We start from the raw sequence: 57,671 nt of genomic DNA, 5'->3' as shown, positions 1-57,671 counted from the left end.
GCTTTATCACCTCAATACCAGTGAAGTGGATGTTTTGGAGCGCATTGGCTTACAGAAAAGCTTCTGTGGTGGTTTAGTTCTTAAGGAAGAGATATTTACCAGTAAATTCAAAGCGCGCCTCAACGGCATTCGTGACTTTGCTTATCAGCGTATCCACCAATGGCGGGAGCGATTAAACAAACGTGGCTTGATTGCCTGGCCACTGAGACCTTCAGCAAAAATCAGTACTGATGATCGCCAGATGTTGTTCCTGGCATGGAAGCTATTGGCCATCGAACAGCCTTCTCTCGGTGGTTTGCATGGTTTGACGCCTGATCATGGTTTAGATGCAGAGCAAGTTAGCAGCTTGTTTGGTCGACTAACCGTGAGTAGCAAGGTAACAGCGCAAGGCTATGGTCATAATGAGCACGCAGGCTTATTCCGCGATTTAGACCAACCAGCGGACGCGCAAGCCACAATACCACCTTTCCTGGCTGCAATCGCAGACCCTAAGAAAGGGCAGCAGTGGACTCTTGAGAAGGCCAAGCAGCATTGGTATTGGGGCTATCAATGGTCAGCTAATGGAGTGGGTGAAAAAACCGTCTTTGATGACTGGATGTGGTGGTGCTCTCAGTTGAACTTGCTGAAAATTGAAGATGCCACAGTGAAGAAACCCCGTTTCATACCTGTGCCACGCTCTGAACTAGAAAGTGCAATTACTGAAGCCAATAACTGGTTGACCGGCGATGGCGTGGATGAATACCCGGCCATTGTTGAACAGTTGGCACTGGTCTATGGACAAGGTCGTATTTCCGAACTGTTCTCGCCCAAGGGCAAATCACCACAGGGTACCGAGACTACCGAAGCACTTGATGCGTTAAAACGCACTTCCAATACTTTTAATGATCTTAAGCTTCAGGAAGAAACGCTCAATGGTGTATTGGAAGAGACCGTTATTGCGTTACCTGAAATACTGAAGCGACGCTCTCTGATATTGAGAGAGTTAGGCAAAGTCTATCCGCACCCCTTACCTAAGGTGACGCTAGAGAATACCCGTAACATTTCCTTAGAAGATCAGCATACGTCACTCTACAGCCGCATTGAGCAGGCACGCTTGTTCGCCGAAAAGGTTCAAAGCTGGGCTGACGCCATACGCCAGCGCGTAGATTTTCTTCTTGGGGAAATTGAGGCGGACCCGAACTCAGAAGCGCCATTCCCGCGCCGGATTTTTACACTGTCTTTGCGAACCATCGCCAACATACTCGATGGGGCATTAGAGGGCGGTAGTGCTACACAGACACAGAAAAAAGAATCTTCGGGTAGCTCTGATACCTTATTGCATTACCTGCGCAAGTTGAAATTAGACAAAGCTTCAGAGCGGATGGAACAACTCGCCCAAGAAGTGGGTTACGACTTGCAGAGCGGCGCAGTGAAAGCGCCTGAAGAGATCAACGGCTACATATTTCAGACCTATCGCCAGTTTCTACAGCAGTACCAAACGACTGTGGGAACTGTTAGTGACATAGACGCACGTATTCGACGGGCTCTGGATAAGCTTGGTGATGAACTGCCAGCAGATTACCCTGAGCCAGAACACCCAAGTGATCTTCTCAAGTTACAAACCCAGCTTGTCCTTATTAAGGATAGCTTCGATGGTATGGATGAACAGGTAGACTCACTTCGTAGTCGTTATGTTGATCAATCACATCGTGGCCAATTTGCTGCCATTAAAGATGTACCGGACCAGCTACTAAAAGCTATCCAGCAACAGCTTACGGCATTGGGCGGTAAACTGCGACGTGACTTTGAAAACACGATTGATCGTTACCGCAACGAGCAGCTTGATAAAATCAATACCGAATTACGGCCGCTTATCAATCCCTTATTACATGCAATGGCTGAGGAGAAGATTGAACCGCTGACGGAACACGACATTCAGGGCTATGCCTTGCATGACCTTAACGTCGAGCTTGATCTACGCAATCAACTTTGGCAAAACCGTGCTAAAACTCTGTTACAGGGAACCGACATCAATTTTTCACGCTGGTGTGAAGTTGCCCAGGCTCTCACTCAGAACCAGCAACCATCATTGACCGCGAAAGAGCAGCAGGCCTTAGTTGACAAAGGCATCCTTCGAGTTCAGATAGCATTCGGGGGAGAAGGATGAATCTTTATCTAGAGTCCAATCTCGCTAATCATCGTCATGGGCGCTTTTTCATCTCCCAGTTGAATGCGCAACCTGCCGATGAACTGCCAGCCAATGGGCTTCTGTTGATGCATGGGCAACAGTTCCAGGAGCGATCCAATACAGAACAAGCCACATGGTGGCAATGGGCATGCCAACCGGGATGCGCACTGCTGTTGATTCCCCCCTTTAAGTCGGGTGAGGTGTTTGAGCGATTGGATTGGCAGATAGCCAATCGTGAAGATATGGCCAGCTCAAATGATGGCGTTATTCCAACGACCACCAGCTCAGAAGTGACTTTAAGCATCGCTGGAAAAGATGGAGACTTCGACCTCAGTTTTGGTCATCAATGGACCGATTACTCGGTAAACACGCGCTTTATTAAGCAGCACAATGGGACCGGTGTATTTGCGATAACCACTCTTCCGCTTTGGTCTATCTCATTACTTGACCACGCTGATGACACGATAGCTTGGTTAGAAGGTCTACTCGAATTAGCTGGTAGCGCTTCTGAGGATGGTTTAAAAGCGTCAACATCGACAGACGTTACTTTGGAGCCAACCGACTACACCCTGCTGCTCTGTATGCAAGCATGGGGAATAAATACTGCTTATCAGCTATCTACAGACCTGGCTCAAGGCTCGCTATCACTTTTCTCAATCCCTGAGAGCAACATCATTGAAGGGATAGCACGCCTGAAAGTGTTGGGGTTAATCGATGATGCAGGTTTGACCGACACAGGAGTCATTGTCTTGAAAGAATCGCCCTATGAAGCATACCTGGAGCGCCTAAAAGAGGAGGCCCCTTTATGAGAGATAGTAGCCTTGCTCAGTCGCTCGCTGTCGAAAGCCAAATTCGATTACCTGGTAGCGCAGGACGCCTACTTAAGCAGATCCGCGATATTGAGTCTGTAGCACCAATATTCAGGGATGCTGGCCTGGTAAAAGCAGTCGACCGCCCCGCCACCATTGATCTGACAGTCTCTGGTGTAGCAACCAACTCTTGTATCAAGAAGGCGCTTGGTGGGTTCATTTATTCCTCGGCGGCCGTGCGCACCGATATGCTGATCGATGCGAATCGCGTTAGCACACGTGGTAGTGATTCTATCGCAGAGCTGGACGATATCGACTTTGAAGCACAGCGAAAACGGCTTGATTTGGTTGAGATGCGCCAGGCCTATGCCTTAGTTGAAAGGCAGTTGAAGAATGGCCAAACCTCACAGCTTATTTTATTAGATACGCCACTGTTTATTACGCGAGAGATGATCCCACTGAAGCGGAATGTGAAGCACTGGCAGGAATACGAAATAACGCGGACAGCCATCGCTACATTTTGGGAAAACTATCGGAACCAGCTATTCCCTTGGGATCCTCAAGGGCCGGTGTTAGTCAGTATTCTAGCGCAACGCTTTAGCGCCATTGTCAGCATTGCACGGCAGGACTTAAAAACCGAGGAAGGCCGCAAGCACCTCCTGCTGACCGATGGTTTCAATCAAACTCAAGCGAACCAACTTACAGACCTGGAAGAGCGTTTGAGTGGTGTGGGGGATTTTCGTTTTATCAAAGGGATACTTGGCTCGTTTACTCGGACCATGGCATTTCGAATGACAGAGAACCGAGCGCGTATGGAGCCTTCCGAGTCTGTTGAGCACGGTGTGGTTGGCTTTCATTTCCGTGGAGGAAGAAGCAGTGAAATTCAAATGGCTCAACTGGCAGGTGAAGAGTCTGATTGGAGCGCCGAGACTCTTGATGCGGTAGCATGGAAACTGATGGTTCTGGATATGCAGGGCCAGAGAAAAAGCACGCCGTTACCGCAATTACTGGGGCAACAGCAGCTCAAGATGCTCGAGCAATTTACCCAATACTATCGCCAGGGTTTGAGTCAGGCGATGAAAGAAAATGAAGTTGAAGAAACCTGGTTGTCCGGACTATTTGAGGAAGAATAACAATGAAACACAAAATATTAGGAAAGCTGGTCGGCAACACAGGAGATTCGGCCCATTTAACCATGGTGGTGGAGGATTCTTTCTCTGTTCGCCGTGGTGAGTTTGTGCGCATCATGCACCGTGAAAGACAAGATGAGCCAGCTGTAGCTGTATTGGGGCGAGTGATGAAAATCCATCGCTCCAATATGCTGTTCAATTCAGGATTTGGAGATAGTGTAACGGAGCTTGAGCTATTGCCGGGTGCTAATGTAACTGGTGAGAATCTGTTCGCCAATTTAGAGCTCGTTGGTTACCGGGACCCGATATCTCGTCAGATAAAAATTCCTCGTCGGCCGTTAGACCCTGGAGCCCGTGTAGAGACGGTAGACTTCCAGTTCTTAGCTGACTTTTACGAATTTAACGAACACACCAGCCTACATTTAGGGAACTTGATTGGCTACGAGCGTGGTGAAAACACGGTACCCGTGTTCCTTGATGTAAACAAACTGGTTACTGAGCATATGGCGATTCTGGCGATGACCGGTTCTGGTAAGTCTTATACCGTTGGCCGGATCATCGAACGTTTGGTAGCCATCAATAACGGAACCGTCGTGGTGTTTGACCCACACGGGGAGTATGGCCGAGCCCTGGCTAAAGGAAAGCTTCACTTTAGCTCTGACCTTCAAGACGTCGAAGATGTGCGTGACCAAAAGGTGTTGCCACAGATTAAAACTATGATTGAGCGGCTTCAAGAAGCTGACGCAGGGATTCAGATCTACTCTCCTCAACACGAAGCATTTAAGCATAAATATGCAGGTAAAAATAAGCAGCTTGCCCTGCAGTTCGATAGGTTCGAGATGGATGACATCTCTGAAATTCTACCCGGATTAACCGAGCCTCAGCAGCGCGTGCTAGATGTGGCAATTCGCTACTGGCGACAAAACGATCGCTCCGAACCTCGAGATATTAATCGCCTGCGCTACTTTCTTGGCGATGGCATTGAAGAGATCCGAGAGTGGGATGACTTGTCTGAAGCAGAGGCCAAGGCTTTGAATGGTCGCAGCGCTGCTGTTGCATCAATGAAACTAAGCCGTATCTTGAATGAAGCTCAGAGTTTCTACTCAGCAACCATGAAAGAACCCACCGATATTTACCAAATGATCGGCCGCCCGAATAATCGAAAAGGCCGCTTGGTTGTTGTCGACCTGCAAGGCTTAAGCGATACCGCTAAGCAGGTTGTTTGTGGCTTGCTAAGTAGTGAGATCCTTCGTGCAGCATCCAGCAAGACCGACCCGTTACGTCCTAGTTTCTTAATCTACGAAGAGGGTCATAATTTTGCTCCGGCTGGTGGTAAAGCTGTGAGCCACCGAATCATCAAGAAAATTGCTGGTGAGGGCCGTAAATTCGGTGTTGGCTTTGGCATCGTGAGCCAACGTCCTTCCAAACTTGATGCTGACGTTACCTCTCAGTGCAATACATTAATTACCATGCGGCTGAAAAACCCTGATGACCAACGATTTATCTCCAAGGCGTCCGATATGGTGAGTAAAGCGGATTTGGATGAGTTGCCGAGCTTATCTACGGGTGAAGCTTTAGTGTGTGGTCGTTCCATACCCGCGCCACTACTTGTAAAGGTAGGCTCAAAGGCTCTGATCCATGGAGGTGAATCTCCAGAAGTGTTGAAGGTTTGGGACAGTTTCCGTGACTAAGCTTCAATACCAAATCCAAGACAAGCTGGAAGGCGACTTTATTGAATCCGCCTTTCCGATCCTTGTGCAACATGGCCTCAAGGATTCCGATGTGTTTATGCATAGTTTGGGCTGCAGTGTTTGGAACACCTTGGGACATGAACTGGACTATATGGCTGTAGCTGAGAGTCCAGCCCCGGCCGCTAGTGGAGATAACATCCGCTCTGACTCGGTGTGGTTCGAAAAGGAGACAGCCACACCCAAAGTGTTAATCGAGTTTGAACGATACGATGGCAGTGAAAATGGCAAGACTAAACTAGTGGAGAAGCTTACCAACTTGATGGAAGCTTCGCAGCGCTGGGAGCACCAACCAGACCTGTTGATACTGTCAGCCTGGAGCTCTGGATTGGTATCTGCACCAGATTTTTCAGCACTAGAGCACTTATATCACCAAGGCGTTACTAACCGTAAAGGTTCGCGAATTCCTACGCCTCCTTCGAGATCTCTGCTCCTCCACAGGATGGTTCTAACTCCCGGGCTTGATGATCTCTTACGTCTAAAACATATGAACTTTAGGTGGTCATGATGAATGTTCCTAGCGCTCACTTTCTACCGGGAACCGGCAAGCAACTTGGCAATAAGTATGTGTTAATTGATTGCTTAGGTGATGGCACTCATGGCTGGGTTTGGCGAGCTCAGCGTCTCTCTGATGATGAGGTGGTTGCTGTCAAAATTCCTAAAAACATCTCTTCTCCAGATCGCTCTTTGGCAGAAGGAAAAGAACTTATAGGCCTCGAACCGCACCCGAATGTCATTCAGATTTACGATATGGGACGCGTGCCACCAGAGAAAGAGTGGTACGCAATTGAGATGGAGTACTTCCCTAGTGAAAGCCTGGCGCAAAAGTTGGAGCGTCGGACACATCACTTTGGAAACACCTATGACCGACTGTTTAACATCTACTCCCAAGTGCTTGAAGCAGTGGGCTATCTGGCCAGCTTGGAGAGCCCAATATCACATGGTGATATAAAGCCACACAACATCCTTATTGGACAGGGTGATCATGTAAAACTGACAGATTTCGGAAGCTCTGCATTGCCAGAGGAAATCTACGTGAGAACGAGGGAGAACGGAGGAACGGTGTTGTACTCGGCACCCGAGTGCTGTGACTGCGTATCTCGCATAGGAAACTTTGAGCAGCTTTTGGCCGGCGATATTTATAGTCTTGGAGTCTTGCTATACCAACTGACAACAGGAAAATTACCTCACGATACTCAAGCACAGGTGTTACGCCATGACACCTTTGCTAAACCGCGTGAAATTAACTCTACAATCTGCCCTGCTCTGGAAAGTGTGATACTGCAGTGTTTGCAGCGAGAGCCAGCGGATAGGTTTCTGTCTATCAATGAGCTGAAAGAAGCCTTTAAGCGAGCTTCAATCCAGCAAAATAAACAAACTCACGTGTTCCACCAAGCCACTATCGCTCAGCCTGCACGTGATTGGTCATCCGACGTTGTCGAAGCATTAGAGAAAACGGAATATCAAAAAGCCGCAGCGCTTGCCAACACGGAGTTTCGCCGCTCGAAAGATCCCAGCGCCCTGCTTCAAGAGCTTAATGCACTCTATCGTGGAGAACGCTGGTTCGATTTTGAAAAGTCAGTACTGGGACTTGATGAAAGGTTTTTGAATATTGAAGGCTCCGTCGGCGCACATATACGCGAACTTGCTGTAAAAGTGTTTATGAAGCTGAGAAAGCTTGAGCAAGCGCAGAAGCTCTTAGCAACGGCGAAGCAGTTAGGAGACATCTCTTTCGAGCTAAGCATGTGTGAAGCCTCAATTGAAGCAATGCAAACGCGCTATCCAGAAGCCAGAAGCCAGTTAGAAGCGCTAAACCGCGCCTACCCAATGAATTCTATGGTGTTGAGACGACTGGTGCTCGTTTGTGAGCAAGAGAGAAATTACGACGCCGCGGCAGGCTACCTTCGCGCGGCACTCAGAGTATGCCGAGACGATGAAAAACTCCAGCAAAAGCGACGGCAGTATGAAATATTGGGAAAATGGTAATATAGCAGACGGATTTGATTAAACTAAGTTACAGATGACAGGTAGGCTGTAATTTAAACAGTATTCTTGAGGTTTTCAGCAGCTTTGGCTGCTTGTTTTGCAAACTATTTTTTCTAGGTAGTAATCATGGATGACACATTAATACCCTCAACAAGCGAGCAATGGTTCGAAATTTTGACCGCTGAGGAGGAGAAAACTAAGAACTCCTACTTTGCAAAACCATCAAATCTCATTCGTGATTACAGAAGTGAAATCGCAACAAGTAATGACTACGAAGGACGAGAAATCCTCGAGTTATTACAAAATGCGGCTGACCAAGCAAGAGAAGCAGGCATTGAAGGTAAAGTCGTCATAGAGCTTCTACCGGAAGGAATTCTAATTGCTAATAACGGCATCGCTTTTTCAGTTGGAGGGGTTAAATCTCTTCAAAATGCTCACCTAAGCCCCAAGAGACTAAGAGAAGGACAGCTCATTGGCTGTAAAGGGCTTGGCTTCCGTTCTATTTTAAATTGGACAAATAACCCAATTATTTTAAGTGGTGCTTTAGCTCTCGCTTATACTGATAAAAATAGTCAACAGAAGTTAGAAGAGTTGAAAGCACACTCTTCCGAACTAGCGGAGCTTGTGAAAAGAGAACAGGCTGTCACCTCATCAACAATCTTACCCACTTTACCTTTTCCCGCTTATTCGGAATCAAATGATTTGGAACAGTTTTTTTACTCTCAAACTTTTCCGATTAAAGAAAGATGTAGTTATTGGCGCGAGGTTGGATACGAGACAGTAATAGGTCTTCCTTTTGAAGATAATGAATCGTTTAGTGTAGCGTTGCAGCAGTTGAAATCACTCCGACCGGAGATGCTTCTGTTTGTTGATCATCTAGATGAAATTAAGTTTCTTTTACCGGGGGAAGAGGAACGCATTTGGTCAAAGTGTGGCGATGACTTAGCAGCTATGGTTTTAGCCAATGACGATCCTATCGGGATATGGAGGCTATTTCGAACGGGCGGTTTGGTTGATTCTGAGCAGCTTGATAAGAATTCTAGTGGTGAGTACAAATACGAATTGGTTGCGGCAGTTCCCCAAGTCCTAGATAGCTCAGAGCTCAAATCTTCACCACTGTTTAGTTACTTTCCAACCGAAATAATTTTACCTCTTCCGATTGTTTGCCATGCAACCTTAGAGTTAGATCAAAGCCGTAACCATCTGATTAATTGTAATAGCAATCAGTTTGTCTTTACAAAACTAGCAGCTTTCTTAGCTGAGGTTGCCGAGGAGTGTGCCACAGACAACCCTATAGGTTGTAACGCAGGTTTTCGGGTTGTTATGCCTTTAGAATACTATTCAGAGGCGCTAAATAAGTTTGATTTAGAAGCAATGATACTAGAGTCTTGTCAATCTAAATCTATAGTCCCAACTCTTTGTGGTAGTACAGTAAAACCGAACGGAGCCTTTACTATTGAAGGGGCGGCTAGCGAGTGGTTACCAGTTGATAGCTTTAACGATATAGTACCGGTAGGTGAAGTAGAGCTCAAGTGGCTTAGATCACTTGGAGTTGTTGAACTACCTGGTGGTGTTGTTAGAGAGCGAATCTGTGCACTAAAAGGGTTAAGCAAGAACGAAAGGGTAGCGTTAATCGTAGGTTTAAAATCTAATAATGTAAGTCATAGCGCTTATACACCTTCTCTATTTCTAGATGCTCTTGGCGAAAGTGTCCCAGATACGGAAGCGGTCTATATCTCTCCAACTGGAGGAGCACCGACAGGGTTACCTGATTGGGTGAAACTGTGGTTTTTAGACTCTGGAATGCAGGATAGTTTAAGCGAAAAACTAGATGCTTCAGATGTGCGTATTTTACAAAACAAGTTGAAGGATTTTGGGCTTAAAGAGTACTCCTTTGCACGACTTATACAGGACTTAAGGGCACAAGCGAATAAACACAAAAAAGTGCACCCTGAGCAAGCTGAGAATATCGAAAGTGAGTTATTGAGAGTTGTTTACGACTTTTATCATTCTGAAGGGCTGACAAAGCAAAGGCCTACTTTCCCCGACAAGACCAGTATTGAGCTACCGAATCAAGCAGGTTCACTAGTTAAATCTGAATACCTCTACATGGGCGATGGATATGGTTTAAACGGAAAAATAACTCAACAGCTATACTCCACCAGCTCTGATAAGCTAGTTGTACCACCAAGTCAGCTTTCTATAGAGCTAAGGGGCGATCATGATTGGGTCGATTTTTTAGAATGGATTGGTGTTGCTAAGTGGCCTCGTGAAATAAAATCTACGGATTGTAATGAACATTACCTAGATATGGTAATCACGCAGCTTCGATTCCCAGTGAGATTCGGTCATGATTACTTTTTTTACTCTTCTGAAGAGCTAATGTCGGCTAATCTTTCTCTTGTTAGCTATGTAACATTGGATGGAATTGACGACATATTGGTGCCCCAAAAATATACCGCGATTCTCGCTTGGCTAAATCAGGATGAACGAGTTGTGCACTGGCTCAAGAGAGATAAGCGTTATGGTACTATAGAAGCCAAAAAAGAGTGGGATCGAAATTATCGTCCATATGGGGGTGATGTACGCAGCTATATTCAATGGAAACTTGAAAATACTAGATGGATCCGAGGTTCTAATAACACGGACTTGAGACCAAAAGACTGTGTTATCACTGACATCTCAAGTCAAGCCATCTTCCCACAGCCTGCAAGAATGAGTGACTTAGAGGCTAAAGAGTATGGTATGGATTTGAGAGACGTAGTGGAATCTTGGCGCAAGTCGGGTGTCGCAACAAATGTTGCCGAGCTTTCATTGGATGATATTTATAGCAAACTGCTCGCGCTACCAGAATTTCAACCAGCTCCTACCGCAGCTAAAACCTTACATCGCTGGATGTTGAACGCTATTGACTCATCCAGTAGCCAAGAGGTAGGAATGAAAAACAGATTCATTCAATCAGGTCAAATGTGGGGAAAAAAAGCGGACAGTTTCAAGTACTTCTCCATTGATGAGCTTTATCATACTGATTCGGATGGGTTACCACCCGAGTTGTTAGATCGCCTAGCTATAGTTGAACTACCAAATCGAGTAGGTGCGGATAAAGTTAAGAGTGCTTTTGGTATTCGGACGATAGATCGCAGTGCTATCAAACAGACAGTTGATCACTTTGCAGCTGCGCCGACAAATTCTGATCTGAACATATATTTCCAGCAAGTTAAGCCGTTTTTCGTGTTTATGCGTAAGTCTCAGTCAGGGCAAGCCCAGTATATAGGGCAATTAAATAAACTGAAGTTAAAGGTCTGTTCTAGCTTACATGTCCAAATGCAATTTCAAGATGTTGATTGTTCTCATAAGCTTCCTGAGTGGGGCTGGTTGATTGATGGTGAAACTTTGTATGTTAGAGGTTCAGACGCCGTAGTTAAGCATGATTCGGATATGCTAGCAGACGTTATAGGTGAGGCATTAGCTTCGTTATTTCGTATTGCCAATGGTAGTGATTTCGCAAGATTATTTAGGTGTCATAAAGATGAGCGCCATGCTCTTTTGAGTCGAATTTTAGGAGAGGAAGTAACCGATGTTGAGCTAACGAGCCTATACGCTAGCTCAGACAATTGGGATATTAGTAGTGATGCTGTCTTGCCAGATATTCCAGTGCTGGAAGAACCGAAACATACCAACGTTACGGAAGGTAAAGGTATGGAGTTAAAGGTACCAGACGAGCATATAGATGTGCCGACTACCATGGATAAAGTAGGTAACGTTGGTAACGATAGCTGTCCAATACAGATAACATCAGTTGACGCTGAAGCTGAGTCGTCACCGGTTAGGCAAAAACTACGAGTCAAAAAAACTAGAAGCTCAACTGTAGGGAAAAGTTCAACGTCGTATACCCCCGTGAATGGAGATATAGCGGAACAAAAAATCATGCAGATAGAAGAGAGTTTCGAACCGCCACGTTATCCACTGTTAGTTGGGCAGTATATGGGATATGAAGGGCTCGGTTGTGATGTTATAAGCTTTAGCTCTGAGAAAGACCGTGACCGTTTCAAGAACAATGATTGTCGTGACTTATGTTTAGTTGATCGATTTATTGAGGTAAAGGGCAGACGAAATCGAGGTGCATCCATCGAACTTAGAGGAAATGAAAAGGATGCTGCTAGTAAGTATGCGAATAAGTATTATTTGTATCGGCTCTATGAGACATCATCTGGTGAATATAGCTTGAGTATTTTGCAGAACCCTTTGAATGATGTAGATGCTATTGAACACTCTCTCTATGTTCACATGGATAGATCTAAGAATAGAGAAGAGTTTGAGGTGAGCACAAATGCTACGTATGGTGACGATGCTAGCAAAGTGGTGGTGAACTAACCCTTGGCATGATGCGATGTATCTAGTAATACTTAGAGTAATACTTATTGATATGTATTTTAATTATATTTATTTGAACCAATAATTTAAGTGATTAAGTGTGCTGTCTCACTCCCGCCACATTCTCGATTAAAGACGTCCTTGGGCGTCTTTTTTTATGTCTGTAAAACGCTCATTTTCATTTCTTAAAGCGCTAGATTGCTAGCTCTGTCACTTTGGCAACAATCTTTTTCCGGTGTTAATAGCATAACGTTGCTTTATGGCAAGGATAAATCCCCTTGGGGTTATATAAGATCCTAAGACGATTGATAGTTGTGAAAGCATTTCGTTTTCCATCCTGCTGTTGTCAATGTGGACAGAGGTTAACCAGTGATAAGGGATTAAAGATGTTCTATTTATTATTAGTTGCATTAGCGATGACGGGTGAACTTATGCCAGAGGAGCATAATCGATTCTACGTCTTGGCCAATGGAGCAAAGCCGTTGTTGCTGATTAGAGCAGAGGAAGACATTTGGCATGCAAAACAAATCGATCGCGAGAATTTGACATATATTCCCCAAGGGCAATTTCATTTAAATGGCTTGGCGATAGGGCAGAAAACGGAGCAAGGATTTGACTATTACGATATGTCAGAAATGCTGTCGATAGAATCAGTGAATGATCTTGCTCGACGTGAGTTTTTTGAAGTGTCCGATGGGCATATTTATGCCGATCGGCACTACCATCTAAAAGAAAAGTATCAAGGGCTTAAACTGAGGTATTCATCGGCTGATATCAGCGATCCCGGTTTTTCAATTACGGTTTTATGGGAAAAAAAACCAAATCTTGAAATGCTACTTGCAATGAGCGGGAGCAGAAAGTTAAAGCATGCTGATATAGATAAGCTGTCAATTGAGCAACTTAACTTGGCGCGCAATGAAATCTTTGCGCGTCATGGTTATATATTCAAGTCGAAACCGCTGTCTTTCTACTTTAATTCAACCAGTTGGTATCGGCCAACAACAAAAGAAGTGGTGTTATCTGATATTGAAAAATACAATGTTGAGCTATTGCAACACTATGAAGTTGCAAGAACCAACAAGGCTAACATCACACAGCGAGCTCAGCAAAGTATTCAATTTAGAGGTGATTATTTAATTCCCGATTCTGACATTCGATTGTTAGAGCAAGCTGAGTTAATGAAGTATTCTCAACAAGAATTACGCTTGATACGAAACGAGATATTTGCCCGTCATGGATTTGTGTTTCAATCGGCTGAACTCAACGAATATTTCCTCAAAAAGCCTTGGTATCACCCCTTGGCCGACGACGCGGAATTAACGGATGTGGAAGCGGAAAATGTTCGCTTGATCAAATTGATAGAAAAGAGCAAGCTCGGTCAATAATCTAAGCTCGATAGCGCAGCGCTTGCTGCGCAACCGAATAGCGATGACTCAATCACAAGTCTGCTCTGACCGTTTTAATGTCTTGGTCGGCCGCCCAGGCTAATACGTCTTCACGTTTTAGGGCGGTGGCCATGAGATCAGGGAATTGATCAGGCGTGCAAGCAAATACAGGACTACCTATGGCAGCAAATTCAGCGGCCATGTTGCTGTCGTATGAGGGCTTACCGTCATCACTTAATGCTAACAAGGTAATCACGTTGACGTCTTGTTTGGTCAAATTAGCCACGCGGGCTTTTAATTCGCTGGCATTACCACCTTCATACAAGTCGGTGATCAACACTAAGTGGGTTTTACTTGGCCGCTCTATTTTACTTTCGCAATAGGCAACGGCTTGGTTGATGTCCGTGCCTCCGCCCAGTTGCACACCAAACAACACGCTAACGGGATCGGAGAGTTCTTCCGTCATATCAAAAATGGTGGTGTCAAAACAGACTAGCTGAGTTTTCACCGCCGGAATAGAAGCCATTACCGCGGCGAAAATTGAACTATAGACCACAGATGTGGCCATGGAGCCTGATTGGTCAACGCACAAGATCACCTCATCAAGGTCAGTGATACGGCGTTGCTGGCGCATAAAACCAATTAACTTTTCTGGGACTATGGTTTTAAAGTCGTGTTGGTAGTGACGCAAATTGGCGTGTATGGTGCGGTGCCAGTCGATGTCGTTAAATCGGGGGCGAAAGGTCTTTTTCGACTTATTCATTGCCCCTCGAATGGATTCGGTGGTTTTTTGCTCCAAGCGCTTCATTAACTCATCAACCACTTTTTGAATCACTTGCCTAGCCGTATCTAAGGTTTGCTCGGGCATGATAGAGCGTAGGCTAACGAGATCGGCAACCAGATGAACATCGGCTTCAATGGCGGCCAAAAACTCAGGCTCCATCAGCATTTGTTTTAGCCCTAAACGATCAAAAGCATCTTTTTGCACAACTTGGATGACGCTGGCTGGGAAAAACTCACGAATATCACCTAGCCATTCAGCGACGCTTGGCGCAGAGCGAGATAAGCTCCCCCGACCTTTTTGTGAATCTTCGCCGCCATAAACAGCGGTTAATGCACTGGATAAACGCCGATCAGACTCGGATAAACTTGCCCCATTGTCGGTCTCTGCGCCCAGCACTAAACGCCAACGTCGGTCTTTTTCAAGTGCATCGACTTGGTTTGCGTCGTCACTGTAATTATCTATTGTTGCCAATGTTTATCCCTTTTCAGTAAGGCTGAGATCCTATCAAGCTGCTGAGGCCAGCTTGCGATTGCTGCTGGGTTGACTTGCCATTGTGATGGCCCTTGCGCTCGACCTTGTAACACGCGATCTATGAGTCGTTTGCGCTCCATTGAATCAAGATCGGCAAAGATACGGCGAAACAAAGGTAAAAACTCAATAAACGATGGCTCTTCCAATGAGATAAGCCAATGTTCAATGGCAGAAAGCAAAAGGTCGTCATACAGCAGGCGATCAACGGCATTGGTAAAAAAGCCATCAAAGTAGCGCGCGGCGTCGGCCGGTGCGATGGCTGGCGAAAGCATCTTGCCAAGTAGCAAATCTAATTCTTCGTTACTTAGCTTATCGGCTTGATAAAGTAGGCGCGAGCTTAATCCTGCAATTTGTCGATTACTTAAATTGCTCTCTACGATGAATTTTAAACTTTGCCACCATTGCTGCTCAACCTCACAGGTCCAGTCTGTTAACAGCAGTGCCTGATGGGCGTCGCCAATGGCCTGGCGATAATGCCAAGACTCGTCGTCGTCAAGATTTCGACAGGCGTAGGGCATCGCTATCGCTGCTTGCAAGGTTAAACGCTCAATTAACGCATCAATATGCTCAAACGACATCGCGCGGGCCGTGCCATAGCGGCTGATATCGATTAAGGGTGCAATACTTTCTAATAAATCGATGCAATCACTGGTATGGGCCGCGCGTTGTGCCAGTAAATCGATTCCTTGGCTGGCGGCCTGATCAAGCTGTGCTTCTAAACACAGATTAACCTGGCTAGCCAGTTTACTGAGGCTTTTTTCTTGCTGCATCTGCTCTAGCAGCTTATTGGCTGCGGCCTGCTCTATGGTGCTGCCATAAACCAAATTTTCAACGAGTTTAACGGAAAACTCAGGTTGCCACGCCAGCGTCCAGTTTTCTCTAAAGGTGCCGCGGCTTTTGCCGCTATTACCTAGAGTGCCCCAGTCAATGGAAAGAATGGTTAAGCGATGCAATAAAATCGACTTACCTAGGCCCGCATCACTGCGCAAATCCAACGATAACTCCCTTGGCAAGGCCTCGGCTTTGAGTTTGTGCTTTTTTTGCTGCCCTTGTAAATCTTCAATTAACGGGATCAAAGGCGTATCGGCTGGAATATGGCCAACTTGGTTACCCAGTAATAACTGAGATTCAATTTGCTGCCAAATGCTGGCTTCACCAAAACACAAGCAAGCAATGACCGCTTCACGAACTTCTTCAAAGCCCACACTGGGGCGATTACGCACCGCGGCTAATGTTTGGCAAAGCCGGGTGGCTTCAATCACGGAGGCGGTGGAAACGACTTGTCCGGCTTGGCGCAGTTCATTAGCCACTAAGGTAAGCCAATGCGCTATGCGTTGCGGGTGAGCTTGCTGGTGCCATAAGTGATGATACCACATGGGCGCATCAACACCGGCGCCGTAGCCCGAACTGCTTGCTAAACGCGCCGAAGTCCATGGAACCCAAGTAGCTTTGACGTTTTTTTTGGTCAATTTAGCCGGTAAGGTTTTAATCAGCTCACGGTCGCTTTTGGCTGTGTGCTTCGCTTTCAGCGCTGGAACATGCCAAGCACCGCAGACTACGGCGATGGGACCATCAGCGGTTTTTTTGGCTTTGGCAATTTCAAGGCGCATATAGGCTTCGCGTACTAAATCGCGCGCTAAACCGGGATGCGCTGGCGAAATGGTGTCACGAAGCGCCTGCATTGCCGACTCAACAACCGTGAAAATCTCACTATTGCTATCGCCATTTTGCTCAATTAAGTCATTCCACCAAGCTTCCCCATCTTCATAGCCTGCAAGGTGTGCAAGCTCGCCAATGGGGTCAAGTAGCAGCGCATGATCTGATACGCGCTCTGAAATATTAGTGGGCGCTTGGTCTAGTTCACTGTCATCGGGTGAATCACCGTTTTGCTCGCTTTCTTGTTGCTCTTTTTGCTTGTCTTGTAAGTATTTGGCAAGTTGAATATTAACTGGCACATCAATAAACGCCAGCTGGGTTTGATTATGAATCGCGTATAAGGTCGCTTGGTATTCAGGCGAATACTCAACAAAGGGGTAAAACACACTACAACTGGCATCTTCGGCGGCATAAGCCAGCAGTGCAACGGGTGGATGCATATCCTTGGCCGCTAAAAGTGGCAGCAATTCACTGCAATCCGTTGGCCCTTCAATGAGTACACAGGCAGGCTGAAGCGCTTGTAATGCCGCCAGTAAACGTTGACTCGAGCCAGGACCGTGATGGCGAATACCAAAATAATGGATGTCCGACATAGGGCTGCCTTAGAGTACTTCGTTGATTGTCTTGTAGTAATCCGCGTAGCCAGTGCGTTTTTTCAATACCGTTTCTAGGTATTCTTCAAGCACGGCTTTATCTTGTACCGGATCTTTGACGATGGCGCCAACGAGGTTGCTGCTGAGGTTTTCGGCATCTAAGCTGCCATTACCAAACCAGTTTGCCTGACTTAATCCGCCCACCATCACGGCGATGGCTTCGGCGGTGGATAAGTTTCCGGTCGGGGTTTTTAGGGTTACTTTACCGTCTAAGGTTTCACCGCTACGTAGTTCGCGGAAAATGGTGACCACTTTTACGATTTCTTGCTGGGCATCCTTTGGCATAGGCAAGTCTAGGCCGACACTCATTTCAGCCACGCGTTTTGAAATAATGGCGACTTCTTCGTCCATATCGTCTGGTAAAGGCAATACAACCACGTTAAAACGGCGTTTAAGGGCGGCTGATAACTCGTTAACGCCTTTATCACGGTTATTTGCTGTGGCGATAATGTTAAAACCTTTTTGCGCATACACGGCTTGGTTGAGTTCAGGGATGGGCAGCATTTTTTCAGACAGTACAGTAATGAGCGTATCTTGCACATCCGAGCCCATGCGCGTGAGCTCTTCTAAGCGGCATAGGGTGCCCGATTCCATCGCGCGATAAAGCGGAGTGGGCACGAGCGCTTCCTTACTTGGGCCATTCGCTAATAACTGAGCGTAGTTCCAGCCATAGCGGATCTGGTTTTCATCGGTGCCGGCGGTACATTGGATCACTTGGGTACTGTTGTTGCAAATCGCCGCTGCAAGGTGCTCAGATACCCAAGATTTCGCCGTGCCAGGCACGCCCAGTAATAATAACGCGCGGTCGGTGGCTAAGGTGGCCACCGCTGTTTCTATCAAGCGTCGATTGCCAAAATATTTTTGGCTGATTTCAATCCCGTCTTTGGTTTTACCGCCCAATAAATAGGTGACAACGGCTTGAGGTGATAATGCCCAGTTTGCCGGTTTTTTTGCTATGTCTTCGGCCTTAAGTGCTTCTAGCTCGGCTTGATAGGTGACTTCTGCAGGTTGGCGTAAAATACCGCTCATATATGTTTCCTTGTGACTTAAACCTGTTGGCAGGTCGAATCGAATAATTGAATATTAAGTTTCAGCAGATCGAGTATGGGATCGACATTTAATAGGCCTAACTCGTTAAACTGTTTAATAAGCTCTTGGGCGCAGCTTGCGGGTACTAGTAGACCTAGGGCGATAATTTCTCGATGGGTGTAATAGTTATCGATATAGCTAACGTCTTTGAGCTGCTCACGTAGATCTTGACTCAATCTCTGCCAAGCTTGGCTTTGTTTTAATCGCTGCCAATTTAACGCTTCTACCGGATGATCGAGATATTCCAGACAATGATAAAAATTGAAATGGCAGTTTTTATGCTGCAGTAATTGCAGCATCAAATCAGCGCGACGAGGTGTGTCTAATCGCGGCAACAGCTGGTGGATCAGGGTCAGATTGGACTCATGGTCGGTTAAGCCGTTTAGCAGCGCATCAAGTAACCTAGCGATTAAGTCATCGGGCAAGGTTTGCACTGCATTATGAACAAATTGCTCATTGTCGTGAGGACGATTATCACTGAACTGCCATCCAGAAATAAGCTGAGTTAAATCAAGCTTTAGGGCCTTAGCAAAACAGCTAAGGTCGACTTGCTCTAGCCATTGTGACCGCAGCGCTTGCTGTTTTTGGCTTTTCAGCGGCTTGGGTAGGAGCAAGGTTTTCTTTTTAAGTAGGCCTTTGGTTTTGATCTCAAACCATTGGGCAAGTTCGGTTGCCAACGCAGCTTGTTGCTCGCCATCTTGCTCAGCCGTGATGCCTAAGCGCATTAATAGCTGCTGCGACAGCTGGACTATTTTCTTAGAGCGGTCTTCGCCTAGACTTTGTAAATAGCCGACATCGTCATGACTAAGGCCAATGGCTAGGGTTTCTACGATTTTATATCGCTTATCAGCGACTTCTTTGGCCGCGCAGTTGGTAATGAGCTCGCGGGCGTTGGCTGCATCGGTTTGGCGCATGGCCCGTAATAATTCAAGACGCTGTGCCGGATAAAAATGATCCCAAGTTTCACATGTTAGTATTTGATGATCTGCGCTTGGTGTGTTGGCGTGATCCGCAACCCACTGGCACCAAGGCCAATAGATGGCAGGGACATCATCGCTGGCTTTAGGGAGCCAGTCGGCCGGATGCGCCGTATAACCACGAGCAAGTAGCAGATTTAACAAATGCCCTTGATGACTCATTTGCTGCTTTTCAATTAATTCAAGGCAGCGACGAAACAAGCCTCGCTGGGCTGGCAAAATCGCTGGTAATTCAAGCTCTGGCAGCGTTGCCTTCACCTTGAGTGACTCGGGTGCCGACTTAGTTAACAACCAAGCTTGTTGTTGGGTGGCAAAAATCAGCGCTTGGCGTCGCTGTTGAGCTTGTGTCATGTCAGAGTCAAACTCGGGCCAACTCTTAGGCACACATAGGCTGGTGAGCTGCGTGCTGTTTCCGCCCACTAACCAACGGTTAAATAGAGCATCAATTTTATCTAGATCACTATTAAGATCGTTATCGTGATCATTATCAAGACGATTAATTAGTTCGGTATTTAACTCGTCCATTAACATGCAATGGTTCCCCAACGTTTGGTTTTAGCACTCATCAGCTCGGCCTTGATTCCATCTGAGACAAAAAAGGCATGCTCTAAATCACTGCCAAGTAATACGGGATTAATGTGTTCGTTGCTAAGGGCTAGGGTGGTATTACCATCTTCTGCTTGCCACCAGTAGCTTGTTTGCGGGTCTTTTACAATCCGCCCGCGACCCAGTAGCACAGGGAAACGTTCAAACCAAGGGTAACAAGTCTGATAAAGCGTTAAGGTTTTGGTGTAGTCGCTGTCAACCTGATCCATGGTTGGCTCAAGTTGTTCGACAAGTTGATAATTGCCCAGTAAAGCCCGGGTAGGCAAACGAGCAGGGTAAAAGACAAGCTCTGCCTCCATTAGGCTGCCTATGCTGCTAACCATGCCTTTGCGGCCATTGGACGCAGGATAAAAATCGAGTAATAAGGCGCTTTGGTGGCCTTTGTTTAGATTAACAAACCATTTTGAATGGGCTATCAAACCATCTTTGCGGGTTTCGACGCGCTCGCCGACGGTTTGCCATAAGCCTTTGACTCGTAATGCTTCTGGATTGTTGAGCACTTGCTCTCGGTTTTCAGCAGTGGCAATGGCCCTACGTACATCCACATCATCGCAATCGGTAAACCAAGCTTCGCTGAGGATGGCAAGCTTGCCAAGCTCTTGATAGGTTACATAGGGTTGCTCGCTCGATGCCAATGGTTTTATTTTGGCAGGTAACTCATCGACACGAGCGGCAAAGCCACTGGCTTTAGCATCAACCAAGCGAGATGCGATGCGCCGGCAACGTTCATTAATTTCTTTAATAAAGGTACTGATGCCATTAACTAGCTGGTCATCCAACCATTGCTGAAACTCCACTAAGCCATCGCTGATACTGGCGTCGGTTTTTGCCTTGGTTTGTGCCGCTTTCTTGGCGTTAACAGCGGCTTTTTTTGCCATTTCTTCAGCGCTAACCGCAGGTGTTGGCTCTTCTTGCGTTGCACCGATGTCTTTGGCCACGACAGGCTTATCTTGAGCTGGCGTTGAGCTCGGGGCGCGTCGTGTCCGACCTAACCATTCGGCCACCCATTGGGGCGGCTCGGCAGAGGCAAAGTTCGCATCGGCATCAGAAAACTGCCACATCAACGCGAGCACATGCTTGCAAGGAAATTTGCGCGAAGGGCAAGTGCATTTATAGGTGTGATCGCTTATGTCGGCCACTGTGTAATAAGGCTTAGATCCTGAGCCCTGACATTCACCCCATATGGTATTGATATCTGAGGCTTGGCCGAGCACTGGCCACTTTGCGGGTTTGAGTAATTTTTTGGCCGCATTGAGCGATGCTTGATCAGGGGCAAGCTGCTGCACGGTCTCAAGTGAAATCTCCACGTTCTTTAACTCTTAATAAAGCGAGGTAGATCAAGATTATACGCACACTATTTAGGTAAATCCTAGTCGTCATGATCTGGCTATCAATGCTAAGTGAAAAAAATGTGAACCAAGCTGATCTTTCTACAGAATTTTTAAGTGTGGGGCCCGAGCTCGCTCAGGAAAAGCAGCTTAAGGATAGTCGCAATTCACCGAGCAAGCTCGCCTCTCACTAATGAAGATACCTAATACTTAGGCTAATGCCTTTAGAGTGCAAGGGTTTTGCGCATGGAGCAAATCCCGATAGTGGCCGTTTTGCTGGCTTAGTTGATCATGTGTGCCTTGCTGTTCTATTTCGCCTTGTTCCAACACCAAGATATTGTCGGCTTGGGTGATGGTGCTGAGCTTATGGGCGATGACGATAAGGCTGACCTTAGCGCGAAGTTGGTCTAGCACTCGGGCGATGGCGCGTTCGCTGTCGGGATCCAGACTGGCACTGGCTTCATCTAAGATGATCACTTGGCTTTGGCATAGCATGGCTCTGGCAAAACACAGCAGCTGTTTTTGACCTAGGGTGAGAGCATCGCTTGCGTTATCAAGTTGGGTGTCTAAGCCCTGTTCGAGCTGCTTAAACCAAGTGCCTAACCCCACTTGCTCTAATACCTGAATTAACGCCTCGTCCTTGTGGCTTTGCGTAAGCCATAAGTTTTGACGCAATGTAGCGCTAAGGATAAAGGGTTTTTGCTCTACCAAGCTGATGCCTTGGCGCAGTGAGGCAAGTTGATAATCATCAATGTTAATGCCATCTAGGCAGATATTGCCTTGTTTCGTTTGGTAATAGCCTTTAAGTAATTGGGCGATAGTACTTTTACCACTACCACTGGCGCCCACCAGAGCGAGCATGTCACCTTGCTGTAAGCGAAAAGAAATGTCGTTGAGGGCCTGCTTGTGGGGCTCATAGCCAAAGCTCACCTGATTAAATTCGATAACGGGGCAGTTTGTTAACTTATGCTTGCCAGTGGCGGTTTCACTTGGCTCATCTAATAAACTAAATACGCGCTCGGCAGCGGCAATGGCTTGGACTAGCTCGCCTTGGCTTTGCATCAAGCTAATCAAGGGTTCAAAAAAACGTGAAAGGTAAGCAAAAAAGGCAAACAGCATGCCTAAGGCTAAGGCATCATTTGCCCCTTCGCGTGGGAGTAGGCCGAGACTGATGATCAGCGCCGCCATCATTAATATGCTAAGTAGCTCGAGCATGGGACGCAGCAGTAAGGCTTCAAGGCGAATATTGCGCTGATTTAACGCAATGTTTTGTTTGGCTTTAGCGTTTAATCGCTCGCTAAAGCGTGATTGGGCGTTAAATACCTGCAGTAATAACACTTGTTGCAAGCTTTCGTTTAAAAAACCGTTGATGCTGGCGGCTTGCTGCTTTAACCGCCTGTCCAGGGGCAATGAATAACGGCGATAGGCCAAGAACACGATAGCAAACACGGGGATAAAAGCGATACAAACTAAGGCAAGGTGCACATTGAGCATTAACATGGCGATGATCACCGCAGATACGGTAACCAGATCCCGTATGGTACGGCCAATGATATGAGTAAACAAATGGCGCACGGCTTCTATGTCTTGGCTTAGGGTATGAATGATTTCCCCTTGGCTGCGGCGCTGAAAATACGCCATGGGCAAACTCAGGCAGTGATTAAAGCTTTGCTCGCGTAGCTGATAAATCACCTTGGCCGAGAGTTTAAAATAGCTGACGGATTGGCAATAGGATATTAGGTTGGCCGAGATGATCACTCCAAGATACATCAGTGCGATTTGCACCAGTTGCGCCAGCGGGAAGTGGCCTTGGCTGACAAACTCGTCTATGTAGATCATGGTGAGCCAAGGGGCGAGCATATCCAGCCCAGTGGCAAGCAATAACAAGGCACAGGCCAAGGCAAGGTTTTTTTTGAAATGAAGGCTGTAGCGCAGCAGGCGCACTAAGGTTGATGGCATCTTATTGCTCCTTAGTTGACTGTATTAGTTGGCGCGTTTGGCTTGGTTGACATTGCTGCTGATACCAAGGACTTTGCGCCATCAATGCTTGATGGGTGAGATAAAGCGGGCCTTGCTGCGGACGTAGCAGTAACACCTTGTCGGTATGGGGCAGTAATTCAAAGCGGCTAGTCGCTAAGATCACGGTTTTAGTTTCGCCCATCCAACATTTAAGGTTAAACAATAGCTGGCTACAGGTGGCGGCGTCTAACGCGGACAAGCTGTCATCGAGTAATAACACATCAGCATCGGTGAGTAGGGCGCGGGCAATGGCAAGACGCTGACGCTGACCGCCAGAAAGTTGATTGCCTTGCTCGCCGATTTGTGTGTCTAACCCGTTTGCCATGACGGCAAGTTCTTGGCTTAAGCAAGCAAGCTCTGCCGCATGCTCAATTTGCGCTGTGCTGGCATGGGGGGCGCCAAGGGCAATATTGTCGCGTACCGTGCCACTAAACAAGCCGCAGTCTTGGGGCACATAAGCAATACTGGCGTTGGGATGCAGCAAACGGCTAACGCTATGTAGTACTTCAGAGCCGAGTAACAAACGTAATAGGCTAGATTTACCGCTGGCCACGGGGCCAACGATGGCCTGCAATTGCCCCTGTTTGGCTTGGAAATGAATATCTTGCAGCAGGCTGCTATTTGAATCGAAACGGGATTCATTGGCGACTTGTTCGTTATGATGGGCAAAGTAATCCAAATCGAGTTTAATCAAGGTGGTGAGTTGGCTGGGCTCGGTCGGGGCCTTATCGGCTAAACCTACTTGTTGATCGTTGAGCACTTGGTTAATGCGTTGCATCGAAACCGATGCGCTATTAATGGTGGTGTAAAGCAAGCCAAAGGCATTGAGGGGCCAGATCAAATAACCCAGGTAAAGATTAAACGCCAATAATTGGCCTAGAGTGAGTTGCTGCTGGGCAATCAGTACGCTACCCACGCCTAAGGTAAGTAAGAAGGTGGTAGAGGCGATCAGTGCTGTAGTGGGCTCATATTTGGCTTCTACTTCGGCTTGGGCTATGTTGGCTTGGGTCAGCGCGCTTAACTGCTGCTGATATTGCGCCGTGGCTAGGCTTTCACAAGCGTGACCTTTTAGCACACTGATGCCATTAATGGTTTGCTGGACTTGTTGATAAAACAAACCCAACTGCTGCTGAGATTGCATCACCCGGCTTTGCATTTGTTGGCCGTAGCTTTTGATAAGCCAAGCCAGAATAGGCAAGGGCAACAGCACCACTAAGGTGAGCAGCCAGCTGATTTGGCTTGCCAGCATCACCAGGACTAAACTCGACATGACAAAGGCATCAACAAAAAAGATCACGCCATTGCCCACGCCTTGACTGACGGCATTAACATCGGAATTAAGGTGATTGAGTAACTTGGCGCTGGAATGGCGCTGAAAAAACGGCCTAGGCATGCTGCAGCAATGGCGATAGAGCTGGATCATCAAGCGTCGCTCTAGCTCTAAGGCGCTGCCAAATAAGAAGTAACGCCAGAAAAAACGCAGCATATAGGTGCCAAAGGCTAACCCCACTAATAGTAAAGCCGTTGGCCAAATTTCAGCTAGCCTGAACTGCTCGCTGACGGCCAGCTGATCGACAAGTTCGGCAATTAACAGGGGGGGTAGCAAGCTAATGATGGAAGCGACAACGATCGCCAAAATGATCGCGCCATAGCGCCACTTATGCTGCTTTATAAACCAACTGATTTGATGATAAAACCCTATCATGATGCCGCCTTAACCATTTCAGCAGACAGGTGCTTGACCACTTTCGCAGGATTGCCAAGGGCGATGGCATTGGCGGGCACACTTTCATAGACCACACTACCTGCGCCTATGATAGCGTTATCACCAATTTCCACGCCTTTTAAGATCATGGCATTGGCGCCGACCCAAACATTATCACCAATGTGCACTGGCTTAGGCTTAAGCGCAGCGATTTCACCCGCTTCACCACGGCCGGTTAAGGTATGACCGCTGCAATCCATGATGGTCACCATGGGGCCAAATACCACCTTATTGCCTATGCTGACCAGCTCATAGGCGACAATGGCGGTGCCTTGTAGTTGTACATTATTACCTATGCTAATACTGCCCGGTTTGCCTTGGTTGCATTTCACCACCGTGAGCTTAACGCTCTGATTGTGAAACGCAGGCGCGCAGGTTGACTCTAAATAGCAATGATCGCCAATGCTGATGCAGTGCTCAAAATCCTTGAGTTGCAGCGGCGCTGGGGTAAATTGCTGATCCGTAACCTGAGTAAAGGCGATGCGCGGAATGCCTGAGATATAGCCCAACTTGCCCAGTTTTATCTTAGCTTGCTTAAGTTGCCATAACAGATGGTCGATATCCTCGTCCATCTGATCGTGGCGACTAACATAGTGATGCTGGTAATGTGCCATTAGCCGACGAGCTCCATGGTTGAGCGGCCACCAAAGCGGGTGATCACCTCGTTAAGGGACATATTGGGCTCACCGTATAGGTCGCCATAGAAGCTGGTTTCCCATAGTTGGTACTTTTTGTGCAAATCTTGGGCTATGTTGACGCCTTGATTGTTTTTGTCATCTTCGCCTTCTTCCGGGTGTGGCCAGTGAAACGAGCAAATATCGCGATCAAGATGAAAGGTGCTGCCGGCTTGGAACAAACGGATGCCAAGATCCACGTCCTCACCGCCCCAAGAGGTAAAGCTCTCATCAAAGCCGCCAACGCGAATAAACAGCTGGCGCTCAACGGAAACATGACAAGTCCAAAAGATGTCAAACGGTGCGGGCCATTGGCTTAAGTCTGCGCCCATCAACTGATACTGAGGCTCACGCTGATCCAGCGCTTGAACGTCTTTTAAATAAGCCAAACTGGCATCGGCATTATGACTGCTCATCATAGGAATAGCGCGCTCAATCTCTTTACCGCGTAAACCAAAGGCATAGACATAACCAATGATGCTGAGCGGCTTGGTCGAGCTTTGATGTTTGGCTAAATGCAGCGCTAAAGTGTGAGGTGCAAGCACCACACTGGTGTCAATAAACACCAGATAGTCACCTTCGGCGATGGCAGCGCCTATGTTGCGCGCTTTACCGGCGCGAAAGCCTTTATCTTGCTGGTGGAAGTATTTGATATCTAATACATCAGTAAATGATTCACACACGGCTTGGCTGTGATCAACCGAGCCATCGTCAACCACGATGACTTCAAATTCACTGCGCGGCAAGGTTTGCTGCTGCAATGACGTTAAGGTGTGGCGTAGTAGTTCGGCGCGGTTGTACGTGGGGATCACGACGCTGATTAGTTTACTTGGTTCAAGTTGTTGAGCTGACATTGTTTAACCTTAGTCGTCCACTCATCCTTGCTGGTGATAACTTTTAAATCCGTTAAAAGTTAAATTGAAACGTTTTGATAACAAACGCTAAGCATGATATTTGCTTGACAGAAAAAGTCTGTAATGGAAAAGTAATCATTTTCTGATACTTAATAAAAAACAATAAATACAATAGGATAAGCAAAAACGATTAGAATAAACTTAGATCTTCATTAGCTCATAACTCAGTATTTTTTATGAGTTTTGGAGATGACTTTAGTGAAATTGACTCAACCATTAAGCAAAGAGGATGTAAACAACAGGTTGAGCATGATGATTTAGCACATAACCCTTTTCACTGTCAGCGCTAAGCAATGTGTGATCGGGCAAAAAGGCCTCATTTCATACAAGGATATTTATGCAGTACAAGGTAGGCGACTGGTTGGTTGTCGCTAACGAGAACAAATTAACCAATAGAGATGGCACAAAATCCGTTGAGCCTAAGGTGATGACACTTCTTATGTATTTGTGTCAGCACCCAGAAGAAGTGAAAAGTGTTGAACAATTACTGGCTGATGTTTGGCCTGACAGGGTGGTGACCGAAGCCTCGATTTATCAAACTATTGCCCAATTACGTAAAGCGTTAGGTGATAAGGCAAGTCAGCCTCACTATATCGTGACGGTGCCTAAAAAAGGCTACAAATTAATTGCGCCAGTGGATCTGGTTGAGCCAAAAGAGGGGGCGACCCCCACCAAGGAGAGCCGTGCAATCACGCAGTCTATTGCCAACCCTTTAATGTCTGTCGAAGCCAATATCCCACTGGCAGAGCAGCAGGCTAAGGTGCAGACCGACAAACCATCACGCCAAAACTTCTGGCCATGGCAGGCAAAATTATTTCGCCGTGCGAGGTGGCTAGGGGCATTAGTGTTGGTCATCGTCGCTGTTATACTGAATTGGCATTTTCCCACTGCTATCACGCAACCAAGCCAAGTAGCGACCATTGCCATTTTGCCTTTTCAGCATCTGGGGTTAAGGCATGATCCGCAACAAATGGCTCAGGTATCTGCCAGAGGGCTGAGCTACCTGTTCAATCGGGTGACTAACTTAGACACAGTATCGTTCACGTCCAGTGAGGCCGCCGCGCGCAGTGGCGGATCGGCCGTTGACATAGCCGATACACTCGACGCAGATTATTTAGTTGAGGGGCAGGTTGAGGTGCTGGCCTCGGGCACCTTTCACCTTGAAGTTTCATTGATCAGAGGCGAAGATGGCATTCAGATCTGGTCAGGTGGGCGTGATGTTAACCCAAACCAACAAGAGCAAGTACACCTTGATTTGATCAAGCAAATGCTAGCAGCGCTCGACAACAAGGATCTTAAATTCAAAGATACACACGCCTTGCACCGCAAAGCGAATGCCTTAATCGCCCAACATACGCCAGCAGCCTATGATGAGGCCATTAACTTGCTGTTAACTGTCACCCAGTTTGACGATCAAAACAGTCAAGCTTTTGCCGAATTATCCCAATTATACTTAGCCAAATATAATGGGGAGCAAGATAAGCAGGAATGGTTAACGCTAGCGAAGCAACACCTGTATCGATCGCTGAGTATTGCCCCTGGCGCAGCTCATAGCCTTATAGCGTTGGCACAAATCCAATTTGACGCGGGGGATTATCGTCAAGCTCGGCAATCACTCTCCCTAGTATTAGGGGCTGAGCCCGAAAACTTAATGGCCAATCTTATCTTGATCAGTTGTCATCTTGCAGAGCAAAAACTCTATCATGCTAAGCGAGTTTTGCTGACTCTAGCGCAAGACGTTAAAAAAGATCTAAGGGTGATGTTGCTCAATGCCATAGTGGCTATTCAGATGGGACATCAAGTCAACAAGCATTTAAGCCTGATAGATAAGCTAATCAACGCGCCCCAAGCCAACCCGATGCCGTATCATTTCAGTGAGCTGGCGATAAATACGGCTTTACTCACTGGTGCCCATCAATATGCGCTAAGCTGGTCACAAAGGCGTTTGCAACTCACTCCTCAACATCATGTTACTGGTATTTTACAAAGCCTAGCGCTGGTGGGGGTCAAAGAGTTGTCTAAAGCCGAGCAGGTGCTTGCAACCTTAGCACATCGTCCAATCACAGAAACCTTTAGTGCCTATCAAGCCCTGTATTTAGCCAACCAACAACAACATGCCTTGCTTGCCTTGGTCGAGCGCAGTGAAAAACAACTTGGATCAGCTAGCGCTACGTCTTCATTCAAGCTTATCCATGGCATGGCGGCCCTTTACGCAGGTGAGTTTGCCATCGCAAGCGATAAATTGAGCCAAGGCATCAAACAACAGAGCCAGTATGAGCATCGCCGGTTACAATTTCCTTTATACTATGGCAGTTTGGCCTATAGCTTAAGCCAACAAGGTCGGCCCGTTGAAGCGGCAAAATATCGTCAATTGGGTTTACAGCAAATCAACGCCCTAGAAAATGATGGGGTAAAACTGGCGCAAATTGAGGTGCTTCGCGCCAGATTATATGGGATTTACAACCCGAAGATGGCGATGCACGCCTTAGGTAAGGCCATTAATGCGGGTTACCAAGACGATGTTTACCTAGAGCAGGATCTCGCGCTTATTTCCCTGCACAAAGAAAGGGAGTTTAGCGCCTTAGTAGCGCAGGCGCGCCAAAACAAACAGCGAGCTAGCCTAGCTAAGGTCAATAGGCCCTAGCCATAGCGGCTAGTCAATTAAGGCGCTATTTGTCTAGTAACTTAAGATCATCCAAACTCAACCAGTCTACTTTTACATTGGCTTGGGTGAACATGTCCTGACTGACTTTGATTTTGTCACCCCAACGGGATAAAAAGTCTTCAGTTTGCTCAGGGCAATGGACGACGGCAATACCGGTTTGAATAATTTTGGCGGCGCAATTAGGGCAGGGGAAATGAGTGACCCAAATCTCACAGCCCGCAAGATCGCGTTTGGCAAATAAAATGGCATTTTCTTCGGCGTGTAGGGTTTTTAGTAGCTTCATCTCGCGACTGTCGGTTTCGGCGCTGTCAGAAATACCGTGGGGATAACCGTTAAAGCCTAATGAAACGATACGGTTACTTTCTGTTATGACCGCGCCAACTTGAGTAGAGGGGTCTTTACTCCACGAGCTTACCAGCTCTGCCATTTGAAAAAAGCGTGCAGCCCATTTACCTATCATGTGATGTCCTTGTCGATACCATTAAAAAAACAAGATAATTTTGACGCAAGCTACATAAATATACCAGCTAATATAGTAGCTTAAGTGATATATAGGATAATATTCAGCTGTAGAGATGGTACTCGCGAGTAGATTTGAACTACCGACCTCCACCATGTCAAGGTGGCGCTCTAACCAACTGAGCTACGCGAGTATAGGATAGTAAGGAGATGGTACTCGCGAGTAGATTTGAACTACCGACCTCCACCATGTCAAGGTGGCGCTCTAACCAACTGAGCTACGCGAGTATTACCTTAATTTCAACGAACTGGGGTGTCCGTTGGAAACGAGCGCTAGTTTACCAAAGGCAAGCAGGCTGGCAAGTACTTTTTATTGCAAATTGTTTACTTGGTGATTGTTTGTGCGGTTTTAGCCCATTTATCACCCAAATGTCAGCATTGGAGCGAGTGGGCTCACCTTAAGCCTGCTATCTTTCAAGGTTGATGTTAAATAAATCAGCATTAGACAAAGGGGTTACCTATAATTGATATCAACAGCCATTTCATTTGGTTGGCTAATGAGATCCATTGTTAAAATAGGAGTGTTTTAAATGGGTTGTAAATCATTGCAGCTTGCTTGTTTAGCCTTATTTGCCTTGTTTCATGTCAATGCTGTTGCCAAGGAAATCCGCCTTGCTGTCGGCTTAGCCTTACCGCCTTATTACTTAGCACAAACCGAGTCTGGGTTAGAGCTGGAGATCATTGCCGCCGCGTTGGCGGTGAAAGGACACAGTTTAACCCCAGTGTTTGTTCCTTTTGCCAGGGTCATCCCCTCCTTAGCGACAGGCCTTGCCGATGCGGCAGCCCCTACAAATGAAGACTCAAAATATCAAAATGGCTTCTATTCGGAGTCACATATTAGTTATAAAAATGTGGCGGTTAGTATGGTCAACAAGGGTATTGAGATTAAGGATCTCAGCCAATTAGCCGATTATTCCATTGTTGCCTTTCAAAATGCCAGCCAGTACTTGCCAGCCCAATATCAACAAGCGGTGGCAAACAACATGCGCTACAGTGAAAAATCGCGCCAAGATCTGCAAATTAACATGCTCAGTGCAGGGCGGGCAGAGGTGATTGTATTGGATCTGAATATATTTAAGTATTATGCCAAAGAGCAAAATGTGGATACGTCGGCGATGAAAATACATCGCTTGTTTGACCGAGTCGATTACAAGGTCTTGTTTAATGAGGCGCAGTTACGCGATGACTTTAATTTAGGCTTAACTGAGATTCGTAATAACGGCCTTTATCAACAAATATTGGACCGTTATTTACTCTCTGCCACTATTGAACCCGATTCAGCAAGCCAAGCTAATTAGCTGGCGCTGTCATAGGTTTGTTCTTTGCGAGTTCAAAGGACAATTTGTAGGCTAAATAGTACTTGTAGATATTGGCTACGTATTGCACCGTTTCTCGGCCCGTTTCTAATGCGGCAGCGATTTCTACTTGACCAAACCAAACGCTGTCATCTAACCCCATCTCCCGTGCGCGTTTGAGCATTTTATTAAACTTATTTGGCCCTGCATTGTAAGCGGCCCAGATCATGGCTTGACGGTTGTCTGGGCTAAGGGATTTGTTCGCCAAGTAATGTTTATCTATCCAGCGCATATAGCGGGCGGCGGCTTGGATATTACCATCAAGGGTGCGAAAATCCTTAACCTGCATTTCCTTGGCGGTAGCGGGCATCACTTGCATGATACCCACCGCGCCGCGATGACTTACTAATTCGTTGTTAAATTTGGACTCTTGATAGCCCTGTGCAACCAGTGCGATAACGTCTAACTGGTGCTGCTTTGCAGCCTTGGTAAAAGCATGATAAAGGGGGCTGCTCAAATCGGGAGAAAAAGGGGTGGCTTGGGCCCATTTAATGTCTTTGTAGTAACGGTTAAATAGGGTGTTGCCTAACAGCGTCCCTTGCTGGGCTTTTTCTTTAACAAATTGCGATAATAGGCGGTTTAACTCAGGGTTATTTTTACGCGTGGCCCAGCCAATGTGATTATTAACGCTAATAGGCTGCTGGTCATGGATCACTAAGTCTGGAAAAATCTGGACCCACAATTTGGCTTTATAGTCATCAACCACTACAGCTTGGATCATTTCGGCGTCGAGCATCTCAATGAGATCTTCCGAGGTTAAGTAACTGTCCGCCTGTTTGATGTTAATAGGCGCCAAATCCTGTTTAGCTAAAATCCGATTAATTGTCGTTAAGTGCTCGCTGTAACTACTCTTTTGCAACACGTGGACCGTTAACCCGGCTAATTGTTCTAATGTAGTGATCGGTGTAATGGCTTTGTTGGTGACCAACACCTCATTTACGCCGCTGACAAGTGAATCGACAAAACTGACCTGCTGTTGGCGCGCAGAGGTGTTAGATAAAAATGCAGCAATAAAATCGCCTCTCCCTTCGTTAACGGCGGGGATCAACTGGTCAAAGGGGACAGGGATAAATTTAATTTTGGTTTTATCGATTTCTCTTTTGATCCCCTGGTTAAGTTGCGCTTCAAATTGATGCAGTAACTCGGCTTGCAGGCCAAGGATCCGGCCTTTACGAATAAAAAAATCCGTCTTGTTGTAACTGACTAACGCCCGAAGGACACGGCGCTCTTTGATTTCGTCCAGATCACCGAGGAAAGTTTGTTGAGCGTAATAAGGTAAGAAGGCGCTTTGATCTTGGTGTTGACCACTGCTGGCTTTGATTGACTGCCAAGGGAGCAAGGTGGCGAAGAATAACAGGGCCGAAACCCAATGAGGGCGGATCATAGTGCTTTCCTTTTCAAAAAAAAAAGCAGGCCGAAGCCTGCTTATGTTTTAGCTCAAACCATTAATCAGCCAATGATGCCATTAAAGGTTGCGCTTGGGCGCATGGCCGCAGAGGCTTTCGCAAAATCAGGCTGGAAGTAACCGCCTAGATCTGATGGCTTGCCTTCGGTAGCCGCAATTTCAGCTAGGATAGTGGCTTCGTTTTCAGCAAGTGCTTTAGCAATCGGTGCAAAGTGTGCCTGTAGCGCTTCGTCTTGGCTTTGAGTAGCCAGCGCTTGAGCCCAGTACATGGCCAGGTAGAAGTGGCTACCACGGTTATCAAGTTGGCCTGCTTTACGCATTGGCGACTTGTTGGTGTCAAGTAGCTTGCTGGTTGCTTGGTTAAGGGCATCTGCAATCACGAGGGCTTTAGGGTTGTCGTTCTTGTGGCCAAGATCTTCAATTGAAACCGCTAATGCTAAGAATTCACCCAATGAATCCCAACGCAGGTGCGACTCTTGTTCAAACTGTTGCACGTGTTTAGGCGCTGAACCACCCGCACCGGTTTCGTATAAACCACCGCCCGCTAGTAGCGGTACGATAGAAAGCATTTTCGCACTGGTGCCAAGCTCAAGAATTGGGAACAAGTCCGTTAGGTAATCGCGTAGTACGTTACCGGTAACAGAGATAGTATCTTGACCTGCTTTAACGCGATCTAGGGTGTAAGCAATGGCTGCTTCTGGCGCTAGGATCTTAATTTCGAGACCGTCAGTGTCGTGATCAGCTAGATAAGTGTTTACCTTTTTGATTAGGTTGGCATCGTGAGCACGCGCTTCGTTTAGCCAAAATACCGCAGGTGAGCCTGTCGCACGAGCACGGTTAACCGCAAGTTTTACCCAATCTTTGATTGGCTCGTCTTTGGCTTGACACATTCTCCAGATGTCGCCTTGCTCAACAGTGTGCTCCATCAGGGTTTCGCCTGCTTGGTTCACCACGCGAATGCTGCCATCGGCCGGTACTTCAAAGGTTTTATCGTGTGAGCCGTATTCTTCGGCTTTTTGTGCCATTAGGCCAACGTTTGATACGTTACCCATAGAGGTTGGGTCAAACGCGCCGTTTTCTTTACAGAATTGAATAGTTTGCTGGTAGATACCGGCGTAACAACGATCTGGGATCATGGCAATGGTGTCAGCCAGTTTGCCGTCAGGGCCCCACATTTGGCCTGAAGAACGAATCGCTGCTGGCATAGAGGCATCAATGATCACGTCACTTGGTACATGTAGGTTAGTAATGCCTTTGTCTGAATCAACCATGGCTAGAGGTGGCTGCTTTTCATAGACGGCTGCAATGTCCGCTTCGATTTCTGCTTTTTTGTCAGCAGGCAGGTTGGCAATTTTGGCTACCACATCACCGAAACCGTTTTTAGTGTTCACACCTAGCTCTTTAAATAGCTCGCCGTGTTTTTCAAATACATCTTTAAAGTAAACAGAAACCGCGTGACCGAACATGATAGGGTCCGACACTTTCATCATGGTTGCTTTAAGGTGAAGAGACAGCAAAACGCCGTCAGCTTTGGCTTGTTCTATGGCTTGCTCAATAAAGGCACGCAGTGCTTTCGCGCTCATGCGAGCAGAGTCAATCACTTCACCTGCTTGTAAAGGGGTAGACGCTTTTAGGACAGAGACGCTGCCGTCTTTTGCTACGTGCTCAATTTTAACGTCGTCAGCTTGGCTCAAAACAACCGATTGCTCGCTGCCGAAGAAATCATCACCTTGCATGTGGGCAACGCGTGATTTTGATTCTTTGCTCCACACACCCATCGAGTGTGGGTTTTTCTTGGCATATTCTTTAACCGGTGCTGCAACGCGGCGATCTGAATTACCTTCACGTAGTACTGGGTTTACGGCACTGCCTAAGATCTTGGCGTAACGTGCAGCAATCTCTTTTTCTTCGTCTGTGGCAGGGTTAGCTGGGTAATCAGGCAGGTCGTAGCCGTGCTCTTTCAGCTCTTTAATGGCTGCCATAAGCTGAGGAACAGAAGCACTGATGTTTGGCAGTTTGATCATGTTTGCTTCTGGAGTTTTTGCTAATTCGCCAAGCTCACTTAGGGCGTCTGATTGACGTTGTTGCTCAGTTAATTTTTCAGGAAAGTTTGCAATGATGCGTCCTGCAAGAGAGATGTCTTTGGTCTCTACTTCAATCTCACCAGCTTCAGTGAATGCCTTCACGATAGGAAGGAAAGAGTAGGTCGCCAATGCTGGCGCTTCGTCAGTAATGGTGTAAATGATTTTTGAAGTTGGTTTGGTCATGATATTCCTTCGTTTTTGTCGAGCTGTTAGTCGTATAGACAGGCAGCTGTGCACTAATTTTTGTTTTATTGCTGTCAGATGGCTGCAGCCATCTGACAGCAAGTAGGGTGCACGCTTATACTTCGCATTGGTATAACGTCGGCGCATTCTAGCATTTTTCTTTGCTGTTGTAATTCAAGGCCTACATTGTCTTAGGGTGAGCAAATGCAGGGAATGAGATTGTGCGCTTAGCGTTGCCTAATAATGAGGCTAAAAATGCCCACAGAATGTTAATGAAAATAATAAAAAAAGAAAGCAAAAAGTGACCAAATTCCTTAACAAACCCTGCAAATGCGGCCTATTTAACGCTACAGCTCCTGTTTTTTTATCTTAACTCCTTTAACTTAGGCATTTTTTGGCTAATGTTAAGCCTGTGTTACCAATGTTTTACAAAAAGGTTTCTTAAATAAATGTAATTAACAATTATTTGCTGTTTTGAGATAAGGGTGATTTGTTATTTGTGGTCACACAGGTAGAATCGCCGCCTTTCTGGTTGTCGGTCGCCATCACTAGACTGGCCCAATAACAGCAATCATCATTGATAGGACAGATTATGGTCGTAACTAAATCCCTTGCCAAACGTCTTGGAGTGTTGTCTCTGGCTTGTATCGCAGGCCCAAGTTGGGCAGCTGGCTTTCAACTTAACTCGCAATCAGCGACCGGCTTAGGCCGTGCATTTGCAGGCGATGCCGTGATCGGTGACAATGCCTCTGTGATGGCGCGTAATGCCGCGGCCATGACCTTGTTTGACAGCGCGGCCATGTCCCTTGGTTTTATTGTGCTAGATACGGATATCAAAGTAAAAAATTCACAATACACCAGTGTTTTTGCTCCGGGACAATCTTTTTCTGCTGATTTTAGTGATGCCGGTGATACTTCTGTTGCCCCTAACTTGCATGTGATCGTACCGATTAATGACCAATGGGTTTGGGGTGCGAACCTTTACAGCAATTTCGGCACCAAAACGGAATTTGACGCTAACTATGTTGCCCCTGAGTTTGGTGGTAAAACCGATGTTAAAAGCTTCAACTTAGGCGCCAGCTTAGCTTATCGCATTAATGAGCAGTGGAGTTTAGGCGCTGGATTAGACTTAGTTTACGGCAAAGGCAAGATGCGCCGCGCCCTAAACACGCCGGCGGGCCAACAACCTTTATTAGATATCGACGCCGACGGCTTTGCCCTTGGTTTTAATCTGGGGGCAATGTTTGAGTTAAATGCCAATAACCGGTTTGGATTATCTTACCGCTATAGCCCTAAACTGGAGGCCAAAGGCGACATCTTGTATGCCCCTAATCAAGCGAACCCCTTGATTAAAAACGACAAGCTGTATATGCCGCTGCCCGATATGATCGAATTTTCTGGCTATCATCGCGTTAGTGCACAGTGGGCCCTGCATTACAGTGTCCAGTGGATTGGATGGGATGCGTTTGATGTGCTTAAATCCGATGGACATGGCGTGATAAACCGCTATGAGTGGCAAGATGGTTTTCATTACGCCATTGGCGCGACTTATGAGCTTAACTCAAGCTGGACCTTACGTGCAGGCTATATGCATGATACCAGTGCCCAAGACAAGATCACGTCCATTTCCGTTCCTGACTCAGATCGTAATTGGTTCTCAGCAGGCTTTAGCTACCATCTAAATGCAAATTCAGCCATTGATGTAGGCGCAACCTACTTGATGGGTGAAGATGTGAAGGTGACCGAGCAATCTCCGTATTCCCAGTTAGAAGGTAAGACACGTGCTGATGCGGTGCTAGTCGGTGTGCAATACAGTCGCGCTTTCTAAAGCATTTACTTAACCTTGCTATGACTTCTTAAACTGGCAATCCCCTTGCGTGATTGCCAGTGTCCATTTAACTCTCCGATCTTCACGCCCCCCCAATCGCCATGCTTAAATCTATGTACTAAAGGGTTTTTTTCAGCCTTTTAGTGCGCGACCTTGGTCCTATCTGGATTTTATCAACTATATTGTAAATACGGATAAGAAACAGGTCACAGACGGATTTGGCACATTGCAGTACGGCCATGTTTCGCGGCATGACCCTAAAAAACGTTAAGGGACGAAGTGCAATGGTGCTGCCGAAAATGGATACTCAGGTACAGCCGTGGATAGAAAAAATGCTCGCGGCGATGCCGCATCCCGCATTGGTATGTGAGGCCAGTACAACGGAGTTTCACTTTTGCTTGATTAACCCGGCTTTCGAGCAATTATTCAATGACTTGGTCATAAATAAAGCGGACATATCCCATTATACCTTTGTCGACTTTTTGCCTTGGCGCGCTGCTGAAAAAGCCTTTGCCGCCCTCAATGAAAGTGTGCGAACCGGTCGCGCTTTGCAATGTAATTTGTCCCAAGACACGGAACAAAAAATCATCATCCAAATTAACCCTATCCATTGGCAAGGCGACACGGTTAATTTTAGCTTGCTGCAATTTCAGGCGTTAAGTCGTGACAATGACGTAGCAGGTGGGGGGCAACTGTCATTAACCGAACTGCTATTAGAGCAATTAGCCGAGCGCGAGCGTTTGTACCACAGTGTGTTTAGTCAAGCGGCCATTGGCATTGCGCGCCTTGATCTAACGGGGGCATTTATCGAGGTCAATCAGCGGCTCTGTCAGCACTTAAATTTCAGTGAAATAGAGTTACTGAGCTTAAACCTCCTTGAGGTGATATCGACGAAACAAGAAAGTCTGATGGCGGTACTTAAGGCATTAAACGACAAAGAAATTAGTTCTTATCGTTTTGAAACCTTGATCACGCGACGCAATAACACGCAATTCTGGGCTCTGCTGACCACCTCACTCGTGACGCACGCGAATGGTAAGCCCATGTATCTCACCCTCATGGTGGAAGACATTGATGCCAGTAAGGAAACCGAAAAAGAATTAAAACAAGCCAAACTCGAGCGTGAACATTTACTTAATTGCCGCTCGTTAGCATCAGAAGCCGGTGGTATTTGTAATTGGTCCATCAACTTAACCACCCTCGCTTTGGATTGGGATCAGCATATGTTCGAGATGTATGGGGTGCCGATGCAGGAAAACCTTACCTATCAGCATTGGCGCGATACGGTTCACCCAGAGGATGTCGAGGTGACGGAGCAAGCTTTCTTTCACAGCATAGCAAACAAAACGCCCTTTGATTGCGAGTTTAGAATAGTTAATCAAACCACAGGGGACATACGCGTGATCAAGGCTGCGGCGTTTGTGTTATACGAGCAAGGCGAGGCTATCGAGGCTTATGGTGTTAATGTGGATGTGACTAAAGAGCATGAGGTGCGCGCATTATTACAGCAGCAGGCACAAAAAGCAGAGCAAGCCAATGAAGCTAAATCGCGGTTTTTAGCGACCATGAGCCACGAAATTCGCACCCCGATGAATGGGGTGGTTGGCATGATAGATCTGCTAAAGAAAACGCCGCTTAATGCCAGTCAAGCCGATATGGTTAACACCATGCGTGATTCATCATTTGCCTTACTCGATATCATTAATGACGTGTTAGATTTTTCCAAAATCGAAGCGGGAAAAATGGTGTTGGATAAGGTGCCCTGTGCGTTATTGCAACTTACCGAAAAAACGTGCGATGCGCTTTGGGTCAATGCCCAAGAAAACCACGTCAATATTCGCCTGACGGCCACGCCAAATTTGCCGCAAAAATTGTTACTCGACCCCGTGAGAGTACGTCAGATCTTATTAAACCTGATGGCTAACAGTATTAAGTTCTCTCGCTCCAGTGTGGATAAGCTCGGCCTGTTACAGGTCAGCTTGGATGTTCATACAGACCATAGCAACCCCCCATTGAATACCCTTAAAATCCAAGTTGAAGATGATGGTGTGGGCATGACGCCCGAGCAGGTTGACAGTTTATTTAGCCCTTTTACCCAAGCAGACTCGTCCACCACACGAAAATTCGGTGGCACGGGATTGGGGCTGACCATTACCCACTCTTTAGTGGAAATGATGGGCGGTCGCATTGAAGTGCGCAGTGAATTGGGGGTAGGAAGTCGCTTTACGGTGATGATTCCAGTTGATCTTGAGCACCAAGCCACCATCTTTAATCAAGATGCCCTTGGGCTAGCCCAGCCTGTATTAGTTGCCATCAAAGATAATGTGTTACGCCAAAATTGCCATGGCGTGTTAACTGCCTTAGGATTGAAGGTCAAGTTAATGGGCGATGACACGACGACGATTCCAGACGAGATAACACATAAGGCCTTAGTGATCTCGGATCATGATCTGCCTAAAACCGCGCAACATTACCATATTCATCTGTTACCTAAGGCCCGTAACATGGGGGAAGATAGCACGGCCATTGTCGCACCCGATCAGTATCAGATGCGGGTTAATTTTATCAAACCCAGTGAATTGCTTCGTGCTATACAAAGCTTAACCAACCCTGATATAAACGAGCTACAAGACCATCATAGCAACCCGCAGTCGCATTTGGATGCGCCATTTTGTGTCCCCGCTGAATTCACGCTGCTGGTGGCTGAAGATCATCCCACTAACCGCAAGGTGCTCGCTAGCCAACTTGAACAGCTTGGGGTTGCTTTCAAAATGTGTGAGGATGGCGCACAAGCATGGCAGTGCTGGCAACAAGGGCATTACCCTTTGATATTAACAGATTGCCATATGCCCAATATGGATGGCTACGAATTAACCCGCCGGATCCGCTCAGCTGAACAACAACGCGCTGCCGAGATGGCCAACTCTGTCACCCCCCCGTGCGTGATCATTGCCATCACGGCCAATGCCATAGCAGAGCAGGCTGAGCAGGCCATTGCGCTCGGTTTTAATGATTATTTAACCAAGCCATTGGAGATGTTGGCGTTAAAAGAGACTTTATTTACTTGGCTGGAATGCCTCTATGACAATCTGTCCAGTGCGTCTGATGATGAAGTGTTAAACCAGACTCAGCAAGTTCAAGATCAGCATGTACATATCTATCCTGAAGAAGCGAATCCACAATCTGAGCCCCTAACGCAAGAGGTTGAGCCTTCACCCATAGATTACCCTTATTTGATCTCAGTGATTGGGATGGATGACAAGCAGCTCATCAATGAAATTTTGTTATTGTTTTGGCAAAACCTAAGCCAAGACGTTAACCAAATCCATCAACTCATCTTGGCTGAAACAGAGCACAACGCGGCTCGTTTAAAGCAGCTGGCACACGGGGCGAAGGGGGCTTGTCATTCAAGTGGTGCCTTAGTACTTGCTAAGCTATTTAAACAAGTAGAAGGGGCCCATGAGGATCAGGCAGAGGTCACGCGCTGTCTGGCCCGCATAGATAAAGAGCTGGCGAGACTTAAAGCGCAATTACAAGCAGATGGGGTGTTTGGGCAATGAGCAAACAGCAGCGCATGACAACAAGGTGGAGCCACAATGGAGAAGCGTAAGCAAACCAGTATTATCGTGTTTCACCAATCTCATGAAACACAAGACACGTTAAAAGCCGTGGTCCAGCCCAGCTTTCATCATGTTTTTTATGTCGATACCCGACTTGACCCAAAGGAATACTTGCTTTGCTTTCGCCAGCACCATCATAGCTTCTTGTTTGTGTTTGCCTATGACGACCCTCATGAGTCCCTCATGCTGAAGAAAAGTTTGCTAAAAAATACCTCCCTCGCACCTATTTTCAAATTGGCCCATGGCTTTTTTCTTATGTGTGACAAATCACATCGTGAGTTAGCCTATCAGCTTTGCGCCCAAGATAACTTCTACAGTTTTGAGACCATCAAGCCCATCTACGACAACAACAAGGTTAATCTCGCACTACGCCGAGCCATTGAGGTGATCAAAGCGGACATCCAATTCACCTTGCAAAAGCGAGAGCTTGCAAAGCTTAAGCAAGGCAAGGAACAATCCCTTGAGAGCCTGTGCGCGTCTATTCGCCATGCTCAAGTTGATCAATCCAAGTTATTTGACGAAGTTATTAGTCATACCGAAGGCCTACTGGGTAAAATTACCGCACAAGAATTCAGTCAATCTTTAAAGAAAGTGGCGGGAAACTTATCAGGGCAAGACATGGCGCGTTTACTGGACGTACTTAAGTCAGTGTCGATTGCGCCAGAATTGAACAAGCTTAAGAAAAATAATGAGCAATCTTTTCAAGCGCTACAGAGTGCTGTTAGCCCAGTGAAAAAAACAGCCTCGACCGAGCCCCTAAGCCAATCGGTGTCGGTGTTAACCAGCCCCAAGGAAAAGCCGGCCAAAGAAAGTAAACCCATGACCATCGTCGTGGCCGATGATCAGCCCGTGCTGTTGAAAATTTTATGCTCAATCTTACAACCCAATGGATTTAAGGTTGAAACAGCCTCAAATGGGGCAGAAGCGTTAATGAAGGCAAAAGTGGTTGTGCCCGACCTTATGTTGCTTGATATTGATATGCCGATCTTGAATGGGATAGAAACCATTAAGGCTTGTAAAAAAATTCCAAATTTGGCACAGGTTCCTATTATTATGTTGACGAGTTTTTCAGACAAAGAGCACTTTAAAATGTGCTTAGAAACCGGTGCCGTAGACTATATCGTTAAACCCACCAACGCCGACACCTTATTGAAAAAAGTCCACTCGGTGTTGGCTGCGCAAACATAACATGTAAAGGACTATTGCGCTAAGTGGCTGTTTGTCTCTGTTGGATTCTCTGACGTTGCACTTGCGTCTAACGGGCCGTTATCTGGCTGTGAGGGTGTTGGGCTGTTGAGCTCAAGTTTTGCTCGCTCTGCTTTGGAAATATACTTAGGTTTATTACTGTGGCGCTGTTTCGCATTGGCTCTTTTTTGGCGTTTCTTTAATTCTTGGTTGATTTTCTTCTTTCTGTTCATCAGATTGTTATCATATTGTCGTAGTGTCGATGGGCAACATTGTAACTGACTCAAGCCTTAAGCATAAGGAGTAAACGGTGAATATATTAGTCATAGGTGCCTTAGGAACCGTAGGGCGCCATTTAGTACCGCAGTTGGTTGCAAGGGGCCATCATGTCAGCATCACTTCACGCAGTGCTAGCAAACCCGTTCCTTGGCCAGATCTGCCTTGCCAGCGTTTCACCCTTGACTTACTTAAGCCTGATTCCATCGCTTGTGCCCTTGATAATATCGAGGTGGTTTACTATTTAATGCACGGCATGACGGATGGCCAACATTACAGTGACACCGAACAGCAAGCCGCGCGTAATTTGGTGATGGCGGTACAAGGCACTCAGGTCAAGCGTATTATCTATTTGGGTAGCCTAGTCTCGGGAAACCCACAATCTGAGCACATGAAGTCACGGGTGACCACAGGGCATATTTTAGCTGGGTCGGCGATCCCGGTGACCGAGATAAGGGCGGGCATTATTGTTGCGCCGGGCTCGGCGGCATTTGAAGTGATGCGTGATGTCGTGGGTCATATCCCGATCTTTTTTGCCCCCCGTAGTATTAAGCATCTTGCTCCGCCCATTGCGATAGACAACCTCATCTTTTACCTGGTTGAGCTACTTAATCATCCCGATTCAGCCGGTCAAATTTATGATGCCACTGGCCCTGAGTGGATCAGTTATCAGCATATGATGCAAGTTATTGCAAAAAAATTGGCCAAGCCTTGTCAAATTATCGCCATTAAGGGCTTGCCGGTAAGCTGGACCCAATGGGTGCTTGGTATCATTACCTCGGTGCCAAAACCATTAGCTAAGGCTTTATTAGCCGGGTTAGAAGAGCCATTACAAGGCAGTGGATTACGTTTGCAAACTTTGATCCCGCAACCCTTGTTAAGTATTGAGCAAGGGGTGGACGCGGTGCTGGCCACAGAGCAGACCCCGAGTTACCCGAAACGCTGGCAAGACGGCATTCCCGAGTTTCGTAATTTTTCCCCGTTACATGGCTTTTATGCAAAACGCGCGGCCCATACGATCTCAATTAAGGCGCACCCCGCTAAAATATGGCAAGTATTAAACCGCCTTGGTGGTGAAGACAGGTATTTTTATGCCAATGGGTTGTGGGCAATGCGTGAATGGATGGATCACCTTGCTGGTGGGGGTGGGCGACAGCACGGTCGTGATGATAAAACACAGTTTGTGGTGGGAGAGCGAGTGGATTCTTGGCGTATATTAAGTGTGATCCCTGAGCGGCTATTGGTGATGAAATTTGGTATGAAAGCCCCAGGCGGTGGCGGTATGCAATTGAGCATCACGCCGACAAACAACGAGCCGGCCAAGCCAGAATGTGAACTGAGTATCGAGCTGTTGTGGCACCCTGCGGGGTTTTGGGGGTTAGCCTATTGGTATTTCTTTGCCCCTTGGCATGCATTATTACTGCATGGCATGGCTGATAAAATAGCTAGCTTAGCCCAGCAATTACAGCAAGCTGAGCCTATACCATTAGCGCAAGAGGCTTCGATGGCTCCTCGTAAGTCGCCTCACGAGGCTGCCTCTCGACCAGCGAGGTAAGGTGGGGGGGTTAAAACGGTTTTGGTGCGAAACCCGTTACCTCTTTTATCCCTAAATCTCTGCCGAGCGCCGTCATTGGGTGCACCACAATCAGACCTTTTACCGACTTTTTCAGTGCGCCCATGTCAGCTTGCTCTTGCTTGGTAAGCACGCGTTTAAAAGGCATTTTTAAAACGGCACTGCCCTGATTACCAATCTCATACGCTTGCTTGCCTTTGAGGTTTTTAATCTTTTTCTCTGCTTTGGCAATTTCAAGTTTAAATTGTTTGATCATGGCCACATCATCGCGCTCATAAGCGGCATTGAGCTTGTGCTTAAATTTATCAAGCTTGTTGTTCCAGTTTTGTAGCTCTTTATTTACATTCATTGGGTTATCTCTGCTCAGGCTTATTTGCGTGATTTGTTTTTCTTTTGTTGTTGTTTGCTCAGCTCAAAGTCGAGCTCGTCAGGGGTAATAACGAGGCCTTCTTCATCGATTTTTGGAAACACAACAATCGCCAGTTGGTCGTCTTCTAAACCGGGTGTCCAGCGTGCTTGCCAATCTTTGAGGGAAATGGCTTTGGCTTCGCAGTCTTGCCAATCGCCGGTGGCCCAATCTTGTGCAAAGGCTTGGCTTGGCCACACAGGAACACAATCCTCATCATCGGTATTGAGCATGACACAGCCATGTTGGTCGGTTAGGATCCACAATTGCTGCTGCTTGACGGTTTCTTTAACTAGGTATTGATATCGTTGCTCCGCATCATAGCTGGCGATGGCGTCGAGCTGATTTTGCGCTAAAGACATAAGGCGTTCCTGTTGTCATGGCGAGCGTGATAGCGTTGGCTCGCAGTGTAAAAATAGTGATGTATTAACCTAATCATTGAACTAATTAGCAAATTCCTTGGCTAAATAAGCATTAATGTCCGATGACTCATACATCCAAATGGTTTGTATCTCGCCTTGCTCGTTACGTTGGTCAATTCGCAAACAGGGCACCTTGACACGGCCGCCACCTGCTTGCAGCTCGGCTTGATGCTGCAAATCATTTTTCGCATCACGCAGTTCAATGCCTAAGCCCAAACGCTTGATTTGGCGTCTGACTTTGACACAAAACGGGCAAGCTTCAAATTGATACAAGGCCAAAGATTGAGTTTGCTTGTCAACTTGCTGCTGGCGCTCTGGCGTTCGCTGAAGGCTTTTGGGTGGAGTTAACGCATTAACCAATAAAATAATGCGACCAAGTAGCCAACGTATTAACTTCATCAACGACTTCCTATCTATGCTGATTGATCTGGCGGGCATCATAACAAAGATTGGTAGCCGGCAGAAGTCGGCGATTAAACCAAAGCCGCGATCAAGGCGTAAACCCTAGCAGATATCTTGTTAGTAGGATGAGCCATTCAGATGACAACCCCTAAAGAGATGCCCGTGGCGGTGGTTTGGTTAAAGCGCGATCTACGCCTACGGGATCATGAGCCCTTGCTTAAAGCCGCACAATCGGGTTTTCGTGTACTCATGCTGTATTGTTTCGAACCGTTCCAGCTTGAAGATGAGCACTACCGTTGGCGCCATTGGCTATTTGTGTTGCAATCATTACAGGACATGGCAGCACAACTTCCAGAATATGCCTTGGTGGTAAGTGAGCAAGACGCCGTTTCAACACTGAATCATTTGCATCAAGCAGTGCCCATTAGCGCGATTTTTTCTCATCAAGAGGTGGGGCTAGCAAATACCTATCAACGGGATAAAGACATGGCAACTTGGTGTCAAAGGCATCAAGTCAACTGGCACCAAAGCCCCTATGCCAGTGTGATCCGTGGGCTATCGCAACGTGATAACTGGCAAAAAAATTGGCACGCAGTGATGCGATCCGAATGTAAAAATTGCGTTCTTAACCAAGTGAACTGGTTGTGTTTGCCCGCTACAACATGGCAATCGTTGGGATTGACTCGCCCCCGTCAAGTCAACATCGGTGAACTGCAAAAACACGTGGCCAAAGCCCATGACAAACAAGTGCGTTTTGATGAACAAACCGGTGAGTTTCAACAAGGCGGTGAGCGCCATGCTCATCAAGCTCTGGCGAGTTTTTTCAACGAGCGAGGCAAACCTTATTACTACTCTTTGTCTAGCCCCACTCGTAGTCAAACACATTGCTCAAGGTTATCGGCTTATTTGGCATGGGGAAACCTGAGCCTTCGTCAGGTTTATCAGGCAACCTTGACCCATTGGCAGCAACAGGGCTGGCGGCGAAGTTTGGTTGCCTTTAGTTCACGTTTACATTGGCATTGCCACTTTATTCAAAAATTCGAAAGTCAGTCAGAGATTGAATTTGAGCCAATGAATGAGGGCTATCAAACCATGCCATACATAGAAGGCGAGCTAGCCGACCAGCGATTGCTGGCCTGGCAACAGGGCCAAACGGGTATTCCTATGGTGGATGCCTGTATGCGCTGCTTGTTGGCAACGGGCTACCTCAACTTTCGCATGCGAGCCATGTTGGTCAGTTTTTTGTGCCACCACCTTGATGTGAATTGGCAACGAGGGGTCAAGCATCTCGCCAGTGTGTTTCTCGATTTTGAACCCGGTATTCACTACAGCCAATTTCATATGCAAGCAGGCATTACCGGCATCAACACCATTCGGATCTACAACCCCATCAAACAAGGGGCTGATCAAGACAGTGAGGGAGAATTTGTAAGGCGCTGGTGCCCTGAGCTTGCCCAGTTACCTAATGAACTGATCCATACACCTTGGCAAATGACGCAGATGGAGCGGCTATTTTATCAAGTTGATTTAGGGGCCGATTATCCGTTTCCCATCGTGGACATCAAACAAAGCTACCAAGCGGCTCAGACCAAGCTGTGGCATTGGCGAAACATGCCCATTGTGAAGCAGCAGGTGGCTGGCATATTACGGCGCCATGTTCAGCCTAAATCAATGTCAAGTAAGCGTAAACCAAAAGCGGTTAAGCAGCATCATTCAGGGGGAAGGCAATGAAAATGACGCGCAAGTCTCAATTGCCGACCAAAATATGCTGTGTTTGCCAGCGTCCTTTTAGTTGGCGAAAAAAATGGCAACGAGACTGGGAACACGTTAAATACTGTTCGGTGCGATGCCGAAATAATAAATCAAGCTGATGACATAGCCCTTAAAATTTAGATATTTATGTTGTTGAAGGGGCGATTTATAGCTAGGATGCAAATGAGTACCTAGCTGGAGCGACAAGACGATGAGCCATTCACTTGATGACTTTGAGGTTAAAATCCCCATCTCCCCTGAATTGTTTGCCTTTCAAACCCAAGTGAAAGAAAAGCTTTACGATTTTAATCATGCTAGGCCGTCCCAGCATAAACTCAAAAGCAACATTTTGTCTTCACTGCTTGGCAGCCATAATGGCGCTAACATTGTGCCGCCATTTTATTGCGATATGGGCAAAAATATTCATTTTGCTGAGGGGGGCTTTTTAAATGCAGGGGTTAAAATATTAGATATCGCACCCGTGCATTTTGGTCGTTATGTGCAAATTGGCCCTAACTCGGTGATCAGCACCGCAGGCCATCCTTTGGATATGGCTGATCGCGTTTTACCTTTTGCCACCGGTAACCCTATCAACATTGGTGACAGTGTTTGGTTGGGGGCTGGCGTCATCGTATTAGGCGGGGTTACCATAGGGGCGCGCAGCGTGATTGGCGCGGGCAGTGTGGTGACAAAAGACATCCCCGAGGACTGCTTGGCCGTTGGCTCCCCGTGTAAAGTGATCCGAAAGATTGAACATGGAGAAATTCCAAGTGAAGCTGAGCTGCTTGAGATGTGGCGACCTATGATAGAACTAAAACAAGAGTAGGGCACTTTCAGTTCTTTATCTTTACGGGTTGTGTTGCCTGAACCTTAATTGGTCTGGCTTCACGCTCGTTGCACCTTCACTGCACCCGGTTTGATCCCTTTTGTCTCTTCATCATTACACTTTCATACATTTGATAACAAAAAGACCACAGATCCATCTTGCTGGTGGCGCTATTGTGTTCATAGTTTAACAACGGAGTGATGTTATGAAATGTCGAATGATTGCTTTATCTTTAGTGGGGGGGCTGGCGGTGTCGACCATGGGATGTTCTTATAACAGGGCGCCTGTGGTGGATATGACAAAAGTGGATCCGCAGCAATATCAAGCCGATCGCGAATATTGCGAAAGCTACGCCGAACAATTAGACAAGCAAGAATACGCTAAAACAGAAGGGATCAATGGTGCGGTATCGGGGGCATTGGTTGGTGGCGTGGCGGGTGCGATTGACGAAGGCTTAGAAGGCGCGTTAATTGGCGCAGCAATAGGCAGTGCGATCGGTGCGGGTGCAGGGGCGTTAGGCGGCGCCAATGACGCAACCAAGCAACAAGCCTTAGTATTACGCAATTGCTTAGAACAAAAAGGTTACAAGGTATATGACAAAGAATAATTATGCCATCATGCTTTTTTGTATTGATGACTCATATCCAATACCAAACTTGGTAACAGATTAGGCAATAAACTAATAGGATGAGGCAGTTATTTGGCGGGGCAAAAATCAGGTTACGCTTTAGACTAGTCTATTGACTTATCTCTAGACTTGCTCCTGAAATCGTCCTTAGCTTGTCTTTGGTTGTCGCTCTTGGCTTTAGCGCTGTATCTTAGCTCTCTGTGTTAGCACGGTATTGTGATAATGAGATCTGCCGCAAGCTTGAGCAGGCGCAATTTGCCGCGCGTGAATCATGCTTTATAATGCACGGCTTAAATTTAGCGCAAGCCGAAACGGACGCGTTGGCACATTTGTGTCAGTTACCTGCATCGCCAATGGAATAAAGTAGTAATGAAGTTAGCTAAACGTCAAGCACGAGCCAAGAACAAAAAACAAAAATACAACCAGCAAAAAGCCTTAAAAGCGCAGCGATTAGCTGAGCGTAAACAAAACGCAAGTCGTCCCGCGGTTGCCCAAAAACCTAAGGCCGAGCCGGTTGTAGAGCCAATCCAACAAGCGACTCAATCTGTCGAGCCAGCGCAGCCTGCGGCAGTGGAAAAAACTGAAAGTGAGCCAAGTGTTGCGTCAACATTTTCTGTTAACCACCCCCTAGACACCATCACTGCAATTGAAAAAGCAATTGAAAAAGATGAGTTTACACCGACTTTGTTAGGTAAGCTATTTGATGTTGGCGCGGCAAAAATTAACACCTTGTTGGAGCAGTTAGGCTTACAAACAGCAAAAGAGCCAGGTAAACCCCGTGAGGTGAGTGCTGCAGGTGAGGCTTATGTGGCTAAGGCTAAAGCGGCTGGTTTTACCTGGAAGTTTGCCGTGGTTGAGCCGTTAGCGAGCCTCAATGATCTTACCTTAGATCAAGATCTGGTTGACCCTCAGTATCGCCAGTTTGCGTTAGCAGAATAATCCCCTTCAAAGGTTGTTAAGGTGCTCGCTTGAGCCTACTCGCCGCAGTACATGTGGTGATGGGATCCCCGAGCGTGCATCCTTGTCTCTTCTCGCAAAACCCAAAAATCCAAGCAATCTGTAAAGTGTGCCCTTCACAAGTGCGCCATCAAGTTGATATAGGCATTCGTACCAACATATAGCGGAAATGGGTTTTCTGTTAGCTGGTTGTGGCCTGCTTCTGGATAGGTTTGTTAATTTTGCACGCTGGCGCTATAATATGTGCAAAAGTGACATTTAGACGGAGGAGATATGGCTGCATTAGAACAAGCTGTGGTGACACCAAATCAAGTATTGGCTAAGGCACTACTCAACGTAGGTGAGCAACTTGCGTTAAACAAAACAGAACTTGCGGCGGTCATTGGCATCCACCGTACCGGCTTAAGCCGATTAACAGCGCTCGACCCTAAGTCGAAACAAGGTGAGTTGGCCCTGTTATTGATCCGGCTAGCACGTGCACTTTATGCGTCAACCGGGGGGGATAAGCAGTGGATGCAACATTTTATGCAAAGCCACAATAAAATCACCCGGGGTGTGCCTAAAGAGCAAATCAAGTCCATTCAGGGTTTGATGACCGTATTACGTTACCTTGATGGTATGCGAGGCAAGCTTTAATGTTGTGGCAAGCATGCCAAGGTGAAAAAGCCATCACGCCCGTTGACGGGGTATTATATCGTTTGGTTGAAAGCCAAGAGCAAATTGCTACCTTGTCACTGGTCGATAACCTTGATGAACAAGCCATCCTTGAAGATTTGCTCGAACAGGCCAAGCCAGACTACCCGAGCCAAGATTTAGCCCACGGCGATCTGCATTATTTGTTAAAAACCCCGTTTCGTTATCCACCCCTGCAATGGGGCTCTCGCTTTGGTCAAACCCATGAGCCAAGTATTTTCTACGGCGGCGCATCAGAGCAGGCCACGCTAATTGAGTCAGCCTATTATCGCTTTGTGTTTTGGTATGCGATGGACGCCCCGCCCATCAAAGCCAAGATGCGCACGGAGCACACCTTATTTACCGTTGGCTATCAAACCGACAAAGGTATTAAGCTGCACCAAGCTCCATTTGACGGGCATAGCGACCTGGTAAACCCCACCGATTACCGTATTTGCCAGCAATTAGGCTCAGCCATGCGTGAAGCGGGTGTGATTGCTTTTGAATATCAATCTGCCCGAGGTAAAACAGGGGATATTTGCGTGGGTTTGTTTGAGCCACAAGCCTTAGTTCAACGCCAGCCCCTTGCGACCTTTGGCATTTTGTGTGAAATTGATGCCGACACGGTGGCGTTTAAACTGCTACACCAAAACCAAGTTGTGCGCTTTAGTATCAATGACTTTTTAATTAATGGTGAGCTGCCGTTTCCAGCGTAATCTGAGCTTGCAGCTTGCTTAATTTACGATCAGCTTTCCAAGGTGGTGATGAATGAACCCAGTGGTAAAAGCCCATTTCGCAACTTATCCCGACCATGTAAGCGCGCCGCTAGTAAAAATGCGCGCACTCATCTTTGCGCTTGCCGAGCAGCTAACGGCGGAGCCAGTAGAAGAAAGTTTAAAATGGGGTGAGCCGAGTTATCGCGTTAAAACAGGAAGCCCTGTCAGGATCGATTGGAAACCAAACACACCTGATCATTACTACCTGTTTTTTCATTGCCAAACTAAGCTAGTCGATACCTTTCGTGAGCTTTATGGTGAGCAATTACGCTTTGAAGGTAATCGAGCCATTGTGTTGTCATTAACTCAGCCGTTACCCGAAGCCCCGATTAGGCATTGCCTGACCTTGGCTCTCACTTATCAGCAGCGAAAGCACTTACCTTTACTGGGTGCTTAGTAACGTATTTCCATCAATGACAGTGATGTTCAACTTTAAGCGGGAGGTAAGATGAAGACCATAGGGTTAATCGGCGGCATGAGTTGGGAGTCCACCGTTAGTTATTACCAAGCCCTCAATCGAGGCGTAAAAGCACAGATGGGTGGTTTGCATTCGGCTAAACTGTGCTTGTTTAGCCTTGATTTCGATGAAATTGAAAAATTACAGCGTCAAGGTGATTGGCCTAAGATGACTCAAATCTTAACGGACGCCGCCCAAGCAGTAGAGCGTGCAGGCGCAGACTTTTTAATGATTTGCACAAATACTATGCATAAAGTGGCCCCAGAAATAGCCGCCAACATCTCCATTCCCATCTTACATATTGCCGATGCGACAGGTACAAAGCTAAAAGACGACGGTATCACTAAGGTGGGATTGCTGGGAACGCGTTTTACCATGGCTCAAGACTTTTATAAGGGAAGAATAAGCCAGCACTTTGATATTGAAGTCTTGGTTCCTACTGAAGATGAACAAACCCAGATCCACGACATTATTTACAATGAACTATGCCAAGGTGTTATAAAGCCAGAGTCAAAGGACATATATTCGAATATAATCAGTCTGTTACATCAGAAAGGAGCTCAAGGCATTATTTTGGGCTGTACGGAAATTGCTTTATTGATAAACCAAGGCGACACTGACGTGCCCTTATATGATACCACTGCGATCCACGCAGAGCAGGGGATACAATGGGCGCTATCGCGATAACATGATGGAACAGAATAATGCCAGACTTTGACCCATTGATTGCCCTTGTTAAGCGTAAATCCGAGTATGATAAAGACAATACTTGGTACGCTGGATCATCCACCTATTTAGCCGAGATTAAAAAAGAAGTGGATGAAGTCATCGAAGAAATTCCCAATAATCGAATATGTTATCTGGAAGAAGAGCTTGGCGATGTTCTGTGGGACTACTTGAATGCCGTGTTTGCTCTTGAAAAAGAGACAGGTGTGAAACTTGACGCGATTGTAAAAAGAGCGTGTCAGAAGTACGAAGAGCGTATTTCGGCCATTGAGCATGGCATCGATTGGGATGAGGTGAAAGCTAAGCAAAAAGTGGCTTTAGCGCAGGAGCAAGCGGCTATCAACAACGACCAACTTGGGTTAGATGATGATAATTCTTAAGCCTGCTCGTTCTGAACTGGGCTTAAGAATTAACTAACCTTGTGGGAGGCGAGCTTGCTCGGCGAATAAGGCAAATACAAGCTCACCCTAACCAAGAGTTAAATAGAGCTGAGTAACACTATGTCAGCTCAAAGGATTTTGATTACGTCTTCGGCAGCTAAACGGGATTTCGGTAGCTTGGCATTATAGTCTTCCTCTGGGTGGTGGTAACCCATGGCCAGACCCACTTCACAGACATAACCATCAAGTTCATCTTTAAAGATCTCGCTGATCATGGCGCTGTCGACGCCCTCTAAGCAGGTTGAATCTATCCCTAAACGCGCTAAGGTATGCAAGGTATTACCTAAGGCTAAATAGGTTTGCGCCTTGGTCCACGCCGCCGTATTGCCATTTTCATCTGTGTTTAAAGTAGCAAACGCAAAACTGCCAAAGGCTTTCTCTCTGTCTTCGGGTTGAGTGCGGCCATCTTTAATGCCCTTATCAACCACCTTGGCATAATCCTCACGCGTGTATTTTGGATTATGAGCAAACAACACGATATGTGATGCGGCCTTGATATGAGGTTGATTAAATTGAAATTTATTGGCAAAGGTGTCGTGCATGCGCTGTTTCGCGGCATCACTTTCAATGACGATAAACTTCCAAGGTTGAGAGTTAATAGAAGACGACGATAAGCGCATGGCTTCATAAATCACCGCTAGATCTTCTGCTGGAATGCGCTTAGTTGGATCATAACGTTTTGAGGTGTAACGTTTATTTAAATCTTCAAGAATAGGGTGCATAGTTTGTTCCGTCTTACATCAGTGTTCAAACAAGATTGGCCTTATGGCAACAGAAGGCTAAGGTTAACGCTACTTTGTCCATAGGCATGATCATCATCTTGGTGACCCTTGTCAAATAGAGTACTTAAAGAAGTGGGGTTATAAGGGCCTAAAACCGTGGTACGAGTCAGACAGGCTCCCAAAATAACTAGCCGGTTTTAGCCTGTAAGCTGCTGTGGAGCTGATGTCGTGGACAAAGGCGGTACTAGTGTATAGATTTATGCAGCTTTCTGATACGAGGGAATTGAACTTATGATTTCGAACGAAGTTTTTTGGGAGTTTGGGTGGTAACCCTAAAGCCACATCCCGGCACTTGAGTCATCCGCTGCGGTTGCTACCTTCCGGTCCTGGCCGAGTTCACGGAGTATCAATGCGAGAGGACCCTAGGGTCACCATAGATACATTGCTTTCGCAACAATGCGCATTATTGCGTATGGGCTGGCTGATTTCAATATATATTCTTACATTTTTGTTTAACCGCCTAAAGATGCGTCAATGTGTTGCAAGTTTAGGCGGTGCTGAATTAAAAAAACAAAAACTTAACAGCAACTAAGCAAAGTAATAGGGCAAATAGGCGCTTCATCAGCAGTGGCGGAAACTGATGGGCTAATTTTGCCCCTAGCTTGGCAAAGATTGCGCTGGTTAGGATGATGCCAAACCAAGCGGGTAAATAGACGTAGCCTAAGCTGTATTCGGGAAGGTTCGCGGCATCCCAGCCCGCATAAATATGGCCCAAGGTGCCAAAGATGGCGATGGGCAAGCCCAGTGCTGATGAGGTAGCGATGGCGTTGGCGATGGGGACGCTGCAATAAGAAAAGTAAGGCACGGATAACGAGCCACCACCAATGCCGAATAAAGCGGACACTGAGCCTATGATGGTTCCCACTAGGGTTTGTCCTGATTGGTTAGGTAAGCTACGCGCCGCTTTGGGCTTTAAATTGAGCGCCATTTGCAAAGCGACCAGCAAAGAGAATAAGCCTATGAGCTTTTTAAACTGCTCACCTGAAACATAATCGGCCGCAACTGCACCGAGTAACGTGCCAAAAATTATGCCTAAGCTCATGTGTTTGACAGCGGTCCAATGGATGGCCTTCAGCTTGTGGTGAGCTAACACTGAACTGGTTGAGGTGATAATAATGGTGGCGAGAGAAGTGCCGACAGCCATGTGAACTAAAATACTCGTTGGCATACCAAGTATGCCAAAAGCGAATATCAATACGGGGACGATAATAATGCCACCGCCTAAACCAAATAAGCCAGCAATGGTTCCAGCGACAGCGCCGAGCAACGGGTAGATCAAGATATCCATAATATTGGGTAAATGGAGAAAAATAACAGCTTAACATTGGTTGCAAAGGCGCAACAAGTAAAGCCGGCCTAGCGTAGACCGGCAGGGGACTGAGTTAAAGTGTGATGGTGCCAGAAACTATGCTATATAGGGCTGTGATAGCCATAATTAGCAAGAGTAAAGCAAACCCGCGCTCTGCTGTATTGGATAAAAAGGGGTGGCCTTGCTCTTTACAAGCTTGGCGGTAAACCCATATTCCCGGGGCATAAAGTAGGGCACAAAGAAGTAAGGAGTCTAAACCCGCAGCATAGACTAGCCAAATACTGTATAGGGTTGCGATAATAGCGATGGGCTTATTACCTATCGGGTTATGCTTGCTGTAGCCACTTTTGAGTGCATAAGCGGCAGCTAATAAATAGGGTAACAATACTGCCGAGGTGGCAATATACACCAGTGCTAAATACGTACTTTCCTGAACTAAGGTTAAGATCAAGAAGAGTTGCACTAACAAGGTCGACATCCACAGCGAAAACGAAGCTGAACCATGCCTGTTCTCTTGACTAAAACGTTTAGGAAATAAGCCGGATTTAGCCGCGACAAAAGGCGCTTCTGCGGACACCACGGTCCAACTCAATAGTGCGCCAGAAACCGAGATAACCAAGCCTGCGCTGACAAATTTTGCTCCCCAAGGTCCGAGGATGTGCGCGAGGATCTGGCCCATTGACGGATTATGTAACTGGGCAATTTCGGGTTGTGTCATCACTCCAAAAGTGAATAACGTAACCATGATATAAAGGCATAAGGCACATAAAAGGGCGATAATCGTTGCTTTGCCGACATCACTGCGCAATTTGGCTCGCGCCGACACGATGACAGCGCCTTCAATACCAATAAAGACCCACAGTGTTACCATCATGGATGATTTTACCTGATCTAACACGCTACCCAGCGCAGGTGTTTGTTGCCCCCAAAAGTCAAAGCTAAACTTATCCCATTCACTTGCGAGTATCACCGCCACAATAAAGACTAAGATGGGTAACAGTTTGGCGATAGTGGCAACGATATTGACGGCGGCTGCTAATTGGACACCGCGAAGCACTAAAAAGTGCATGGTCCATATTAAGACAGAGGCACCCAAAATAGCGGCTGCGGTATTACCTTGGCCAAAGAGTTGAACGTCTGCCGTGTCGGTAAAAATACTTAACGCACCGAAAAAGACCACGGCATAGGATACATTGGCTAATAGGTTACAGATCCAATAGCCCCAAGCAGAATTAAACCCCATAAAGTGACCAAAGCCCGCTTTGGCATAGTCAAATAAGCCAGCATCAAGCTCGGGGCGCTGACATGCGAGCCGATGAAAGACCAAGACTAACGCACCCATGCCGACCGCGGTAATGATCCAAGCAATTAAAACGGCACCGGCTGACGCATTGGCGGCGATATTTTGCGGTAGACTAAATATGCCTGCGCCGATCATGGTGCTGATCACCAATGCTACTAATGAGGGGAGTCCGAGTTGTTTTTGCAATGCATGCCTCTTGTTGGATAGTTTGTTAAAGCCGTCTTTCGCAAAAGATAAACCTGAGATAAACCTAAGCGTTAGTTGGATCTATTGTGAGTAGGTGCGCGAACAATATAGATAGCAAAAAGAAAGTGCAACAAAGAAATGGCCTTGTTAGAAAGATTGAATAAAAATTCTAAATTCTGTTTGTTTTATGTCAATTTGTGCCCGTATATAGCAGTAAAATCTAGAGGGATTTTCTGCGCAACAGGTCAATCGTCGCTGGAGACATTCACCTCAAGCTTATTAGTAAGCTCATTGGCATGTAATTGAATATGTATGGGGTTACAACATTGATGACAATCTTCATAAAAGTCTTGATCACCATTGCTGGCATCAAGGGTCACTTCGGTGTGATGACCGCAACTCGGGCAGGTAATCTCGGTTTGGTAAAAATTAATCATCACTACACCAGCCTTATAACATCATGATCCGTTTAACCACCATCTCGGTTTTCAGTTGATGATCACTGCCATCTTGGTTACACATGGCCAGTAAATAATATAACTGATATACCAATTCTCTGTCTGTATAGTCGTGAGCAAGGGGGAAAGCTTGCTGGTAACCTTGATAAAAACTATCAGGAAAGGATTGTAATAGGCGACTTCGGGCAATTTCAGCTTCACGATCACCCCAATACGAGGCACTATCAAAGATGACAGGCTCTGCGTGACTAAAACCTAAGTTACCTAGCCACAAGTTTCCATGTAATAAACTTGGGGTGGGTTTATGGTGTTGCAATACCTGCTGAGCTTGTTCAACAATGGAGTCGATTCGTCCAAAAGCCATGCCGTTTTCCATGGCGAGTTCCAGTTGCCAGCCGATCCGTTGTTCAGCAAAGAAACTAGACCAACGCTTAGCCCAGCGGTTGGGTTGAACCAGCGCGCTGATATAATTATCTGTATCCCAGCCAAACATTTTCTGTTCGCCAAATTGATGTAATCGAGCAATTTGTTCGCCTGTGCTAAACCAGTTGGCATGGGCATGCTGGCTAAAGTTAAAATACTCTAACACTAAGTAGCTAAATGCACGGGTGGTGCCATAACAGATAACTTGAGGGCACTGAATGGTTTGGCTTTTGGCGATTTGGTTTAAGTTATCAGCTTGGCAAACATATAAATCGACTTTGTCTAAATCATTAATTTTGACAAAATATTGTTTATTGTGGCTACTGAGTCGGTAAGTATGAGAAATGTTGCCGTTTAACAACGGCTTTCGCTCGATAGGATGAAAGTCACTGTCAATCGAATTACGAATATTATTACAAATATCAGACCACATAGGATCACCTTTAGTCGAAAAAACAGTTTATTAAATTATAGCCAAGTAAATAGGTCCTGTTGACCTTTTGACCTTGTTTTTCATTTGTCTGCGCCGAAGGTGTTACACCTTACGGTTGCTTGAGATTATCGTATTGAGTAACCTTAACTTTTGGTTTTACAGTCGGTCGGAGTAGATAAATGATAGCCGCGTTGAAAAGTTTTTTTGCTGAGTTGTCACAGCAAGATCAGCAAAAAATTGTTGATTTACCCTTAGCTGTTGCGGTTTTGTTGATGGAAGTGGCCAATGCAGATATGCACATCAGCGAAGATGAAAAAATAAAGGTCGGCCAAATGTTGGTTAAAGGGTTTGAACTCGATAATTTAAGGGCGTCAGCCTTAGTTGAGCAAGCCATTGAGTTACAACATGACTCGGTGTCAGTGCAAACCTATACACGTGTGCTAAGTGAAAAACTAATCTATGCAGACAGGGTGCGCTTTGTACGCGCAATGTGGCTGCTTGCGTACGTTGATCAGCAGCTTGATCCCTATGAAGATCATATCATCCGTAAAATTTCTGATCTGCTTTACCTTAAACACTGCGACTTTATTCAAACCAAGTTGCAAGCACAGCATACAACAAACTCAATGAGTTAAGCCAGCTGGGTTAACCCCAGCTGCGTGTTGGCCCGGTATCGATGTGAATAAAGCGACTGTATCGGCCAACGCCCCCTGAGCGCAGAGATAATGCAGCTTTATGCACTTGGCTCATAGGTACCCCCTCAATGTAAAAATCGATGGCCTGACCCGTCATATGAAAGCTTTTCTTGGCAACTTTTGAAGATTTCTTACGCAACATATTATTGGTCGCAGGAGAGCGGTATCCGCCAATGATCTTAATGGGGGCATCACCCACATTCAGTTTTAGCCGGATGGCGTTGAGTTTGTCATAGAGTCGACGATCCATCATCGTGGCTTCATCTTGTCTAAAATCTCGACAAATATGGTTTAATTGGGCTAGGCCTTCGCCAAGGTAATGTTGGCCAT

The 57,671-nt window shown here is 46.6% G+C and carries 46 protein-coding genes, 2 tRNA genes and 1 other RNA gene (2 of these 49 cut by a window edge); 24 read left to right on the top strand and 25 right to left on the bottom strand.

The window, feature by feature from the left end; genetic code table 11:
• The 7 genes from K6Y21_RS03565 to K6Y21_RS03535 all read left to right on the top strand — a co-directional run.
• On the top strand, positions 1 to 2,146 hold the final stretch of the coding sequence (locus tag K6Y21_RS03565) for a hypothetical protein (protein ID WP_233070365.1). 2,159 nt of this gene lie to the left of the window's left edge; the window shows 2,146 of its 4,305 coding nt (coding positions 2,160–4,305); its start codon lies beyond the left edge, outside the window; the stop codon is at positions 2,144 to 2,146.
• Positions 2,143 to 2,976, top strand: a complete 834-nt coding sequence (locus tag K6Y21_RS03560; RefSeq protein ID WP_233070364.1) for a hypothetical protein — start codon at positions 2,143 to 2,145, stop codon at positions 2,974 to 2,976. Before K6Y21_RS03565 ends, K6Y21_RS03560 begins: the two co-directional genes overlap by 4 nt.
• On the top strand, positions 2,973 to 4,109 hold the full coding sequence (locus K6Y21_RS03555; RefSeq protein ID WP_233070363.1) for a hypothetical protein: 1,137 nt from the start codon (positions 2,973 to 2,975) through the stop codon (positions 4,107 to 4,109). The genes K6Y21_RS03560 and K6Y21_RS03555 overlap by 4 nt, the downstream gene beginning before the upstream one ends.
• Positions 4,110 to 4,111: 2 nt before the next feature.
• Positions 4,112 to 5,797 carry an ATP-binding protein gene (locus K6Y21_RS03550; RefSeq protein WP_233070362.1) on the top strand — a complete coding sequence of 562 codons (1,686 nt, stop codon included), beginning with the start codon at positions 4,112 to 4,114 and terminating at the stop codon, positions 5,795 to 5,797.
• 561 nt (positions 5,798 to 6,358) lie between these two features.
• Complete coding sequence (locus tag K6Y21_RS03545) at positions 6,359 to 7,840, top strand: protein kinase domain-containing protein (protein WP_233070361.1); 1,482 nt, start codon at positions 6,359 to 6,361, stop codon at positions 7,838 to 7,840.
• A 126-nt stretch (positions 7,841 to 7,966) separates the two neighbouring features.
• Positions 7,967 to 12,214, top strand: coding sequence for a protein NO VEIN domain-containing protein (locus K6Y21_RS03540; protein WP_233070360.1), 4,248 nt, complete (start codon positions 7,967 to 7,969; stop codon positions 12,212 to 12,214).
• 386 nt (positions 12,215 to 12,600) lie between these two features.
• Positions 12,601 to 13,599: a YARHG domain-containing protein gene (locus K6Y21_RS03535; protein ID WP_233070359.1), complete on the top strand. Its 999-nt coding sequence runs from the start codon at positions 12,601 to 12,603 to the stop codon at positions 13,597 to 13,599.
• Positions 13,600 to 13,651: 52 nt separating this feature from the next.
• On the opposite strand, the gene K6Y21_RS03530 is transcribed toward K6Y21_RS03535, so the two are convergent.
• The 9 genes from K6Y21_RS03530 to K6Y21_RS03490 all read right to left on the bottom strand — a co-directional run bounded on the left by K6Y21_RS03530 (position 13,652) and on the right by K6Y21_RS03490 (position 26,535).
• Positions 13,652 to 14,854: a VWA domain-containing protein gene (locus tag K6Y21_RS03530; RefSeq protein ID WP_233070358.1), complete on the bottom strand. Its 1,203-nt coding sequence runs from the start codon at positions 14,852 to 14,854 to the stop codon at positions 13,652 to 13,654.
• A complete protein-coding gene (locus K6Y21_RS03525) occupies positions 14,842 to 17,163 on the bottom strand; it encodes a DUF5682 family protein (RefSeq protein WP_233070357.1) in 2,322 nt (773 codons plus the stop codon). Before K6Y21_RS03525 ends, K6Y21_RS03530 begins: the two co-directional genes overlap by 13 nt.
• 9 nt (positions 17,164 to 17,172) lie before the next feature.
• A complete protein-coding gene (locus K6Y21_RS03520) occupies positions 17,173 to 18,252 on the bottom strand; it encodes an ATP-binding protein (RefSeq protein ID WP_233070356.1) in 1,080 nt (359 codons plus the stop codon).
• Positions 18,253 to 18,269: 17 nt separating this feature from the next.
• Positions 18,270 to 19,820, bottom strand: a complete 1,551-nt coding sequence (locus K6Y21_RS03515) for a DUF5691 domain-containing protein (RefSeq protein ID WP_233070355.1) — start codon at positions 19,818 to 19,820, stop codon at positions 18,270 to 18,272.
• The gene (locus K6Y21_RS03510; RefSeq protein WP_233070354.1) at positions 19,814 to 21,202 is read right to left on the bottom strand and encodes an SWIM zinc finger family protein; all 1,389 of its coding nucleotides are present in this window, start codon (positions 21,200 to 21,202) and stop codon (positions 19,814 to 19,816) included. The genes K6Y21_RS03515 and K6Y21_RS03510 overlap by 7 nt, the downstream gene beginning before the upstream one ends.
• Before the next feature lie 231 nt (positions 21,203 to 21,433).
• The gene (locus K6Y21_RS03505; RefSeq protein ID WP_233070353.1) at positions 21,434 to 23,182 is read right to left on the bottom strand and encodes an ABC transporter ATP-binding protein; all 1,749 of its coding nucleotides are present in this window, start codon (positions 23,180 to 23,182) and stop codon (positions 21,434 to 21,436) included.
• 1 nt (position 23,183) lies between these two features.
• Complete coding sequence (locus K6Y21_RS03500) at positions 23,184 to 24,947, bottom strand: ABC transporter ATP-binding protein (protein WP_233070352.1); 1,764 nt, start codon at positions 24,945 to 24,947, stop codon at positions 23,184 to 23,186.
• Positions 24,944 to 25,621: an acyltransferase gene (locus tag K6Y21_RS03495; protein ID WP_233070351.1), complete on the bottom strand. Its 678-nt coding sequence runs from the start codon at positions 25,619 to 25,621 to the stop codon at positions 24,944 to 24,946. Before K6Y21_RS03495 ends, K6Y21_RS03500 begins: the two co-directional genes overlap by 4 nt.
• Complete coding sequence (locus K6Y21_RS03490) at positions 25,621 to 26,535, bottom strand: glycosyltransferase (protein WP_233070350.1); 915 nt, start codon at positions 26,533 to 26,535, stop codon at positions 25,621 to 25,623. Before K6Y21_RS03490 ends, K6Y21_RS03495 begins: the two co-directional genes overlap by 1 nt.
• Positions 26,536 to 26,932: 397 nt before the next feature.
• Here K6Y21_RS03490 and K6Y21_RS03485 point away from each other — a divergent pair, with 397 nt between their 5' ends.
• Complete coding sequence (locus K6Y21_RS03485; RefSeq protein ID WP_233070349.1) at positions 26,933 to 29,239, top strand: winged helix-turn-helix domain-containing protein; 2,307 nt, start codon at positions 26,933 to 26,935, stop codon at positions 29,237 to 29,239.
• Positions 29,240 to 29,264: 25 nt separating this feature from the next.
• Here the strand turns inward: K6Y21_RS03485 and K6Y21_RS03480 are convergent, their stop codons facing one another.
• The 3 genes from K6Y21_RS03480 to K6Y21_RS03470 all read right to left on the bottom strand — a co-directional run bounded on the left by K6Y21_RS03480 (position 29,265) and on the right by K6Y21_RS03470 (position 30,007).
• Positions 29,265 to 29,720, bottom strand: a complete 456-nt coding sequence (locus K6Y21_RS03480; RefSeq protein WP_233070348.1) for a dCMP deaminase family protein — start codon at positions 29,718 to 29,720, stop codon at positions 29,265 to 29,267.
• A gap of 116 nt (positions 29,721 to 29,836) precedes the next feature.
• Positions 29,837 to 29,913 (bottom strand) — tRNA-Val (locus tag K6Y21_RS03475).
• A gap of 17 nt (positions 29,914 to 29,930) precedes the next feature.
• A tRNA-Val gene (locus K6Y21_RS03470) sits at positions 29,931 to 30,007 on the bottom strand.
• 302 nt (positions 30,008 to 30,309) lie between these two features.
• Between K6Y21_RS03470 and K6Y21_RS03465 the strand changes: the two genes are divergently transcribed.
• Positions 30,310 to 31,077 carry a substrate-binding periplasmic protein gene (locus K6Y21_RS03465; protein ID WP_233070347.1) on the top strand — a complete coding sequence of 256 codons (768 nt, stop codon included), beginning with the start codon at positions 30,310 to 30,312 and terminating at the stop codon, positions 31,075 to 31,077.
• Here the strand turns inward: K6Y21_RS03465 and K6Y21_RS03460 are convergent.
• Together K6Y21_RS03460 and K6Y21_RS03455 are read right to left on the bottom strand one after the other, a co-directional pair.
• On the bottom strand, positions 31,070 to 32,518 hold the full coding sequence (locus tag K6Y21_RS03460; protein ID WP_233070346.1) for an MltF family protein: 1,449 nt from the start codon (positions 32,516 to 32,518) through the stop codon (positions 31,070 to 31,072). The two genes, K6Y21_RS03465 and K6Y21_RS03460, sit on opposite strands and share 8 nt — an antisense overlap.
• 65 nt (positions 32,519 to 32,583) lie before the next feature.
• On the bottom strand, positions 32,584 to 34,806 hold the full coding sequence (locus K6Y21_RS03455; protein ID WP_233070343.1) for an NADP-dependent isocitrate dehydrogenase: 2,223 nt from the start codon (positions 34,804 to 34,806) through the stop codon (positions 32,584 to 32,586).
• Between the two features lie 592 nt (positions 34,807 to 35,398).
• Between K6Y21_RS03455 and K6Y21_RS03450 the strand changes: the two genes are divergently transcribed.
• The 3 genes from K6Y21_RS03450 to K6Y21_RS03440 all read left to right on the top strand — a co-directional run bounded on the left by K6Y21_RS03450 (position 35,399) and on the right by K6Y21_RS03440 (position 41,442).
• The gene (locus K6Y21_RS03450; protein WP_233070342.1) at positions 35,399 to 36,634 is read left to right on the top strand and encodes an outer membrane protein transport protein; all 1,236 of its coding nucleotides are present in this window, start codon (positions 35,399 to 35,401) and stop codon (positions 36,632 to 36,634) included.
• 218 nt (positions 36,635 to 36,852) lie between these two features.
• Positions 36,853 to 40,194 (top strand): ATP-binding protein, encoded by a 3,342-nt coding sequence (locus K6Y21_RS03445; RefSeq protein ID WP_233070340.1) that lies wholly within the window; start codon positions 36,853 to 36,855, stop codon positions 40,192 to 40,194.
• A gap of 36 nt (positions 40,195 to 40,230) precedes the next feature.
• Positions 40,231 to 41,442 (top strand): response regulator, encoded by a 1,212-nt coding sequence (locus tag K6Y21_RS03440; protein WP_233070338.1) that lies wholly within the window; start codon positions 40,231 to 40,233, stop codon positions 41,440 to 41,442.
• An 11-nt stretch (positions 41,443 to 41,453) separates the two neighbouring features.
• Here K6Y21_RS03440 and K6Y21_RS03435 read toward each other — a convergent pair whose 3' ends face one another.
• Positions 41,454 to 41,672 (bottom strand): DUF2986 domain-containing protein, encoded by a 219-nt coding sequence (locus K6Y21_RS03435; RefSeq protein WP_233070336.1) that lies wholly within the window; start codon positions 41,670 to 41,672, stop codon positions 41,454 to 41,456.
• A 77-nt stretch (positions 41,673 to 41,749) separates the two neighbouring features.
• On the opposite strand from K6Y21_RS03435, the gene K6Y21_RS21370 reads away from it, so the two are divergent.
• Positions 41,750 to 43,270, top strand: a complete 1,521-nt coding sequence (locus K6Y21_RS21370; RefSeq protein ID WP_233070335.1) for a DUF2867 domain-containing protein — start codon at positions 41,750 to 41,752, stop codon at positions 43,268 to 43,270.
• Between the two features lie 10 nt (positions 43,271 to 43,280).
• Here K6Y21_RS21370 and K6Y21_RS03425 read toward each other — a convergent pair whose 3' ends face one another.
• The 3 genes from K6Y21_RS03425 to K6Y21_RS03415 form a co-directional block, all read right to left on the bottom strand.
• The gene (locus tag K6Y21_RS03425) at positions 43,281 to 43,637 is read right to left on the bottom strand and encodes a YibL family ribosome-associated protein (protein ID WP_233070328.1); all 357 of its coding nucleotides are present in this window, start codon (positions 43,635 to 43,637) and stop codon (positions 43,281 to 43,283) included.
• 20 nt (positions 43,638 to 43,657) lie between these two features.
• The gene (locus tag K6Y21_RS03420; RefSeq protein WP_233070326.1) at positions 43,658 to 44,056 is read right to left on the bottom strand and encodes a DUF2750 domain-containing protein; all 399 of its coding nucleotides are present in this window, start codon (positions 44,054 to 44,056) and stop codon (positions 43,658 to 43,660) included.
• 81 nt (positions 44,057 to 44,137) lie between these two features.
• Positions 44,138 to 44,515, bottom strand: a complete 378-nt coding sequence (locus K6Y21_RS03415; RefSeq protein ID WP_233070323.1) for a glutaredoxin family protein — start codon at positions 44,513 to 44,515, stop codon at positions 44,138 to 44,140.
• A 141-nt stretch (positions 44,516 to 44,656) separates the two neighbouring features.
• Between K6Y21_RS03415 and K6Y21_RS03410 the strand changes: the two genes are divergently transcribed.
• The 10 genes from K6Y21_RS03410 (at position 44,657) to K6Y21_RS03365 (ending at position 51,692) form a co-directional block, all read left to right on the top strand.
• On the top strand, positions 44,657 to 46,249 hold the full coding sequence (locus K6Y21_RS03410) for a cryptochrome/deoxyribodipyrimidine photo-lyase family protein (protein WP_233070321.1): 1,593 nt from the start codon (positions 44,657 to 44,659) through the stop codon (positions 46,247 to 46,249).
• A 2-nt stretch (positions 46,250 to 46,251) separates the two neighbouring features.
• Positions 46,252 to 46,389 (top strand): DUF2256 domain-containing protein, encoded by a 138-nt coding sequence (locus tag K6Y21_RS03405; protein ID WP_233070384.1) that lies wholly within the window; start codon positions 46,252 to 46,254, stop codon positions 46,387 to 46,389.
• Positions 46,390 to 46,481: 92 nt separating this feature from the next.
• Positions 46,482 to 47,096, top strand: coding sequence for a sugar O-acetyltransferase (locus K6Y21_RS03400; RefSeq protein WP_233070319.1), 615 nt, complete (start codon positions 46,482 to 46,484; stop codon positions 47,094 to 47,096).
• Positions 47,097 to 47,301: 205 nt separating this feature from the next.
• Positions 47,302 to 47,703: a glycine zipper family protein gene (locus tag K6Y21_RS03395; protein ID WP_233070317.1), complete on the top strand. Its 402-nt coding sequence runs from the start codon at positions 47,302 to 47,304 to the stop codon at positions 47,701 to 47,703.
• A gap of 390 nt (positions 47,704 to 48,093) precedes the next feature.
• A complete protein-coding gene (locus K6Y21_RS03390) occupies positions 48,094 to 48,663 on the top strand; it encodes a hypothetical protein (RefSeq protein ID WP_233070315.1) in 570 nt (189 codons plus the stop codon).
• A 291-nt stretch (positions 48,664 to 48,954) separates the two neighbouring features.
• Positions 48,955 to 49,317: an MbcA/ParS/Xre antitoxin family protein gene (locus tag K6Y21_RS03385; protein WP_233070313.1), complete on the top strand. Its 363-nt coding sequence runs from the start codon at positions 48,955 to 48,957 to the stop codon at positions 49,315 to 49,317.
• On the top strand, positions 49,317 to 50,069 hold the full coding sequence (locus tag K6Y21_RS03380; protein ID WP_233070311.1) for an RES family NAD+ phosphorylase: 753 nt from the start codon (positions 49,317 to 49,319) through the stop codon (positions 50,067 to 50,069). Before K6Y21_RS03385 ends, K6Y21_RS03380 begins: the two co-directional genes overlap by 1 nt.
• Before the next feature lie 52 nt (positions 50,070 to 50,121).
• A complete protein-coding gene (locus K6Y21_RS03375; RefSeq protein ID WP_233070309.1) occupies positions 50,122 to 50,526 on the top strand; it encodes a DUF1801 domain-containing protein in 405 nt (134 codons plus the stop codon).
• Positions 50,527 to 50,577: 51 nt separating this feature from the next.
• Positions 50,578 to 51,273, top strand: coding sequence for an aspartate/glutamate racemase family protein (locus K6Y21_RS03370; RefSeq protein ID WP_233070307.1), 696 nt, complete (start codon positions 50,578 to 50,580; stop codon positions 51,271 to 51,273).
• A 17-nt stretch (positions 51,274 to 51,290) separates the two neighbouring features.
• Positions 51,291 to 51,692: a MazG nucleotide pyrophosphohydrolase domain-containing protein gene (locus K6Y21_RS03365; protein WP_233070305.1), complete on the top strand. Its 402-nt coding sequence runs from the start codon at positions 51,291 to 51,293 to the stop codon at positions 51,690 to 51,692.
• Between the two features lie 128 nt (positions 51,693 to 51,820).
• Here the strand turns inward: K6Y21_RS03365 and K6Y21_RS03360 are convergent, their stop codons facing one another.
• From K6Y21_RS03360 to K6Y21_RS03335, 6 genes are all read right to left on the bottom strand, one after another.
• Entirely contained in the window at positions 51,821 to 52,474 is a 654-nt protein-coding gene (locus K6Y21_RS03360) for a nitroreductase family protein (protein ID WP_233070303.1), read from the bottom strand.
• Positions 52,475 to 52,803: 329 nt separating this feature from the next.
• An RNA gene (gene ffs / locus K6Y21_RS03355) (signal recognition particle sRNA small type) lies at positions 52,804 to 52,900 on the bottom strand.
• A 136-nt stretch (positions 52,901 to 53,036) separates the two neighbouring features.
• Positions 53,037 to 53,822 (bottom strand): sulfite exporter TauE/SafE family protein, encoded by a 786-nt coding sequence (locus tag K6Y21_RS03350; protein WP_233070298.1) that lies wholly within the window; start codon positions 53,820 to 53,822, stop codon positions 53,037 to 53,039.
• A gap of 94 nt (positions 53,823 to 53,916) precedes the next feature.
• Positions 53,917 to 55,332 (bottom strand): basic amino acid/polyamine antiporter, encoded by a 1,416-nt coding sequence (locus K6Y21_RS03345; protein ID WP_233070296.1) that lies wholly within the window; start codon positions 55,330 to 55,332, stop codon positions 53,917 to 53,919.
• Positions 55,333 to 55,577: 245 nt separating this feature from the next.
• The gene (locus K6Y21_RS03340; protein ID WP_233070295.1) at positions 55,578 to 55,769 is read right to left on the bottom strand and encodes a CPXCG motif-containing cysteine-rich protein; all 192 of its coding nucleotides are present in this window, start codon (positions 55,767 to 55,769) and stop codon (positions 55,578 to 55,580) included.
• A gap of 13 nt (positions 55,770 to 55,782) precedes the next feature.
• Positions 55,783 to 56,646, bottom strand: a complete 864-nt coding sequence (locus tag K6Y21_RS03335) for a fructosamine kinase family protein (protein WP_233070292.1) — start codon at positions 56,644 to 56,646, stop codon at positions 55,783 to 55,785.
• A 179-nt stretch (positions 56,647 to 56,825) separates the two neighbouring features.
• On the opposite strand from K6Y21_RS03335, the gene K6Y21_RS03330 reads away from it, so the two are divergent.
• Positions 56,826 to 57,281, top strand: coding sequence for a tellurite resistance TerB family protein (locus K6Y21_RS03330; protein WP_233070290.1), 456 nt, complete (start codon positions 56,826 to 56,828; stop codon positions 57,279 to 57,281).
• 10 nt (positions 57,282 to 57,291) lie between these two features.
• Here the strand turns inward: K6Y21_RS03330 and mepK are convergent, their stop codons facing one another.
• Positions 57,292 to 57,671, bottom strand: the 3' portion of a protein-coding gene (gene mepK / locus K6Y21_RS03325) for a peptidoglycan L,D-endopeptidase MepK (protein WP_233070289.1). It continues 166 nt past the right edge of the window; 380 of the gene's 546 nt are visible here — the last part of the coding sequence; the start codon falls outside the window, past its right edge; its stop codon occupies positions 57,292 to 57,294.

Origin of the sequence: Motilimonas eburnea, assembly GCF_021295345.1 — a bacterium.
Taxonomy (GTDB): Bacteria; Pseudomonadota; Gammaproteobacteria; order Enterobacterales; family CBDFNC01; genus Motilimonas; species Motilimonas eburnea.
The sequence above is the reverse complement of the archived record's forward strand: the minus strand, read 5'-3'. Positions and strand labels throughout refer to the sequence as shown.

Coding starts and splice junctions, on each gene's coding strand:
- K6Y21_RS03560 (WP_233070364.1), top strand. CDS start 2,143: ATGAATCTTTATCTAGAGTCCAATCTCGCTAATCATCGTCATGGGCGC.
- K6Y21_RS03555 (WP_233070363.1), top strand. CDS start 2,973: ATGAGAGATAGTAGCCTTGCTCAGTCGCTCGCTGTCGAAAGCCAAATT.
- K6Y21_RS03550 (WP_233070362.1), top strand. CDS start 4,112: ATGAAACACAAAATATTAGGAAAGCTGGTCGGCAACACAGGAGATTCG.
- K6Y21_RS03545 (WP_233070361.1), top strand. CDS start 6,359: ATGATGAATGTTCCTAGCGCTCACTTTCTACCGGGAACCGGCAAGCAA.
- K6Y21_RS03540 (WP_233070360.1), top strand. CDS start 7,967: ATGGATGACACATTAATACCCTCAACAAGCGAGCAATGGTTCGAAATT.
- K6Y21_RS03535 (WP_233070359.1), top strand. CDS start 12,601: ATGTTCTATTTATTATTAGTTGCATTAGCGATGACGGGTGAACTTATG.
- K6Y21_RS03525 (WP_233070357.1), bottom strand. CDS start 17,163: ATGTCGGACATCCATTATTTTGGTATTCGCCATCACGGTCCTGGCTCG.
- K6Y21_RS03520 (WP_233070356.1), bottom strand. CDS start 18,252: ATGAGCGGTATTTTACGCCAACCTGCAGAAGTCACCTATCAAGCCGAG.
- K6Y21_RS03515 (WP_233070355.1), bottom strand. CDS start 19,820: ATGTTAATGGACGAGTTAAATACCGAACTAATTAATCGTCTTGATAAT.
- K6Y21_RS03505 (WP_233070353.1), bottom strand. CDS start 23,182: ATGCCATCAACCTTAGTGCGCCTGCTGCGCTACAGCCTTCATTTCAAA.
- K6Y21_RS03500 (WP_233070352.1), bottom strand. CDS start 24,947: ATGATAGGGTTTTATCATCAAATCAGTTGGTTTATAAAGCAGCATAAG.
- K6Y21_RS03495 (WP_233070351.1), bottom strand. CDS start 25,621: ATGGCACATTACCAGCATCACTATGTTAGTCGCCACGATCAGATGGAC.
- K6Y21_RS03490 (WP_233070350.1), bottom strand. CDS start 26,535: ATGTCAGCTCAACAACTTGAACCAAGTAAACTAATCAGCGTCGTGATC.
- K6Y21_RS03485 (WP_233070349.1), top strand. CDS start 26,933: ATGCAGTACAAGGTAGGCGACTGGTTGGTTGTCGCTAACGAGAACAAA.
- K6Y21_RS03480 (WP_233070348.1), bottom strand. CDS start 29,720: ATGATAGGTAAATGGGCTGCACGCTTTTTTCAAATGGCAGAGCTGGTA.
- K6Y21_RS03465 (WP_233070347.1), top strand. CDS start 30,310: ATGGGTTGTAAATCATTGCAGCTTGCTTGTTTAGCCTTATTTGCCTTG.
- K6Y21_RS03460 (WP_233070346.1), bottom strand. CDS start 32,518: ATGATCCGCCCTCATTGGGTTTCGGCCCTGTTATTCTTCGCCACCTTG.
- K6Y21_RS03455 (WP_233070343.1), bottom strand. CDS start 34,806: ATGACCAAACCAACTTCAAAAATCATTTACACCATTACTGACGAAGCG.
- K6Y21_RS03450 (WP_233070342.1), top strand. CDS start 35,399: ATGGTCGTAACTAAATCCCTTGCCAAACGTCTTGGAGTGTTGTCTCTG.
- K6Y21_RS03440 (WP_233070338.1), top strand. CDS start 40,231: ATGGAGAAGCGTAAGCAAACCAGTATTATCGTGTTTCACCAATCTCAT.
- K6Y21_RS03435 (WP_233070336.1), bottom strand. CDS start 41,672: ATGAACAGAAAGAAGAAAATCAACCAAGAATTAAAGAAACGCCAAAAA.
- K6Y21_RS03425 (WP_233070328.1), bottom strand. CDS start 43,637: ATGAATGTAAATAAAGAGCTACAAAACTGGAACAACAAGCTTGATAAA.
- K6Y21_RS03420 (WP_233070326.1), bottom strand. CDS start 44,056: ATGTCTTTAGCGCAAAATCAGCTCGACGCCATCGCCAGCTATGATGCG.
- K6Y21_RS03415 (WP_233070323.1), bottom strand. CDS start 44,515: ATGAAGTTAATACGTTGGCTACTTGGTCGCATTATTTTATTGGTTAAT.
- K6Y21_RS03410 (WP_233070321.1), top strand. CDS start 44,657: ATGACAACCCCTAAAGAGATGCCCGTGGCGGTGGTTTGGTTAAAGCGC.
- K6Y21_RS03405 (WP_233070384.1), top strand. CDS start 46,252: ATGACGCGCAAGTCTCAATTGCCGACCAAAATATGCTGTGTTTGCCAG.
- K6Y21_RS03400 (WP_233070319.1), top strand. CDS start 46,482: ATGAGCCATTCACTTGATGACTTTGAGGTTAAAATCCCCATCTCCCCT.
- K6Y21_RS03395 (WP_233070317.1), top strand. CDS start 47,302: ATGAAATGTCGAATGATTGCTTTATCTTTAGTGGGGGGGCTGGCGGTG.
- K6Y21_RS03390 (WP_233070315.1), top strand. CDS start 48,094: ATGAAGTTAGCTAAACGTCAAGCACGAGCCAAGAACAAAAAACAAAAA.
- K6Y21_RS03385 (WP_233070313.1), top strand. CDS start 48,955: ATGGCTGCATTAGAACAAGCTGTGGTGACACCAAATCAAGTATTGGCT.
- K6Y21_RS03380 (WP_233070311.1), top strand. CDS start 49,317: ATGTTGTGGCAAGCATGCCAAGGTGAAAAAGCCATCACGCCCGTTGAC.
- K6Y21_RS03375 (WP_233070309.1), top strand. CDS start 50,122: ATGAACCCAGTGGTAAAAGCCCATTTCGCAACTTATCCCGACCATGTA.
- K6Y21_RS03370 (WP_233070307.1), top strand. CDS start 50,578: ATGAAGACCATAGGGTTAATCGGCGGCATGAGTTGGGAGTCCACCGTT.
- K6Y21_RS03365 (WP_233070305.1), top strand. CDS start 51,291: ATGCCAGACTTTGACCCATTGATTGCCCTTGTTAAGCGTAAATCCGAG.
- K6Y21_RS03360 (WP_233070303.1), bottom strand. CDS start 52,474: ATGCACCCTATTCTTGAAGATTTAAATAAACGTTACACCTCAAAACGT.
- K6Y21_RS03350 (WP_233070298.1), bottom strand. CDS start 53,822: ATGGATATCTTGATCTACCCGTTGCTCGGCGCTGTCGCTGGAACCATT.
- K6Y21_RS03340 (WP_233070295.1), bottom strand. CDS start 55,769: ATGATTAATTTTTACCAAACCGAGATTACCTGCCCGAGTTGCGGTCAT.
- K6Y21_RS03335 (WP_233070292.1), bottom strand. CDS start 56,646: ATGTGGTCTGATATTTGTAATAATATTCGTAATTCGATTGACAGTGAC.
- K6Y21_RS03330 (WP_233070290.1), top strand. CDS start 56,826: ATGATAGCCGCGTTGAAAAGTTTTTTTGCTGAGTTGTCACAGCAAGAT.